The sequence below is a fragment of the Pseudomonas maumuensis genome, assembly GCF_019139675.1.
GTDB lineage: Bacteria > Pseudomonadota > Gammaproteobacteria > Pseudomonadales > Pseudomonadaceae > Aquipseudomonas > Aquipseudomonas maumuensis.
Map to the genome: position 1 here is coordinate 5,642,584 of NZ_CP077077.1, position 56,547 is coordinate 5,699,130.

Here is a 56,547-nt window from a genome sequence, read left to right on the forward strand (position 1 = left end):
CTACACTTTCTTCTTCGGTTTCAGGTACTTCATCAAGCCCTGGAACCAGATCACCAGCGCCGGATTGCCCTTGATCTGGATGTTCTTCTCCTGAATCCCCTGCATGAACGCCAGCTGCTTGTTACCGGCCTGCAGCGTGGCGAAGCCGTAGGCGGCGTCCTTGAAGGCAATGGCGAACGCCGGCTGCGGGTGCAGACCGCCCTTGCTGCTGATGCGCAGGTCCTTGACGATGAAGTGCCGGGCAACCTTGCCGTCGAGCGTCTGCATCTGGAAGACCAGGTCCTTGTCCTGCAGTTGCTGCTGGAACGCCGGGTTGTTGCGGCTGGCCTTGGCCATCAGCAAGCCCATGGCCCAGAGAAGAAAACGAAACTTCATCAACGCGCCTCGAGTGAAAAATGACTGAGTCGCGCAGTTTATCCGTTTATCGCGCTGTTTATGCAAGTTCGCCGCATTTGCTTACCAGAAACACAACGGGCGCCTTAAGGCGCCCGTCTCGATGGCTTGTCGATCACTTTTTCTTGGCGGGCTTGGCCGGTGCGTTGACGCTGTCACGCAGGCCCTTGCCCGGTTTGAAGGCGACAGTGTTGCTGGCCTTGATCTTGACCGGCTCGCCCGTCTGCGGGTTCTTGCCGGTGCGGGCACCACGGTGGCGTTTTTCGAAGGTGCCGAAGCCGACCAGGGTGACGGTGTCCTTGTCGAGTGCGCCGGTGATGCTGTCGAGAATCGCGTTCAGGACAATATTGGCCTTTTCCTTGGTCAGATCGGCCTTTTCGGCGATGACGGCGGCGAGTTCTGGTTTACGCATAGTGAAGCCTCTTTGACGGGATTTCTTGTTGTTATGCCGTGCTGCCGAACGAAGCAGCGTTCAAGGCACCGCAGGCTCTAGGCTGCGGCAGACGCCAGTGAGGATGGCACGCCGACCGAGGCCGCGCCAGTATCTGGGCGGCCATTGTCGCGGCAAGAACAGGATAATTCCGACAGAACGCCCGCTATTTACGCCATCAAGGGTGGCAACTGGCGATTCAACGCCAGTTTCTCCATGACCGCGCCGCCGGTCAGGGCGTAGCCCAGCAGCTGGCCATCGGCGCTATGGCAGAGCACTTTCAGGTCAGCGCCGCTGCCCTCCACCACCCAGGTGCCCTCATGGCCGCTTGGCACAGGGGACACCACCAACGGACAAGCCGGCGTCTTCACGGTGACCGGCATCGGGCCATAGGCCACTGCGGTCGGGTTGCCGGCCAAGGTCTGGGCCAAGGCGCGGGCGCAGGTCATCAAGGGCATGACGTACAGCAGGTTGATGCCATCGACCTCGGCGCAGTCGCCCAGGGCGAAGATGTTGGCGTGAGAAGTGCGCAGCTGGCGATCCACCACTACCCCGCGGTTGACCTGCAGCCCCGCTGCCGCCGCCAGGTCGGTACGCGGCCGCAGGCCGATCGCAGACACCACCAGGTCGCAAGGGATGACGCTGCCGTCGGACAGGTGCGCCTCCAGAGTTGCCCCCGAACGTTGCAGGCGGGTCAGCACCGGGCCGAGATGGAAACGCACTCCCAACCCTTCCAGGCCTGCCTGCACGGCGGCGGCCGCCGCCGGGTGCAGCAAGGTCGGCATTACCTGCTCGCACGGCGCCACGACCTCGCACTGCAGGCCGCCCAAGGTAAGGTCGTTGGCGAATTCGCAGCCAATCAGGCCGGCGCCGAGGATCAGCACCCGTTGCTTGCCTGCGGCAGCAACGCGAAAACGTGCGTAGTCCTCCAGGTCGTTGATCGGGAAGATCAGCTCGCCAGCATCGCCTTCCACGGGCACCTGCACGGTCTGCGCGCCCCAGGCCAGTACCAGGTCGCGGTACTCCACCGCTTCCTCGCCGATCCACAGGCGCTTATGGCCTGGGTCGATACCACTGATACGGGTGTGGGTGCGGATCTCGGCCTTGAGCTGCTCGGCCATGGCCCCCGGTTCGGCCATGCACAGGCCGTCGGCGTCCTTCTGCTTGGCAAAGCCGGTGGACAGCATGGGCTTGGAATAGGAGCGACCGTCGTCGGCAGTGATCAGCAGCAGCGGCGTGTCGCCGTCCAGCTTGCGAAACTCTCGCGCCAGGTTATAGCCGGCAAGGCCGGTACCAATGATCACCACGGGGGACGTCATGTCGTGCGTTCCTTGTTCAAAGCAGGGTTGCGATCAGCCAATGGCGATCATTTCGAAGTCACTCTTGCCTACACCACAGTCAGGGCACAGCCAGTCTTCCGGCACATCTTCCCAGCGGGTGCCGGGGGCGATACCGTCGTCCGGCCAGCCTTGGGCCTCATCGTAGATCAGGCCACAGACAATGCATTGCCACTTCTTCATGGGGGTACTGTTCCTCGGTCAGGCTAATGGATGCGTTGCAACTGGTGGCATAAAAGCAGGGCAAACACGCACCTGCACGTGACCACCGTGCAATCTCTGGTCGGCTTTTGTACTGGGCCTGCTGGCAGTATGCAAGCCAGGACGGCAATCATGCTAAGCTCGCCGCCTCTCTGGCCTGTATCAAGCATACCGACGTGCCGTACGAAACCCCGCAAGCAGCCGCTGTCGCGTGGCTGGCGTATCCGCAACTGGCGCCCCTGCCCGACCAGCCGACCCTGGACTGGCTGTTCGACGAAGGCTCCCTGACCCGTCGCCTGACCGGTCTTTCCCACGACCACTTCAGCGTCACCCCTTTGTTCGAGGGCTGGCAGCCACTGCGTGACGATGAATGCGCCGCGTTGGGCCTGCGGCCTGGCGCGCAGGGCTGGGTGCGCGAGGTCTACCTGCGCGGCCATGGCCAGCCGTGGGTATTCGCCCGCAGCGTCGCCAGCCGCACAGCGCTGGAGCGCGGAGGGCTCGACCTGGAAACCCTGGGCAGCCGTTCGCTGGGCGAGCTACTGTTCTGCGACCAGGCGTTCGTCCGCCACCCTATCGAAGTGTGCAGTTATCCACAGGACTGGCTGCCCGCCGAGGTCGCCAGCGCCGGGCTGTGGGGACGGCGCTCGCGCTTCGAGCGCGACGGCCTCGACCTGCTGGTGGCCGAGGTGTTCCTGCCCGCCCTGTGGCACGCGGCCAAGGAGGAAAACCGCTGATGTACCTGCAACTGCTCAAGTCGCTCAACCGCCTGCACCCGCGCGCCTGGGACTTTGTCCAGCTGAGCCGCATGGACCGCCCCATCGGCATCTACCTGCTGCTGTGGCCGACGCTGTCGGCGGTGTGGATTGCCGGCAACGGCTCGCCGACCCTGGCCAACGTGCTGATCTTCGGCCTCGGCGTGGTGCTGATGCGTGCCGCCGGCTGCTGCATCAACGATTTCGCCGACCGCAAGGTGGACGGCCACGTCAAGCGCACCGCCGACCGGCCACTGGCCAGTGGCCGGGTGAAGCCCCGCGAAGCGCTGGTGCTGTTCGCCCTGCTGGTGGGGGTGAGCTTCCTGCTGGTGCTATGCACCAACGCCACTACGGTGTGGCTGTCGTTCGGCGCGGTCGCCCTGGCTTTCTGCTATCCGTTCATGAAGCGCTACACCTACTACCCGCAGGTGGTGCTGGGCGCGGCGTATTCCTGGGGTATCCCCATGGCTTTCACCGCCGCGGGTGGCGAGCTGCCGGCCAGCGCCTGGCTGCTGTACATCGCCAACCTGCTATGGACAGTGGGCTACGACACCTACTACGCCATGGTCGATCGTGACGACGACCTGAAGATCGGCGTGAAGTCCACCGCCATCCTGTTCGGCGAGGCCGACCGGGTGATCATCCTGACCCTGCAGCTGCTGTCGCTGGGCTGCCTGCTGCTGGCGGGCAACCGCTTCGAGCTGGGCGGCTGGTTCCACCTGGGGCTGCTGGCGGCGGCGGTATGCTTCGCCTGGGAGTTCTGGTCAACGCGCAAGCTGGACCGCGAGTCGTGCTTCAAGGCGTTCCTGCACAACCACTGGGCGGGGTTGTTGATCTTCATTTGTGTGGTGCTGGACTACGCGCTGCGCTGAAATTGTGCAGGCCAATTGTGGGAGCGGCGGTGCGGAGCTCCCACGCCTGGTGCATCAAGGCTTGGCGACGTGCCAGACATCCTTCATGCCATCACCGGTGGTCTCCCCGGCCTTCTTGTCCTTGACGAAGGTGTACAGCGGCTTGCCGTCATAGGCCCACTGCATCGAGCCATCGTCGCGGGTGACGTGAGTCCACTTGTCCTTCGGCGCCTCGTCATCCTTCTTCACCATCAACGGCGGCCAATTCTTGGCGCACTCGCCATTGCACATGGACTTGCCGCCAGCGTCCTTGTCAAAGGTGTACAGCGTCATGCCGTCGTGGTCGACCCACATGCCATCCTTCTCCATGGCGTGATGAGCCGACGCCACCCCAGGCACTGCCAGCGCAGCGCAAAGGGCCATCCAGCTCAGCGTATGTCGTGTCATTGGAATCACCATTGTTCGGGGGTTGGATTGATTGCTCAGCGCCGCCATCGCGGCCCCCTGAAGCCTAGTCCAGTCATGCAATGTCGCCAGAACCGCCCATGCTCTGTCACACAGCTGCAATAATTCCGTTATCTAATGCGGGCCAAGACACCGTTCCTGGGAGAGGTAATTGAGCATGGTTGGCAGAAACATTCTGATCGTCGACGACGAAGCGCCTATCCGCGAGATGATCGCCGTTGCATTGGAAATGGCCGGCTATGACTGCCTCGAGGCCGAGAACTCGCAACAGGCCCACGCCATCATCGTCGACCGCAAGCCGGACCTGATCCTGCTCGACTGGATGCTGCCGGGCACCTCCGGCATCGAGCTGGCCCGCCGCCTCAAGCGCGACGAGCTGACCGGCGACATCCCGATCATCATGCTCACCGCCAAGGGTGAAGAGGACAACAAGATCCAGGGCCTGGAAGTCGGCGCCGACGACTACATCACCAAGCCGTTCTCGCCCCGTGAACTGGTGGCGCGCCTCAAGGCCGTGCTGCGCCGTACCGGTCCGAGCGACAGCGAAGCGCCGATCGAAGTCGGTGGCCTGCTGCTCGACCCGATCAGCCACCGCGTGACCATCGATGGCAAGCCGGCCGAGATGGGCCCCACCGAATACCGCCTGCTGCAGTTCTTCATGACTCACCAGGAGCGTGCCTACACTCGCGGCCAGTTGCTCGACCAGGTCTGGGGCGGCAACGTCTATGTCGAGGAACGCACTGTGGACGTGCATATCCGGCGCCTGCGCAAGGCACTGGGTGAAGCCTACGAAAATCTGGTACAAACCGTCCGCGGCACTGGCTATCGCTTCTCGACCAAAAGCTGATCGAAGCCCAAGCGCCCGCTGTACAAGGACCGTGAATTGAACCAGAACTGGCACGCGACCCTGATTCGCCACATGCTCCTGCTGATCACCGTCTGCCTGATCGGCGGACTGGTCAGCGGGTACTACGGCTGGAGCCTGGCCATCGGCCTGGCCTTCTACCTGGGCTGGACCCTGAAGCAGTTGCTGCGCCTGCACGACTGGCTGCGCAATCATCAACCCGATGAAGCGCCGCCCGATGGCTACGGCCTGTGGGGCGAAGTGTTCGACAGCATCTATCACCTGCAGCGCCGTGACCAGCGCGTGCGTGGCCGCCTGCAGGCGGTGATCGACCGGGTCCAGGAGTCCACCGCCGCGCTGCGCGATGCAGTGATCATGCTCGACAGCGACGGCAACCTGGAATGGTGGAACCGCGCCGCCGAGACCCTGCTGGGCTTCAAGACCCCGCAGGACGGCGGCCAGCCGGTGACCAACCTGGTGCGCCACCCGCGCTTCAAGGAGTATTTCGAGTCGGATAACTACGCCGAACCGCTGGAAATCCCGTCGCCGATCAACGACCGCCTGCGCGTGCAACTGCACCTCACCCGCTACGGCAACAACGAACACCTGATGCTGGTGCGCGACGTGACCCGCATCCATCAGCTGGAGCAGATGCGCAAGGATTTCGTCGCCAACGTCTCCCACGAGCTGCGCACGCCGCTGACGGTGATCACCGGCTACCTCGAGACGCTGCTGGACAACGTCGAGGACGTGAACCCGCGCTGGAGCCGTGCCCTGCAGCAGATGAGCGCGCAAGGCTCACGCATGCAGACCCTGCTCAACGACCTGTTGCTGTTGGCCAAGCTCGAAGCCACCGACTATCCCTCGGACAACCAGCCGGTGCTGGTCGACACCCTGCTCACCGCCATCAAGAACGACGCCCAGGCCCTGTCCGGCCCGCGCAACCAGCGGATCAGCCTGGAAGCAACGCCAGGCATACGCCTCAAGGGCAGCGAGTCGGAACTGCGCAGCGCGTTCTCCAACCTGGTGTTCAACGCGGTCAAGTACACCCAGGATGAGGGCAATATCCGCATTCGCTGGTGGGCCGACGAGCAGGGCGCGCACCTCAGCGTGCAGGACTCGGGGGTCGGTATCGAGGCCAAGCACCTGCCACGCCTGACCGAACGCTTCTACCGCGTCGACTCCAGCCGCGCGTCCAATACCGGCGGCACCGGGCTGGGCCTGGCGATCGTCAAGCACGTGCTGATGCGCCATCGCGGACGCCTGGAAATCAGCAGCGTGCCGGGGCATGGCAGTACCTTTACCTGCCACTTCGCGCCAGCGCAATTGGTCGTGAACAAGGGCTGATACCGCGGAGCCGCTTCACGGCCCATCGCCGGCAAGCCGGCTCCCACAGGAAAAATGCTGCCCTTGTGGGAGCCGGCTTGCCGGCGATGGGGCGCGAAGCGGCCCTTTGCTTTTGTAGTCTCAGCCGCTACATTGGATCCCCTGTGCCAGCAAACGCTGGCACTTTTTTTCTTACTTTTCAGCAGACGGACCCCGTAAAACCCCATCATGGACCCTTCCCCTGGTATCAGCCTCACCTCGTTGTTCGCCGATTTCGGCATGATTCTCTTCGCCTTGTTCCTGGTGCTGCTCAACGGCTTCTTCGTGGCCGCCGAGTTCGCCATGGTCAAGCTGCGCTCCACCCGCGTCGAATCCATCGCCGAGCTGCATGGCTGGCGTGGCAGCATCCTGCGCAAGGTACACAACCAGCTCGACGCCTATCTCTCGGCCTGCCAGCTGGGCATCACCCTCGCCTCCCTGGGCCTGGGCTGGGTAGGCGAGCCAGCGTTCGCGCACCTGCTCGAGCCGCTGCTGGCCTATGTCGGCGTGGACAGCCCGGAGCTGATCAAGGCGATCTCGTTCTTCGTCGCCTTCTTCGTGATCTCCTACCTGCACATCGTGGTCGGCGAGCTGGCCCCCAAATCGTGGGCAATCCGCAAGCCCGAGCTGCTGTCGCTGTGGACCGCCGTGCCGCTGTACCTGTTCTACTGGGCGATGTACCCGGCGATCTACCTGCTCAACGCCAGCGCCAACACCATCCTGCGCATCGCCGGCCAGGGCGAGCCCGGGCCGCACCATGAGCATCACTACAGCCGCGAGGAGCTCAAGCTGATCCTGCACTCCAGCCGTGGCCAGGACCCGAGCGACCAAGGCATGCGCGTGCTGGCCTCGGCGGTGGAGATGGGCGAGCTGGAAGTGGTCGACTGGGCCAATTCCCGCGAAGACATGGTCAGCATCGATGCCCATGCGCCGCTGAAGGAAATCCTCGCCCTGCTGCGCCGTCACAAGTTCAGCCGCTACCCGGTGTATGACGCCGAGCGCGAGGAATTCACCGGCCTGCTGCACATCAAGGACCTGCTGCTGGAGCTGGCAGAGCTCGACCACTTGCCGCAAACCATCGACCTTGAAGACCTCGCCCGCCCGCTGGAACGGGTCTCCCGGCACATGCCGCTGGCCCAGTTGCTGGAGCAGTTCCGCAAAGGTGGCGCGCACTTCGTGCTGGTCGAGGAAGCCGATGGCAAGGTGATCGGCTACCTGACCATGGAAGACGTGCTGGAAGTGCTGGTGGGCGATATCCAGGACGAACACCGCAAGACCGAGCGCGGCATCCTCGCCTACCAGCCGGGCAAGCTGCTGGTGCGCGGTGATACGCCGCTGTTCAAGGTCGAGCGCCTGCTGGGCGTCGACCTTGATCATATCGAGGCGGAAACCCTGGCCGGCCTGGTCTACGAGACTCTCAAGCGCGTCCCCGAGGAAGAGGAAGTGCTGGAAGTCGAAGGCCTGCGCATCATCATCAAGAAGATGAAAGGGCCGAAGATCGTGCTGGCCAAGGTGCTCAAGCTCGATTGACCCGAGAGCCCGCGCCTACATCCGTGGGTGCGGGCTTGCCTCGCGATGCGTCACGGGTTCCCTGCGGTAAAGTCCGGCAACCCGCCAATCGGCCGGTCGAACTGATACGGGATCGACTCCAGCGCCAGCCCCACATTGCGCTGCACCACGAAATGCAGGTGCGGCCCGCTGCTGTTGCCGGTGTTGCCCGATTTGGCCAGCGCCTGCCCCTGGGCCACACGCTGCCCCTCGCCCACCACCACCGAGCCGCGCATCAGGTGCAGGTAAACGCCCATGGTGCCGTCCGAGTGCAGGATCCTGACGAAATTGCCCGCCGGATTGTTGCCCCGCCCGCTCTGGTTGTTCTCGATCTTCACCACCACCCCGCCGCGTGCCGCGATGATCGGCGTGCCTTCGGGCATGGCGATATCCATGGCGTAGCGGCCCTTGGGCCCGAAGTGGCTGAAACGACCATTGGGGCCCTGGCTCAGACGGAACGGCCCACCCTTCCAGGGGAACGGATAACGGTAGCCCTGCGGGCGCTGGCCCGGGTCGCCCATGGCGTAGCGGAACTTGGTGTCGTACTTGAGGCGAGCCCCTTGGCGAGCCTGCACCACGCTGAGGATCAGGTTCGAGCGCGGCGGTACCAAGCGCCGGACGATGCGCGGGGCGTTACCGCCCTGGGCATTGGCCAGACGCTCCACACGCAGTTCAACCTCCATCGGCACGAACAGCTCGTTACGCGCGACGAAACGCACGCCACCGGCGAAATCCTCGGTCTTCAGGCGTACCTGACCGTCCAGGCGCTCGACCATGGGTTCGCGGAACACGAAGGCCTTGGCGCCGGCGCTGGGCCGGTCGGAATAGGAAACCACGCCATAGGTGTCGGTGGTCTTGTAGATGGTCATGCCCAGGCTCGACGCCGAGGCCGTGAGCAAGGCACAGAACAGCAGCAGTCGGGTGGGCGGCATGATGGTGGCTTTTTGACAGTTGCGTTCTGTCGAAGCCTAGCAGCCGGATTTGAGAGGGATATGACAGTTGGTCGGGATGCTCGAGGTGTAACGTGGGAGCGGGCAAGCCCACTCCCACGACATCCGCTGCGGCGCGGTGTTCAAGCGGCCATCAGGCGCCAGGTGTGAAGTGCTTCTGCGCCGTGCCGCGGGCGATCAGCCGCGACAGGTAGTCGAGTTTTTGCGCATCCTGGTCGACGAACTTGAACGTCAACTGCAGCCAGTCGCTCTCAGGCTTGGGTTCCAACGCCGCAATGGCGTGCAGGTAGCCATTCAGCCGCGCCGTTTCGGCGTTCTCGCCTTGCTCCAGGTCCAGCACCGCGCCTTCGAGCACCTGTGGCAGGTTGGCGCTGCGGCGTACTACCAGCAAGGCTTCCTTGAGGCTCAGGGCCTTGATCACGCACGGCTGAGGACCGCTGGCCAGGCGCAGCTGACCTTGGCCGCGACCGCTCTGCGCCGTGGCGGCGGCGGGCTTCGGCGTCGGTGCGTTGATCAGTGGCTTGGCAGCCGCGGCGGCAGGCGCCGGAGCCGCGACCTTGGCCGCTTCCGGGCGACCACCGGTCAGGGCGCTGAGCGAGTCGTTGGCGAACGCCGAGTTGACCCGCGCCGGCGCGCTGGACATCAGGCTGTCGAGCTTGCCGATCCTGGTCAGCGACTTCTTCACCTTGGTCAGCAGCTGCTCGTTGGTGAACGGCTTGCCGACGAAGTCGGAAACACCGGCCTGGATGGCCTGGATCACGTTCTCCTTGTCGCCACGGCTGGTCACCATGATGAACTGCATGGTCTTCATCTCTTCCTGCTGGCGGCACCAGGTCAGCAGTTCGAGGCCGGACATCTCCGGCATTTCCCAGTCGCACAGGACCAGGTCGAAACGTTCCTTGCTCAGCATGGCCATGGCCTTGCGGCCGTTGACCGCGTCCTCGATCACCATGCCGGGGAAGGCATTACGCAGGCACTTCCTTACCAGATCGCGGATGAACGGGGCATCATCCACGACCAGCACATTCACTTTACTCATCGAAACTCCTCTTGATCCCGGCTAGCATACCGCCGACTGATGGCCATTTGCCAAACCACTGGTCACGCCGGGACTTCTCACACGGTTCGCGGGTGCCTGCTGGTGCTCGACCGCAAACGAAAACGCCCGGCGGTTGCCGGGCGTTCATGCTCGGGAGCAATCCTATTTATCGTCCGGTTCAGCCGGAACATTAGCGATTTCGCCCTCATCGAACGCTTCGCCCTGCACCTCGGCCTTCATGCGCTTGAGGCCCATGTGCCGTACGTCGGTACCACGCACCAGGTAGATCACCAGCTCGGATATGTTGCGTGCGTGGTCGCCGATGCGCTCCAGCGAACGCAGGGCCCAGATCACGCTCAATACGCGGGAGATCGAGCGTGGATCTTCCATCATGTAGGTGACCAGTTCGCGCAGCGCCGTCTTGTACTCGCGGTCGATGGTCTTGTCGTATTGGGCCACCGACAGCGCCAGGTCGGCGTCGAAGCGGGCGAAGGCGTCCAGCGCGTCGCGGACCATGTTGCGCACCTGGTCGCCGATATGGCGCACCTCGACATAACCACGCGGCGACTCGCCTTCCTCGCACAGCTGGATGGCACGACGGGCGATCTTGGTCGATTCATCACCGATGCGCTCGAGGTCGATCACCGACTTGGAGATGCTGATGATCAGGCGCAGGTCGGAGGCCGCCGGCTGGCGACGGGCGAGGATGCGCACGCACTCCTCGTCGATGTTGCGCTCCATCTGGTTGATCTGTTCATCGACCTCGCGCACCTGCTGGGCAAGGCCAGAATCGGCCTCGATCAGCGCGGTGACGGCGTCGTTCACCTGTTTCTCCACCAGCCCGCCCATGGCCAGCAGGTGGCTGCGCACCTCCTCGAGCTCGGCGTTGAACTGCTGGGAGATGTGGTGGGTAAGGCTTTCTTTGTTGATCATCGTTTCGCTCCGCGAAGCAGCTGCAGGCTTCAAGTCGTTCGTGTCATTCCCTGGCGTTCCTACCTTGCCGGTCTTAGCCGTAGCGACCGGTGATGTAGTCTTCGGTCTGCTTCTTCGCCGGGTTGGTGAACAGGGTGTCGGTATCACCGAATTCGACCAGTTTGCCCATGTACATGAAGGCGGTGTAGTCCGAAACACGGGCCGCCTGCTGCATGTTGTGGGTCACGATGACGATGGTGTACTTGGATTTCAGTTCGTAGATCAGCTCTTCGACCTTCAGCGTCGAGATCGGGTCCAGTGCCGAGCACGGTTCGTCGAGCAACAGCACTTCCGGCTCAACGGCAATGGTACGGGCGATCACCAGACGCTGCTGCTGGCCACCGGACAGGCCCAGCGCCGACTCGTGCAGGCGGTCCTTGACCTCATCCCACAGGGCCGCGCCCTTCAGCGCCCACTCGACCGCCTCGTCGAGCACGCGCTTCTTGTTGATGCCCTGGATACGCAGGCCGTAGACCACGTTCTCGTAGATGGTCTTGGGGAACGGGTTGGGCTTCTGGAACACCATGCCCACGCGGCGACGCAGCTCGGCCACGTCCTCGCCCTTGCGGTAGATGTTGTTGCCGTACAGGTTGATGGCGCCTTCGACACGGCAGCCGTCGACCAGGTCGTTCATGCGGTTGAAGGTGCGCAGCAGCGTGGACTTGCCGCAGCCGGACGGGCCGATGAAGGCGGTCACGCGCTGCTTGGGGATGTTCATGCTGACGTCGAACAGTGCTTGCTTGTCGCCGTAGAACAGGGACAGGCCGGGTACTTCGATGGCCACGGTCTCTTCAGCCAGGCGCAGGCTCTGCTTGTCGCGGCCCAGGGCCGACATGTCGATGCCGTGGGCGTGGGATTCATGCTGCATGGTCAACTCCATACGCTATCAATTCGTTTCAAAGGGCCGCCCGGCAACCGGGCGGCACGCTTGCAATCAGGATCAGTGGTCCAGGGCCTTGTACTTCTCGCGCAGGTGGTTACGGATCCACACCGCCGAGAGGTTGAGGGTGGCGATCACCAGCACCAGCAGCAGCGCGGTGGCGTACACCAGCGGCCGTGCGGCCTCGACGTTGGGGCTCTGGAAGCCGACGTCGTAGATGTGGAAGCCCAGGTGCATGATCTTCTGGTCCAGGTGCAGGTACGGGTAGTTGCCGTCCACCGGCAGCGATGGCGCCAGCTTCACCACACCCACCAGCATCAGCGGGGCCACTTCGCCGGCGGCGCGGGCCACGGCGAGGATCATGCCAGTCATCATGGCCGGGCTGGCCATCGGCAGAACGATCTTCCACAGCGTCTCGGCCTTGGTCGCGCCCAGGGCCAGCGAGCCTTCGCGTACCGTGCGCGGAATACGCGCCAGGCCTTCCTCGGTGGCCACGATCACCACCGGCACGGCCAGCAGCGCCAGGGTCAGCGAAGCCCACAGCAGGCCCGGCGTACCCAGCGTAGGTGCCGGCAGCGACTCGGGGAAGAACAGCCGGTCGATCGAGCCGCCCAGCACGTAGACGAAGAAGCCCAGGCCGAACACGCCGTAGACGATCGCCGGGACGCCGGCGAGGTTGTTCACGGCGATGCGGATCAACCGGGTCACCGGGCCCTGCCTGGCGTATTCACGCAGGTAGACGGCAGCCAGCACGCCGAACGGGGTGACGATCACCGCCATGATCAGGGTCATCATCACGGTGCCGAAGATGGCCGGGAAGATACCGCCTTCGGTGTTGGCCTCACGCGGATCGTCGCTGAGGAACTCCCACACCTTGGCGAAGTAGGCGCCCATCTTGGTAAAGCCGGACATGGCGTTCGGCTGGATGGCGTGGACCACCTTGCTCAGGTTGATCTCCACTTCGCGGCCGTTGCCGTCGCGGGCTACCAGGCTGTCGCGGGCGAATTCCTGGTGCAGGCCGTTGAGGCGCTCTTCGATGGCCTTGTAGCGGTTGTTCAGCTCGGCGCGCTCGGCGTCCATGTCGGCCTGGGCGGCGGCGTCGAGCTTGCCGTCCAGTTCCAGCTTGCGGCCATGCAGGCGCAGGCGCTCCAGGCCGTGGTTGATGGCACCGATGTCCTTCTTCTCGAGCTTCACCAGTTGGTCGTTGAGTTGGCTGGCGCGCTTGAGGCGGGCCTGCAGCTCGTTCCAGGCTTCTGGCCCCTGGGCGACCACGCGGCCTTCTTCCTTGACGCTGACCAGGTAGCCGTAGAAGTTGCCCCATTCGCGGCGCTCCAGGGCGATCAGGTCGGCAGGTTTCTGCTGGTCGACCAGCCACTCGCCGACCACCCAGGTGAAGTCGCTGCCGTTGAGGTCGCGGTTACCGACCTTGATCAGCTCACGGGTCATGAACTCCGGGCCTTGGTCGGGCACCGGCAGGCCGGCACCCTTGAGGCGTTCGCGGGGCACTTCTTCCTTCTGCACCACTTCACCGATGACGATGTGGTCAGCCTGGCCCGGCACCTTGTAGGTGGCCTGGACCAGGTCGGCCGGCCAGAAGTGGCCCAGGCCGCGCACGGCGATCACGGCCAGCAGGCCGACGGTCATGATGACCGCCATGGCCACCGCGCCGCCACTGATCCAGACGCCGGGGGCGCCGCTCTTGAACCAGCCTTTGAGGGAATCCTTTTTCACGGATCTCTACCTTTCTATCAAAGCGACGAGTATTTCTTGCGCAGGCGCTGGCGAATCAGCTCGGCCAAGGTGTTCATCACGAAGGTGAACAACAGCAGCACGAGGGCGGCGAGGAACAGCACACGATAGTGGCTGCCGCCGACTTCCGATTCGGGCATTTCCACAGCCACGTTGGCGGCCAGGGTGCGCATGCCCTCGAACAGGTTCAGCTCCATCACCGGGGTGTTGCCGGTGGCCATCAGCACGATCATGGTCTCACCCACCGCACGGCCCATGCCGATCATCAGCGCCGAGAAGATGCCCGGGCTGGCGGTGAGGATGACCACGCGGGTCAGGGTTTGCCATGGCGTCGCGCCCAGGGCCAGCGAGCCCAGGGTCAGGCTGCGCGGCACGCTGAACACGGCGTCCTCGGCGATGGAGTAGATGTTCGGGATGACCGCGAAGCCCATGGCGATACCCACTACCAGGGCGTTGCGCTGGTCATAGGTGATCCCCAGATCGTTGGTGATCCACAGGCGCATGTCGCCAGCGAAGAACCAGCTCTCGAGGAACGGGCTCATGTACAGGGCGAACCAACCGATCACCAGGATCACCGGGATCAGGATCGCCGCTTCCCAGCCATCCGGGATGCGCAGGCGGATCGACTCCGGCAGGCGGCTCCAGCTGAAGCCGGCGAGCAGGATACCGACCGGCATGATCACGAACAGGCTGAACACGCCCGGCAGGTGGCCTTCGAGGTACGGCGCGAGGAACAGGCCGGCGAAGAAGCCGAGGATCACCGTCGGCATCGCTTCCATCAGCTCGATCACCGGCTTGACCTTGCGGCGCATGCCCGGGGCCATGAAGTAGGCGGTGTAGATGGCGGCGGCGATGGCCAGCGGGGCAGCCAGGATCATCGCGTAGAACGCGGCCTTGAGCGTACCGAAGGTCAGCGGCGACAGGCTCAGCTTGGGTTCGAAGTCGGTGTTCGAGGCGGTCGACTGCCAGACGTACTTGGGTTCGTCGTAGTTCTCGTACCAGACCTTGCCCCACAGCGCGCTGAAGGAGACTTCCGGGTGCGGGTTCTTCAGGCTCAGCGGCAGCAGCTTGTTGCCTTGCTCGATGATGATGCGGTTGGCGCGCGGCGACAGGGCGAGGATGCCCGCGCCTTCGGCGACCGGCTCGACCAGCAGGGTGCGGTGCGCGGTGCTGTGGAACACGCCGAGCTTGCCTTCGCTGTCCAGGGCGATGAAGCCCTTGCGGCGCTCCTCGGCGTCGATCTGCACCACCGGGGCCTTGCCCAGCTGGAAGCTGCGGATCAACTTGAAGCGCGACTCGCCATCGGGGTCGCGGGCCATGAACCACTGGCTCAGACCACCCTTGGAGTCACCGAAGATCAGCGAGATGCCACCGACCAGCTGGGCGGTCGCGGTGATCTCGGCGTTGCCGTCCTCGAGCAGCTTGTAACGGCCGTTGAGGCTCTTGTCGCGCAGGCTGAACACGTCGGCAGTGGCGCGACCGTTGACCACGTACAGCCACTGCTGGCGCGGGTCGATGAAGATGTTCTTCACCACCTCGGTCATCTGCGGCAGTTCGATACGGTTCTGCTCGACAGTGACCTCGTCGGTCATCATGTTCTCGGTGCGCGACAGTTCGATCACCTGCAGGTGCGCACCGGTGGAACCGGCCAGCAACAAGGTATCGCCGTTGACGTTGACGCTCACATGCTCCAGCGCGCGGCCTTGGTCATCCAGGGTGAACAGGTCCTGACCATAGGGGAAGTCGATGCCCGCCTCGATGGTCTTCTTGTTGTCCGGATAGGTGATCTTGTAGGTGTGGTGGAACACCAGCGCCTGGCCGTTGGACAGGCCCACCACCACCAGCGGGCTGCCCGGCTGGTCGGTGCTGATCGAGCTGACCTGGGCGCCGGCCGGCAGCGGCAGGTCGACACGCTTCAGTTCGTTGCCGGTCTTGGTATCGAAGAACAGGGCCTGGCCCTTGTCGGATACACGCATACCCACGAGGTTCTGTTCCTCGAGGGCGATCAACAGCGGTTTACCGGCGTCCTGCTGCAGCCAGGTCGGCTCCAGCGCCTTCTTGCTGGTAAGCGTGGCGCCCTGGAACAGCGGCAGCACCACATAGGCCAGGTAGAAGAAGATCAGCGTGATCGCTGCCAGCACGGCAAGCCCGCCCACCAGGACGTACCAGCGGGTCAGACGGTCCTTGAGGGCGCGCAGGCGGCGCTTGCGTTGCAACTCGGGCGTATTGAAGTCAATGCGCACCGGAGGAGAATTTTGGGTCATTGTGGAGTTGGCCAGATCATTCATGCGCACACCCTAGCGGTCCCGTATGACAAAAACATGACAGTGCAGTGACGCAAAAAAGCCCGCCGCGCAGGAGCCCTGGCTTCGGACTAAGGAATTCGTGGAGGAGGCCGGCATTCTTTGGCACCGGCCTCGTCCTCAGTTACTTACTTCTTTGCAACGTTACCCGCGTGGGACAGGCCCAGGTCGGCCAGGGTCTTGTCGACCACCTTGGCTGGCAGCGGGATGTAGCCGTCCTTCACGACAACTTGCTGGCCGGCCTGCGACAGCACCAGCTTGACGAACTCGGCTTCCAGCGGGGCCAGAGGCTTGTTCGGGGCCTTGTTGACGTAGACGTAGAGGAAGCGCGACAGCGGGTAGGTACCGTTCAGGGCGTTGGCTTCGTTGTCTTCGACGAACGCGCCGCCTTCTTTCTTGGCCAGGGCCACGGTCTTGACGCTGGCGGTCTTGTAGCCGATGCCCGAGTAACCGATGCCGTTCAGCGAGGAGCTGATCGACTGCACGACCGATGCCGAGCCAGGTTGTTCGTTGACGTTAGGCTTGAAGTCGCCTTTGCACAGGGCTTCTTCCTTGAAGTAGCCGTAGGTGCCGGATACCGAGTTACGGCCGAACAGCTGAACTGGCTTGTTGGCCAGGTCGCCGGTCACGCCCAGGTCGCCCCAGGTCTTGACGTCGGCTTTGCCACCGCACAGACGGGTGGAGGAGAAGATGGCGTCGACCTGGGCCATGGTCAGGCCTTTGATCGGGTTGTCCTTGTGAACGAAGACAGCCAGGGCGTCAACGGCAACCGGGATGGCAGTCGGCTTGTAGCCGTACTTCTGCTCGAACGCCTGCAGCTCGACGTCCTTCATCTTGCGGCTCATCGGGCCCAGGTTGGCGGTGCCTTCGGTCAGGGCGGGTGGCGCGGTCGAGGAGCCAGCGGCCTGGATCTGGATGTTTACGTTCGGATATTCCTTCTTGTAGGCCTCGGCCCACAGGGTCATCAGGTTCGCGAGGGTGTCGGAACCGACGCTGGAGAGGTTGCCCGAAACACCGGTGGTCTTGGTGTAGGTCGGGATTGCAGGATCGACAGCGGCGACCGCATTGGCGGCAGCGACGCCAGCGGCGGCAAAGGTCAGGGCCGCCATCAAACGCTTCAGTTTCATGCCTTGCTCCTAGCAGGAATATCGTGGGTTGTGAGATGGAACGGGCCCAAGTATCTGCAGGCCGCATGAACACTCTATGACTCGAATGTGACAATTGGATGAAAGGCCATCACCGGTAACCGGGATGGCCTTTACAGGATGTTGCGGAGGGGGAGTTAGAGCGGGTTTCAGCGTTTGCGCGCGAGCAGATAGATGCCCACCAGCAGACCAACGGCGCACAGGCACGCGACGTAATAGGCGGGTGCCATCGGGCTGAACTTGAGCAACGCGGTCACCACCATCGGCGTGAGGCCACCGAAGATCGCGTAGGCGAGGTTGTAGGAGAACGACAGGCCGCTGAAGCGCACGACAGGCGGGAACGCCTTGACCATCACGTAAGGCACGGCGCCGACGATCCCAACGCACAGGCCAGTCAACGCATAGAGCGGGAACAGCAGGTCCGGGCGGGTCGGCAGGCTATGGTAGAAGGCCCAGGACGACACCAGAAGCGCCAGGCTGCCGACGATGAACACCCGCCCGGCACCGAAACGGTCGGCCAGGCTGCCAGCGCCGACGCAGCCCAGGCTGAGCAGCACGATGGCCAGGCTATTGGCCTTGAGCGAGTCGGTGGGGCTGACGTGGTAGAGGCTCTGCAGCAACGCTGGGGTCATGAGGATGATCACCACGATGCCGGCCGACAGCAGCCAGGTGAGCAGCATCGACAGGATGATCGCACCGCGATGATCACGCAGCACCGCGCGCAGCGGCAGCTCCTCGGCCAGGGCCTTGCGCGCCTGCATCTCGGCGAACACCGGGGTTTCATGCAGCCAGCGACGCAGGTAGACCGCGAAGAAGCCGAACACGCCACCGAGCAGGAACGGGATACGCCAGGCGTAGTCCGCCACCTCCTCGGGGCTGTAGATCGTGTTGATCAGCGTCGCCACCAGCGAGCCAAGCAGGATGCCCGAGGTCAGGCCGGCGGTCAGGGTGCCGCAGGCATAGCCGGTGTTGCGCGCCGGCACGTGCTCGGAGACGAACACCCAGGCCCCCGGCACCTCGCCACCGATGGCCGCCCCTTGGATAACCCGCATCAACAGCAGCAGGATCGGCGCCCACAGGCCAATCTGCGCATAGGTGGGCAGCAGCCCCATCACCAGGGTCGGCACGGCCATCATGAAAATGCTCAGGGTGAACATCTTCTTGCGTCCGAGCAGGTCGCCAAAGTGGGCCATGACGATGCCGCCCAATGGCCGCGCCAGGTAGCCGGCGGCGAAGATGCCGAAGGTCTGCATCAGGCGCAGCCATTCGGGCATGTCGGCGGGGAAGAACAGCTTGCCCACCACAGTGGCGAAGAACACGAAGATGATGAAGTCGTAGAACTCCAGGGCACCGCCCAGGGCGGACAGCGAGAGAGTCTTGTAGTCACTGCGGGACAACGGCCGGGACGGCTGCTCGATACTGCTCTGCACGGAGGTCATCGCTGTTCTTTCTCTTGTAGGTCTGCGGACCGCTTGGCATGCGGCTTCTGGATTGAATAGTCGGCGAAGATAGCAAATTGCCGAGCCGCGCTCATAGCGGTACAAAATCCATACAGATATTCATGAATGTGCGGTCGTCGCTGGTTGTGCAGGTATATATACTGCCCGCTCGTAGGAAAAGGTTGCTTACTCTGAGGGATGTTGTGCGAAAACGTCGGTCATTGTTGTCAGACTGTTTCGCAGAGTTTCCCTGAGGCCGTCCCCTGAAGCGAAATCAGCGTAGTATGCGTGCTGCTGAATCGTTTTTACGGCGTCCGTCATTGCGCCACCAACGAAGCGTCACGGGTCAGAGGCCCCACGGCATGATTGAGCTCGAACAAGAAGATCCTATCCCGCAAGGCGACCTGGCCTTGCAGATCACCGCGCTGCCACGTGAGACCAACGGTTTCGGCGATATCTTCGGCGGCTGGCTGGTCGCCCAGATGGACCTGGCCGGCACCGCCATGGCCAGCCGTGTCGCCGGAGGCCGAGTGGCCACGGTAGCCATCGACCGCATGGCGTTCCTGGTCCCGGTGGCCGTGGGCGCGCAGCTGTCCTTCTATACCCAGACCCTGGAAATCGGCCGCAGCTCGATCCAGATGATGGTCGAGGTATGGAGCGACGACCCCCTGTCCAGCGAATGGCGCAAGGTTACCGAGGCGGTGTTCGTGTTCGTCGCCATCGATGGCAGTGGTCGCACCCGTTCCGTACCTCGTCGCTGAGCCTGGCGAGCGGTAAACTCATTGCACGTCACCGGGTCCAACGGCCTGACAGACAATCAATGAGACGAGCGCAATGGCTAACTTCACGGTCGAGACCGAGCTGCACGGCGAACTCAACTGCTGGCGCATCACCAGCGATCATGCCGAACTACTGATTGCCCAGCAGGGCGCCCAGGTCCTGAGCTATCAGCGCCTGGGCGAGCCACCCCTGCTGTGGCTGAGCGACCAGGCCATCTTCCGCCAGGGCAAGTCGGTGCGTGCCGGCGCTCCCGTGTGCTGGCCGTGGTTCGGTATCTTCGAGCGCAATCCCGATTCGGTCAAAGCCATGTTCAAGGGCGAGCAGCCACCCGCCCATGGCCTGGTGCGTGGCCGTGACTGGCAGTTGTTGCGCGCCGAGGAACACAGCGACCACCTGCAGGTCGAGTTCGAATTGCCCGAAGCCCAGGGTGACCTGCCGGGTTGGCCTCATGAGGTCCAACTCAAGCTCCTGGTAGAGCTGGGTGACCAGCTGAAGCTCACCCTGACCAGCTACAACCTCGGCAATACCGACGTTACCCTGAGCCAGGCGCTGCACAGCTACTTCGCCGTGAGCGATGTGCGCCAGGTGCAAGTGGAAGGCGTGGATGGGTTGGCCTACATCGAAACACTGGCCAACTGGGAACAGCGCAAACAACAGGGCAACCTGGGATTCGCGGGCGAGACTGATCGCATCTACCTGAACGCGCCTGAGCGACTGGCGATTGTCGATCCGCACTGGAACCGACGCATCACCCTGCAGGCTGGCGGCTCCCGCACCGCGGTAATCTGGAACCCCTGGACCGACCGCGCCCGCGACCTGCCAGACATGGCCGACGATGGCTGGCAGCGCATGCTGTGCATCGAGACGGCGAATGTGATGGATGACGTGGTAGTGCTCAAACCAGGGGCAACTCATGCGATGAGCGTGGCAATAGGTAGCGAAGCGCTCTGACCCGATAGTTTCAGCCGCCTGTACTGGCCCTATCGCCGGCAAGCCGGCTCCCACAGGCGACCGCGCAATCCTGTGGGAGCCGGCTTGCCGGCGATAGGGCCTCGACAGGAAAAATACCTTACAGATCCGCGTCTTCCACCACCCTCACCGTCCCCGCCTCCAACGCATACGCCGCATCCGCCAGGTCATTGCTGACCGTCTCCACCTTCAAGGTGCCGGTCACCCACAGCGGCGTGTAGATATCGTCGATCTTCAGCCCCTTCGCATACCGCACCAGCACCAGCTGGTTCGGCGGCGGCGGCGGTACATGGATGCACGCCCCCGGGTACGGCACCAGGAAAAACAGCGTGCTGTTGCCTTTGGCATCGCTCTCCAGCGGCACCGGATACCCACCCAGGCGGATCTGCCTGCCGTTCATGGCGGCCACGGTCTTGGTCGAGTACATCACCGCCGGCAGGCCCTTGCTCTGCTTCAGCCCACCCTTGGCGGTGAAAGTGCCCAGGGCTTCCGGGGAGTTGTGATCGATCTCGGGCATCTGCTCGAGCGCCTTCTGGTCCGACTTGGGCATCAGCTCCAGCCAGTCGGTCTCGGGCAGCTCGGCATGGGCCAGGGCGCTGGCCAGCAACAGGGGAATGAGGAATAACGCACGCATGAAAATGCTCGGCAACTCGGGATGAATTGCCGGGCATTCTAGCGGGAATTCAGCGCTTCTTGATGAAGCCGTAGATCACCAGCAGGATGATCGCGCCGACCAGGGCCCCGAAGAAGCCCGCGGCCTGCCCGGCCTGGTAGATGCCCAGGGCTTGTCCGCCATAGGTGGCGGCCAGGGAACCGGCAATGCCGAGGAGGATGGTCATGATCCAGCCCATGCTGTCGTCACCCGGTTTCAGGAAACGCGCCAGCAGGCCGACGATCAGGCCGATGAAGATGGTTCCAATGATGCCCATGGCAATCCCTCTGTGGTGAAAGTGGAACAAGCCAAAGCCTAGACAGCGCTTTGGCTTGTCGCCATTTCAGAGGGCGATTGCCGGGCAGAAGTTCGATCAGCCCGCGATCAACGCCTCTACTTCGGCAATCTTGGCCTTCAGGGTGGCCATGTCTTGGCAGCGCAGGGTGGCATGGCCGACCTTGCGTCCGACCTTGAACGCCTTGCCGTAGTGGTGCAGATGGCAGTCGTCGATGGCGACGACCTTGTCCACCGCTGGTACTTCACCGATGAAGTTGAGCATGGCGCTCTCGCCGACCTTGGCGGTCGAACCCAGCGGCAGGCCGGCGACGGCGCGCAGGTGGTTCTCGAACTGGCTGCACTCGCTGCCTTCGATGGTCCAGTGTCCGGAGTTATGCACGCGCGGGGCGATTTCGTTGGCCTTGAGGCCGCCGTCCACTTCGAAGAACTCGAAGGCCATGACGCCTACGTAGTCGAGTTTCTGCAACACGCGGCCGACGTAGTCTTGGGCCAGGGCCTGCAACGGATGCGCCTCGCTGGCCACCGACAGACGCAGGATGCCGCTGTCGTGGGTGTTGTGTACCAGCGGGTAGAAGCGGGTTTCGCCATCGCGAGCACGCACGGCCACCAGCGACACCTCGCCGGTGAACGGCACGAAACCTTCCAGCAGGCACGGTACGCTGCCCAGTTCGGCGAAGGTGTCGACCACGTCTTCGGGCTTGCGCAGAACCTTCTGGCCCTTGCCGTCGTAACCCAGGGTGCGGGTCTTGAGCACGGCCGGCAGGCCGATGCTGGCCACTGCGGCATCGAGGTCCGCTTGCGAGAGGATGTCGGCAAAGGCCGGGGTGGGAATCCCCAGATCGCGGAACATGCTCTTCTCGAACAGGCGGTCACGGGCAATGCGCAGGGCCTCGGCGCTCGGATAGACCGGGACGAACTGCGAGAGGAAGGCGACGGTCTCGGCCGGCACGCTTTCGAACTCGAAGGTCACCAGGTCGACTTCGTCGGCCAGCTGGCGCAGATGGTCCTGGTCGCCGTAGTCGGCGCGCAGGTGCTCGCCCAGCGGCGCGGCGCAGGCGTCCGGTGCCGGGTCGAGGAAAGCGAAGTTCATGCCCAGCGGAGTGCCCGCCAGGGCCAGCATGCGGCCCAGCTGGCCACCACCGATTACACCGATCTTCATGGGTTTCAGCCTCAAGCCTGACGCGGGTCTGGATTGTCCAGCACGGTGTCGGTCTGCTCGGTACGGAACTGCTTGAGCGCCGCGTGGAACTGCGGGTGCTTGGCCCCGAGGATGCTCGCCGACAGCAGGGCCGCGTTGATCGCGCCGGCCTTGCCGATGGCCAGGGTGGCGACCGGGACGCCAGCAGGCATCTGCACGATCGACAGCAGCGAATCGACACCCGACAGCATCGACGACTGCACCGGCACACCGAGCACCGGCAGGTGGGTCTTGGCGGCGCACATGCCCGGCAGGTGGGCGGCGCCGCCGGCACCGGCGATGATCACTTCGATGCCGCGGCCTTCGGCCTCATCGGCGTACTGGAACAGCAGGTCCGGGGTGCGGTGGGCGGAAACCACCTTCACTTCGTAGGGAATGCCGAGTTTTTCCAGCATATCGGCGGTGTGGCTAAGGGTGGACCAATCGGACTTGGAGCCCATGATCACGCCAACCAGTGCACTCATCGTCGAGCCTCTTCGCTTGTGCGCCCGCAGGCGCGTCAAAAAACAACAAGCCACGCGGGACGACCGGCGTGGCTTGTTTGCTGATCTGGACCGGAGCTATCCGGTCGAAAGGCCGCGCAGTATACCGTAACGCACAGCCGTCACGGCACCCCCGGCGACCAACTGTCGGCCTTATTTTTCGGGGCTTTGGCTGACTTTTGGGTCAACTGAACCGCCTTCGAGCTTGCGCCACAGCAAGCGCACGTTGGCCTTGCGCACCAGGGCACAGCGATACAGGCGGATTTCCAGTGGCACATGCCACTGGCTGCCACCGCAGATCGCCAGCTCGCCACGTTCCAGTTCGCCGCGCATCGACAGCCTCGGTACCCAGGCAATGCCCATGCCTTCGAGCGCCATGCTCTTGAGACTGTCGGCCATGGCCGTTTCATAGACAGTGGTATAGCGCAGGTTGCGCTGGCGCAGCAGCAGGTTGACCGACCGGCCGAGGAAGGCGCCGGCACTGTAGGCCAGCAACGGCACGCTGGCCTCTCCCTCCAGGTCGAACAGCGGCTTGCCGTCGGGGCCCACGGCGCACACCGGGAGCATTTCGGTATTGCCCATGTGCAGCGACGGGAAGATCTCGGCGTCCATCTGCAGCGCAGCGTCCGGGTCGTAGAAGGCCAGCATCAGGTCGCAGCCGCCTTCGCGTAATGCATGCACCGCATCGCCAACGTTGGTGGCCACCAGGCGCGTGGCAATGTTCAGGCCATCGTTGCGCAATTGCGCCACCCAGCGCGGGAAAAAGCCCGATGCCAGGGAGTGCGCGGCCGAGACCTGGATGACCTCGCCCTGGCCACCCTCCAGGTGATGCAAATGGCGAAGAACTTCGCTCAACTGGTCGACAACGGTGCGAGCTGTGACAAGAAACAGCTGCCCCGCCTCGGTCAACTCAATGGGTGTGCGGGAACGATTCACCAAGGTCAGCCCGAGCGCCGCTTCCAGGCTCCGTATGCGTCGGCTGAACGCTGGCTGGGTAACGAACCGGCGCTCGGCCGCTTGCGAGAAACTGCGGGTCGAGGCCAGGGCACTGAAGTCCTCCAGCCATTTGCTTTCGAGGTTCATCGACTACTCCGAACTGCATGCACCAAAATGGAACACGCTCGATTGTCAATCGGCGTCACATCAAACCGTATGCCGTTTGCGCATAGGTTAGCGTGCAACAGCATTGGCCGCAAAATCTGGGCAGCCCTAGCATTGGCGCCATTCCGGCAGGTGCCGGGTCAAAATCGAGATGATATCCATCATGTCCTCCGCTGCATCGTTCCGCGTCGAAAAAGATCTGCTTGGTACCCTTGAAGTCCCTGCCGATGCCTACTACGGCATCCAGACTCTGCGCGCTGCCAACAACTTCCACCTCTCCGGTGTTCCGCTGTCGCACTACCCGAAACTGGTAGTCGGCCTGGCGATGGTCAAGCAGGCAGCTGCTGACGCCAACCGTGAGCTGGGGCACCTGAGCGATGCCAAGCACGCCGCGATCAGCGCAGCCTGCGCACGACTGATCAAAGGCGACTACCACGAGCAGTTCGTGGTGGACATGATTCAAGGCGGTGCTGGTACTTCCACCAACATGAACGCCAACGAAGTCATCGCCAACATCGCGCTGGAGGCCATGGGCCACCAGAAGGGTGAGTACCAGTACCTGCACCCGAACAACGATGTGAACATGGCGCAGTCGACCAACGACGCCTACCCGACCGCGATCCGTCTGGGCCTGCTGCTGGGTCACGACGCCCTGCTGGCCAGCCTCGACAGCCTGATCCAGGCCTTCGCTGCCAAAGGTAAAGAGTTCGACCACGTACTGAAGATGGGCCGTACCCAGCTGCAGGACGCCGTGCCGATGACCCTGGGCCAGGAATTCCGCGCCTTCGCCACCACCATGACCGAAGACCTGCAGCGCCTGCGCTCGCTGGCTCCGGAACTGCTGACCGAAATCAACCTGGGCGGCACCGCCATCGGTACCGGCATCAACGCCGACCCGGGCTACCAGATGCTGGCCGTCCAGCGCCTGGCGATCATCAGCGGCCAGCCGCTGGTGCCGGCTGCCGACCTGATCGAAGCCACCTCCGACATGGGCGCCTTCGTGCTGTTCTCCGGCATGCTCAAGCGCACCGCGGTCAAGCTGTCGAAGATCTGCAACGACCTGCGTCTGCTGTCCAGCGGCCCACGCACCGGCATCAACGAGATCAACCTGCCGGCGCGCCAGCCAGGCAGCTCGATCATGCCAGGCAAGGTCAACCCGGTTATCCCGGAAGCCGTCAACCAAGTCGCCTTCGCCATCATGGGCAACGACCTGGCCCTGACCGTCGCCGCCGAAGGTGGCCAGCTGCAGCTGAACGTGATGGAACCGCTGATCGCCTACAAGATCTTCGACTCGATCCGCCTGCTGCAACGCGCCATGGACATGCTGCGCGAGCACTGCATCGTCGGCATCACCGCCAACGAACAGCGCTGCCGTGAACTGGTCGAGCACTCGATCGGCCTGGTCACCGCCCTGAACCCGTACATCGGCTACGAAAACGCCACCCGTATCGCCCGCGTCGCCCTGGAAACCGGCCGCGGCGTGCTGGAACTGGTGCGCGAAGAGAAGCTGCTGGACGAAGAGATGCTCAACGACATCCTGCGTCCGGAAAACATGATCGCTCCCCGTCTGGTTCCGCTGAAGGCGTAACCCAGACCGCTGCAAACAGTCTCACCAGGTCGAGGGACTAGACACCTCTCAACCTTTCAAGGGCCCGAGTGCATGCTACGGGCCCTTTTTTTATGCACGGAACAGGCGCCGACTGAACGGCACACAACTTGCTCGGTAATGCTCCCCAGCTCAACGGGATGCCGAGCATGCTGCACAGCCACCTCACCACCCTCAACGCCGTTTCGCTGATCCTCCAGGTGTTCCAGGAAGACGGCGTGGACGCGCAGCACATGCTCGCCGGCAGCGGCATAGGCCCCGCAGACCTTGGCCACGCCGATGCGCGCATCACCACCCAGCAGGAACTGCAGGTCTGCGCCAACGCCGTTGCCCGGCGCCAGGACATCGGCCTGGAACTCGGCCGGCGCATGCACGTGTCGTGCTACGGCATGCTCGGTTACGCCCTGCTCTCAAGTGCCACTTTGGGTGACGCCCTGCGCCTGGCGCTGAGCTTTCCGGCACTGCTGGGAACAGTTTTTCAGCTGCGCCTGGTGGACGATGGCCAGCGCGTGTGGCTCAGCGCCAGCGACCATTACGACGCGCCTGGGCTGGCCGCCTTCAATGCCGAGTTCTGCCTGCTGTCGCTGAAAGTGATCTGCGACGATCTGCTCGGCCGCCCGCTACCGCTGCTGGCGGCGCGTTTCGAACACTCCCGCCCCGGCTACCACGCGCTCTACGACGGTGCGTTCCAGTGTCCGCTGGGCTTCGAGGCCGGCGACAACGCCTTTGCCTTCGAGCGCCGCTGGCTGGACATGCCGCTGCCGCTGGCCGACCCGATCACCCACAAGGCCATGGGTGAACGCTGCCGGCGTCTTAATTTGGAGTTCACTGGCCGCCAAGCCTGGTTGGGGCGTATTCGCCAGCTGCTGCTGCGGCAACTGGATGCCGCGCCTGGGCTCGAAGGCCTGGCGCGGCAGATGAACTGCTCGTCGCGAACGCTGCGTCGGCATTTGCAGGCGCTGGGTAGCAGTTATCAACAGCTCCTCGACGAGCTGCGCTTCGAGCGGGCCAAGCAGTTGCTGGCCGAGGACCAGATGCCGATCTACCGCATTGCCGAGACATTGGGGTTCAGCGAGACCGCGAGCTTCCGGCATGCCTTCCAGCGCTGGAGCGGCGTGGCGCCAAGCCATTTTCGCGGTTGACCGGTTACGGACGGCTTGGCCACATCGATCCCCTTTTGGCCGTTTGCGACGTTCTCCAGTACCGGGCATTCCGTAAAAATGGCTCCACGCCAGTGAATACGGAGAACAACAACGTGCTGACGATCTATTCCGATGACCACCGTTTGCACCATGGCCGCTGCGAGCTCATCGACGGCAAGCTGATGCCCTGTTTCGAAATGCCGTCGCGCGCCGACCACGTCCTGGAGCGGGTCAAGCAGCGCAACCTAGGGCCCGTAAAGGGCCCCGCCGACTTCGGTCGCGCGCCGCTACAGCGCATCCACAGCGCCGACTACCTGGACTTCTTCGAAGGCGCCTGGGCCCGCTGGGCCGCGCTTGGCCAGGAAGGTGACCTGCTGCCGTTCACCTGGCCGGCGCGCACCCTGCGCCAGGTCAAACCCAGCGGCCTGCACGGCGAGCTCGGTTATTACAGCTTCGACGCCGGCGCACCGATCACCGCTGGCACCTGGCAGGCCGCCTACAGCGCCGCCCAGGTTGCCCTGACCGCCCAGGCCGCGATCCAGCAAGGCGCCCATGCCGCCTTCGCCCTGTGCCGGCCGCCAGGGCACCACGCTGCAGGCGAAGTGATGGGCGGTTACTGCTACCTGAACAACGCAGCCATTGCCGCCCAGGCCTTCATCGACCAAGGCCGGCGCAAGGTAGCCATCCTCGACGTCGACTATCACCACGGCAACGGTACGCAGGACATTTTCTACACCCGCAACGACGTGTTCTTCGCCTCGATCCACGGCGACCCGCAGGACGAGTTCCCGTTCTTCCTCGGCTACGCCGACGAGACCGGCGAAGGTGCCGGCGAAGGCTGCAACATCAACTACCCGCTGCCTGCCGGCAGCGACTGGGCAGCCTGGAGCGCGGCCCTCGAAGACGCCTGCCAGCGCATCGCTGCCTTCGATGCCGATGTGCTGGTGATCTCCCTTGGCGTGGATACCTTCAAGGACGACCCCATCTCCCAGTTCAAGCTCGACAGTCCCGACTACCTGGCGATGGGCAAGCGCATCGCCCAGCTGGGCAAGCCGACCTTGTTCGTGATGGAGGGCGGCTACGCTGTGGAGGAAATCGGCATCAACGCGGTCAATGTGCTGGAAGGCTTCCAGCAGGCCCAGCCAGGAGCGTGAACATGACCCGACTCAAACGTCTGCTCGCCCCGCTCATCGCCGCCGGCCTGTTCGCTGGCGCACTCCAGGCACACGCCGAACAGCGTACCCTGCGGGTATATAACTGGTTCGACTACATCACCCCGCAAACCCTGGTCGACTTCCAGAAGGACAGCGGGGTCAAGCTGATCTACGACATCTTCGACACCAACGAAGCGCTGGAAGCCAAGCTGCTTACCGGCAACTCCGGCTATGACGTGGTGGTGCCATCCAACGTGTTTCTCGCCAAGCAGATCGAAGCCGGCGTGTTCCAGCCCCTCGATCGGGCGAAGCTGCCCAACTGGCAACATCTGGACCCGGCACTGATGAAGCTGATCGAGGCCAATGACCCGGGCAACAAGTTTGCCGTGCCTTACATGTACGGCACGGTGCTGATCGGCTTCAACCCGGCCAAGGTCAAGGCGGTGCTCGGCGACGACGCACCGGTGGACAGCTGGGACCTGATTTTCAAGGAAGAGAACATCGCCAAGCTCAAGCAGTGCGGCGTGGCGCTGCTTGATTCGCCGTCGGAGATCCTGCCGCTGGCGCTGTCGTACCTGGGGCTGGACCCTAACAGCGGCAAGCCAGCGGACTATCAGAAAGCCCAGGACCTACTGATGAAGATCCGCCCGCACGTGACCTATTTCCACTCCTCCAAGTACATGGCCGACATCGCCAATGGCGATATCTGCGTGGCGGTGGGTTATTCCGGCAGCTTCTCCCAGGCTGCCAACCGTGCGCGCGAAGCCAAGAACGGCGTGGTGGTGGACATGCGCCTGCCGAAAGAAGGCGCACCGATCTGGTTCGACATGCTGGCGATTCCGAAGAATGCGGCCAACCCGGAAGATGCCCACACGTTCATCAACTACCTGCTGCGGCCCGAGGTGATCGCGCCGATCAGCGACTTCGTCGGCTACCCGAACCCGAACAAGGATGCGACCGACAAGGTCAGCCCGGCGATCCGCAACAACCCGAACCTGTACCCGACGGCGGAGGCAATGGCCAAGTTGTACACGCTCAAGCCGTTGCCACGGGATGCCGAGCGGGCGCGGACGCGGGCCTGGACCAAGATCAAGTCCGGCACCTGATGTTTTGGGGCCGCTCTGCAGCCCATCGCCGGCAAGCCGGCTCCCACAAAGACATGTGCAATTCCTGTGGGAGCCGGCTTGCCGGCGATGGGTCGCAGAGCGGCCCCATTCAATCTCGCCAGGCCTTGCGCAGGCGCATCAAAGCCTGCGCAATCTCCCCTTCTGGCACTGCCGCGAATCCCAGTACCAGCCCTGCCCTCGTATCCGCAGGCTCCGCGCTGTCCTCCAGCCAGTAGCTGCTCAGCGGATTGACTTCCACCCCCACCGCCTCGGCCCGGGCCACCAGTTCCTGCTCCCGGGCAAAGTTATCCACATGCACTTTCACATGCAGGCCCGCCGCCACAGCCGGCATAGGTCCCAACCCTGGCACATCCTGTGGCCAGCCGGCCATGAGCACATTGCGCCGCGCCAATGCGGCCCTGCGCATGCGGCGGATATGCCGCTGGAAATGCCCTTGGGCCATGAACTGCGCCATCACGCACTGGGTGCCGACCTCTGAATGGCGCACCGCCAGCGCCCGACACTGACTGAACGCCTGTACCAGGCGCCCGGGGAGCACCAGGTATCCCAGGCGCAGGGCCGGAAGGGCGATCTTGCCGAAGGTGCCCACGTACAGCACTCGCCCTTGACGGTCCAACGCCGCCAGTGGCGCCAGCGGCGCTCCGCTGTAACGGTACTCGCCGTCGTAATCGTCTTCGAGAATCCAGCCATCCTGGCGCTCGGCCCAGGTCAGCAACGACAGGCGACGGGCCAGGCTCATGGTGACACCGGTGGGATACTGGTGGGCTGGCGTCACGTAGGCCAGCCGGCACTCGGGCATCTGCGCCAGCCTCGCGCAGTCCATGCCCTCCTCATCCACCGGCACGCCTCTGAGCCTTGCACCGGCCATCGCGAAGGCATGCCCGGCAGCCTGGTAACCCGGGTTTTCCACAGCCACGCCATCGCCAGGCTGCAGCAACAGCTGTGCACAAAGACTGATGGCCTCCTGCGCACCACTGGTGATCACAATTTGTTCAGCCGTGCAGGAAAGCCCACGCGAACGTCGCAGATAGGTGGCGATCAGTTCGCGAAGTTGCCACTCACCGGCAGGGTCGCCATAACCCAGCATGGCCGGGTCGGGATTGCGCCAGAAACCCGCCTGTAGCTTGGCCCACACCTCGAACGGGAACAGATCGAACGCCGGCACGCCCACGCGAAACGCCTTCGGCGCCCCACCCCTAGGTAGCGGCAAATGATGATTTTTCAGACGCTCCAGAGGCTCGCTCGTGACCGCCTGGCTGGATAAATCCTCAGTATCCAATCCATTAAATGTGGATAAGTCTGTTGATAAACCCCGGGATAACCTTGTTGATAAGTGTGTGGATAGTTTCGGCAGCTGGCTTACATAGGTGCCATCCCCGACCCGGCTTTCAATGAAGCCTTCGGCATACAACTGGTCATAGGCCCGGACCACGCTATTGCGCGACAACGTCAGCATCGCTGCCAGGTCACGGGTGGCTGGTAGCCGCGTACCGCTGCCCAAACGCCCATCCAGCACCCTGGCGCGCAAGGCATGGTAGAGCTGCTGGCTCAGGCCGCGACGACGGTCCAGGACGATCCCCGCAGGGTCGAAAGGGAGAGGATGGCAACGCTCGCTCATGACATTGGACCTATGAAAACAGCCTTGAATGGCTCTTACTCCGAGCCAATACCCTGCCTAGCATGGAGCCATTCAGCAAGGACATCCAGCATGTACAACAACAAGCCCCACCAAGAACACGACCTCGACCGCCTGCACCAGCACATGCTGCACACTCGCCTGGCCCTGCTGGTCAGCCACGGTGAACAGGGTTTGTTGGCTACCCACCTGCCGGTGCTGGTCGAAACCGGCGAGGGCGAGTTCGGCACAGTCTACGGTCACCTGGCCCGGGCCAACCGCCAGTGGCAAGACCTGGAACAGGGCGGCGAGGCGCTGCTGGTGTTTCCCGGCGCCGATGCCTACGTCAGCCCAAGCTACTACCCGAGCAAAGTGGACAACCCCAAGGTGGTGCCGACCTGGAACTACCTGGCGGTGCATGCCTATGGCCCGGTGGAAGTTATCCACAAGCCAGGGCCGCTGCTGGACATCGTCACCCGCCTCACCGACCGCCACGAACAGGGCCGCAGCGAGCCCTGGAAAGTGGCTGACGCGCCAAGCGACTACCTCGACGGCATGCTCCGCGCCATCGTCGGCATCCGCCTGCCCATCACCCGCCTGCAAGGTGCGCGCAAACTTAGCCAGAACCGTTCTGCGCAGGACATTGCCGGCGTGCGCGAAAGCCTCGGCGCCAGCAGCGACCACCTGGACAACCAACTCGCCGCGCACATGCGCGATCTCTGAAGGAAAAGCCCATGACCCACATCAGCCTGCGCCCGGTAGGCGCCCACGATCATGCCGCCTGGCGCACCCTTTGGCAGGCCTACCTGCACTTTTACCAGACCGAACTGGCCGACGAGATCTATCAGAGCACCTGGCAGCGCCTGCTTGACCCCGGCGAGCCGACCCACTCGGCCTTGGCCTGGGTAGATGGCAAAGCGGTAGGCCTGGTCAACTTCATCTACCATCGCACCAACTGGAGCATCCAGAACACCTGCTATCTACAAGACCTTTACGTGGACAGCGAGCAGCGCGGCCTGGGCATCGGCCGCCAGCTGATCGAGCATGTCTACGCGACGGCCAAGGCCGCCGACTGCATGAGGGTGCATTGGCTGACCCACGAGACCAACGCCACCGCCATCAGCCTTTACGAACAGGTCGCCGATCGCCCGGGCTTCATCCAATTCCGCAAAGCACTGTAGGCCGAACATGAACGACGCATTGAACTGGAAACCTGCCGGCACGCCCAAGGCCGAGCCCCTCGAAGGCCGTTTCATCCGTCTGGAGAAGCTCGATCCTACCCGTCATGGCGACGATCTTTGGGAAGTACTGCAAGGGCCGGGCTCGGACCCGGCGCTATGGGACTACCTGCCCTACGGCCCGTTTGCCGAGCGCGCCAGCTTCGACCGCTGGTTGGAAGGCAACGCCGCCAGCCGCGACCCGCTGTTCTACAGCGTGATCGACCGCGTCACTAGCCAGGTCCAAGGCATCCTCAGCTATATGTCGATAGTCCCCGAACAGGGCCGCTTCGAGATTGGCCACATCGCCTTCGGCGCCGCCATGCAACGCACACCCAAGGGCACCGAGGCGGTTTACCTTTTGAGCAAGCTGGGCTTCGAGCTGGGCAATCGCCGGCTGGAATGGAAATGCAACGACGCCAATGCCCGCTCCAAGCGCGCGGCCGAACGGTTCGGTTTTGTGTTCGAAGGAGTGTTCCGCAACCACATGGTGGTCAAGGACCGTAATCGCGATACAACGTGGTATTCGATTACCGATACCGAATGGCCTACCGTCGCGGCGGGGTTCGAGCGTTGGTTGAGTGAGGAAAACCAGCAGCCTGAGGGACAAGTCCGCACGCTGGAAGCGTGCCGCGTGGGCTGATTTATCCAGACAAAAAAAGGGGAGCATCCGCTCCCCAGAGGTTAACCGCTTGCAGATGAAGGCTTTTGTCAGCCTTCGATCTCGATCAGGATTTCGCCCGGGGTCACCCGGTCGCCCTTGGCCACGTGAATGGCCACGACCTTGCCGGCGATCGCCGCCTGGACTTCGGTCTCCATCTTCATCGCCTCGGTGATCAGCACTGCCTGCCCTGCCTTGACCACGTCGCCTTCCTTGACCAGCACATCGACGATGTTGCCCGGCATGCTGGTGCTGACGTGGCCCGGCGCGCTGGCCTGCTTGCGCTTGCTGCCGCCACCGCCGACGAACTCGTTGAGCGGCTCGAACACCACTTCTTCCGGCATGCCGTCGATGGACAGGTAGAAGTGGCGCTTGCCTTCGGCCTTCACGCCGACACCGGTGATATCGACGCGGTAGGTTTCACCGTGGACATCGATGACGAACTCGGTCGGCACGCCTTCACCGCCCACCGCCCCCACCGCGCCGGCTTCCGGAATCGGCAGCAGGGCTTCTGGCTTGAGGGTGCCGGCCTCACGCTCCTCGAGGAACTTGCGGCCGATGTCGGGGAACATGGCGAAGGTCAGCACGTCCTCCTCGGAGTGCGCGAGGCTGCCGATGTCGGCGCGCAGCTTGGCCATCTCCGGCTTGAGCAGGTCGGCCGGGCGCACGTCGATCACATCCTCGCTGCCGATCGCCTGGCGCCGCAATTGCTCGTTGACCACACCGGGAGCTTTGCCGTAGCCGCCTTGCAGGTACAGCTTCACTTCATTGGTGATGGTCTTGTAGCGCTCGCCGGCCAGCACGTTGAAGAACGCCTGGGTGCCGACGATCTGCGAGGTCGGGGTCACCAGCGGCGGGAAGCCGAGGTCTTCGCGCACCCGCGGGATCTCCGCCAGCACTTCGTTCATGCGGTTGAGCGCGCCCTGCTCCTTGAGCTGGTTGGCCAGGTTGGAAATCATCCCGCCCGGTACCTGGTTGACCTGCACGCGGGTGTCCACGGCGGTGAACTCGCTTTCGAACTGGTGGTACTTCTTGCGCACGGCGTAGAAGTACAGGCCGATCTCCTGCAACAGCTCGAGGTCCAGGCCGGTGTCGAATTCGCTGCCCTTGAGCGCGGCGACCATCGACTCGGTGCCCGGGTGGCTGGTGCCCCAGGCGAAGCTGGAGATCGCGGTATCGATATGGTCGACGCCGTTCTCGACGGCCTTGAGCTGGCACATCGCGGCCAGGCCGGCAGTGTCGTGGGAGTGGATGAACACCGGCAGCGACTGCTCGGCCTTAAGCGCCTTGACCAGCTCGCCGGTGGCGAACGGGGTCAGCAGACCGGCCATATCCTTGATCGCCACCGAGTCGCAGCCCATGGCTTCCATCTGCTTGGCCTGCTGCACGAAGGCGTCGACGGTATGTACCGGGCTGGTGGTGTAGGCGATGGTGCCCTGGGCGTGCTTGCCGGCGGCTTTCACCGCCTCGATGGCCACGCGCAGGTTACGCACATCGTTCATGGCGTCGAAGATGCGGAACACGTCGATGCCATTGACCGCGGCCTTGGCCACGAAGGCCTTGACCACGTCGTCGCTGTAATGGCGGTAGCCCAACAGGTTCTGCCCACGCAGGAGCATCTGCAGGCGGGTGTTGGGCAGCGCGGCACGCAGCTTGCGCAGGCGCTCCCACGGGTCTTCCTTGAGGAAGCGCACACAGGCGTCGAAGGTGGCGCCACCCCAGACCTCCAGCGACCAGTAGCCAACCTTGTCGAGCTTGTCACAGATCGGCAGCATGTCTTCGGTGCGCATGCGGGTGGCCAGCAGGGACTGGTGGGCGTCGCGCAGGATCGTGTCGGTAACAAAGATTTTCTTGGACATTATTCGGTTCCTCACAGGCCTGCGTGGGCGGCGATGGCGGCGGCGATGGCCAGGGCCAGCTCTTCGGGTTTGCGCTTGATCGAGTAGTTGGTCAGTTCGGGGTGGGCTTCGACGAAGCTGGTATTGAACTGGCCGCTACGGAATTCCGGATTGCGCAGGATTTCCTGGTAGTACGCGGCGGTGGTCTTCACCCCCTGCACGCGCATGTCGTCCAGGGCCCGCAGGCCGCGGTCCATGGCTTCTTCCCAGGTCAGCGCCCAGACCACCAGCTTCAGGCACATGGAGTCGTAGAACGGTGGAATGGTGTAACCGGTGTAGATCGCCGTGTCGGTGCGCACACCGGGGCCGCCGGGGGCGTAGTAGCGGGTGATCTTGCCGAAGCTGGGCAGGAAGTTGTTCTTCGGGTCTTCGGCATTGATGCGGAACTGCAAGGCAAAGCCGCGGTGCTGGATGTCTTCCTGCTTGATCGACAGCGGCAGGCCGGAGGCGATGCGGATCTGCTCACGGACGATGTCGATGCCAGTGATTTCCTCGGTGATGGTGTGTTCCACCTGCACCCGGGTGTTCATCTCCATGAAGTACACCTCGCCATCGGCGAGCAGGAACTCCACGGTACCGGCGTTCTCGTAGTCCACCGCCTTGGCCGCGCGCACGGCCAGGTCGCCGATGTAGGCACGCTGCTCAGGGGTCAGCTGCGGGCTCGGGGCGATCTCGATGAGTTTCTGGTTGCGGCGCTGGATCGAGCAGTCGCGCTCGAACAGATGCACCACGTTGCCGAAGCTGTCACCGAGAATCTGCGCCTCGATGTGCTTGGGGTTGACGATGCATTTTTCCAGGAACACCTCCGCCGAGCCGAAAGCCTTGGTGGCTTCGGAAATCACCCGGGGGAAGTTCTGTTCCAGTTCCTCACGGCTGTTGCAGCGGCGGATGCCGCGCCCGCCGCCACCGGAGGTGGCCTTGAGCATCACCGGGTAACCGATGCGGTCGCCTTCGCGCAGGGCCTCATGGATATCGGCGACGTTGCCTTCGGTACCTGGGGTAACCGGCACGCCGGCTGCGATCATGGTGCGGCGCGCTTCGGTCTTGTCACCCATACGGCGAATGACGTCGGCGGCCGGGCCGATGAACTTGATTCCACGTTCAGCGCAGATCTCCGCCAGTTCGGCGTTCTCCGAGAGGAAGCCGTAGCCTGGATGCAGGGCATCGCAACCGGTTTCGACAGCAAGGTTCACCAGCTTGCGCGGGTTCAGGTAACCGGCCAGAGGCTCGGCGCCAATGCTGTAGGCCTCGTCGGCACGCTTGACATGAAGGGCGTGACGGTCGGCGTCGGCATAGATCGCCACGGAGCGAATGCCCATCTCGGCGCAGGCACGCACGATCCGTACTGCAATCTCACCCCGGTTGGCGATCAGGATTTTTGTTATCACTGGAGTCTTCCCAAAGCCGTAGGAACAGACGATCCGGTTCTACCGGTCGGCGCGTGACCAGACGTCGCTGGCCAGTCGCATATCCACCCTAGCGCTGAAGGTTGATAAACAAAAATCAATATTTGTTAGAGGCAGCATAAGCAAAAGCTTATAGTTGGGTAACAAGGTTTTGCCGGAGCACCGCAAAAAATGCGCAAGTCATTGATGCGTATGACTTTACGTCAGCTGCAGATCTTCAACGAAGTGTGTGATCTGCGCTCCTACAGCCGGGCGGCCGAGGAGATGGCGCTGACGCAACCCGCCGTTAGTCTACAGATCCGTCAGCTCGAGGAGCTGGTGGGCCAGCCGCTGTTTGAATACGTCGGCAAGAAGCTCTACCTGACCGAAGCCGCCGAGGCACTGCAACGCGCCAGCCGGGATATATTCGGGCGCCTGGAGAACCTCGACATGCAGCTGTCGGACATGCAGGGCTCACTGCAGGGCCAGCTGAAACTGGCGATCGAATCCAGCGCCAAGTACTTCGTGCCACACCTGTTCGCCGCCTTCAAGCAGCGCCACCCGGAGGTCAACCTCACCCTGACGGTGGTCAACCGCGCTCAGGCAATCAGGCGCCTGTCGGACAATCGCGACGACCTGGTGATCATGTCCATGGTGCCCCAGGACATGGGCCTCGAGTTCCTGCCTTTCCTGAACAACCCGATCATCGCCGTGGCGCCGCCGCAACATCCGCTGTGCAAGCCCGACAGCCTGCGCCTGCAAGACCTCGAACCTCATACCCTGCTGGTCCGCGAACAGGGTTCGGGCACCCGCAAGGCCTGCGAGGAGTTCTTCAAGGACAAACGCGTGCATTTCACCCAGACCCTCGAGGTGGCCTCCACCGATGCCCAGCGTGAATGCGTGGTGGCGGGGCTGGGCATCGCCCTGCTGACCCGCCATGCGGTCAACATGGAACTGGCCACCGGCATGCTCAAGGAACTGCCGGTGGAAGAGCTGCCGTTGTACCGCAGTTGGTGCCTGGTGCAGTCCAAGAGCAAGCGGCAATCGCCGGTGGCCCTGGCGTTCCAGGCATTCATCCGCAGCGAACGTGCAATGATCAGCGGGCTTGTGGAGCGCTTCTCGGGGAAGTTGCCGCCGATACTTGCCACACCGTGATGTCCTGCAGATCGGGGTAGTCGGCCAGCTCGCGCAACAGCTGACGCTGGTCGCAGTAGCTTTCGATCGCACGGCGGAACTCCATGCGGCGCTGGTCCTTCTCCTGCTGCTTGCGAGCCTTGGCGTTGGGTTGGTACACACCTGCGTGATCATGTGCCATTGCCTGTCTCCCAGTAAGGATGCGGGGAGTTTCAGACTGGCTTCGGTGGTTTACGCTTTGGCGGTGGTTCGGTGACAGAATCGTGAATTTTCGCTACCCGCGGTACAGGCAACCACTATCAGTCGTCGGTGGCCTTGATCGACTTAGGTGACAGGCGCAGGCTGCGCAAGCTGCGCTTCACGCTCTTCAAATGGTTGACCAGGCTCGGCCCGCGGGCCATGGCCACACCCATGGCCAGCACGTCGATCACCACCAGGTGGGCGATGCGCGAGGTCAGCGGCGTGTAGATTTCGGTGTCCTCATGCACGTCGATGGCCAGGTTGACCGTCGACAGCTCGGCCAGCGGCGTCTGGCTCGGGCACAGGGTGATCAGGTTGGCACCGCTCTCGCGCACCAGGTTGGCGGTGATCAGCAGGTCCTTCGAGCGCCCCGACTGGGAAATGCACACCGCCACATCGCCCGGCTTGAGCGTGACAGCCGACATCGCCTGCATGTGCGGATCGGAATAGGCCGCAGCGCTGAGCAGCAGGCGGAAGAACTTGTGCTGCGCATCCGCCGCGACCGCGCCCGAGGCACCAAAACCATAGAACTCCACGCGCTGGGCCTGGGCCATGGCCGTCACCGCCTGCTGCAAGGCTTGCGGATCGAGGTGCTCGCGCACTTCCATCAAGGTATGCAGGGTGGTGTCGAAGATCTTCAGGCTGTAGTCGGCGACCGAGTCGTCTTCATGGATGGCGAACTGACCGAAGCTGGCACCGGCAGCCAGGCTTTGCGCCAGCTTGAGCTTGAGATCCTGGAAGCCCGAGCAACCGATCGCCCGGCAGAAGCGCACGATGGTCGGTTCGCTGATCCCCACGCTGTGCGCCAGGTCGGCCATCGAGCTGTGCATGACGGCAGCCGGATCGAGCAGCACATGGTCAGCCACTTTGAGTTCCGATTTGCGCAGCAGGTGCCGCGATTGGTCGATATGTTGCAACAGATTCACGGGCTGGACTCGGTTATGATCGGCGTGCCGGGATGTAGCTTTCTTGTAGTTATACTACATGCTTGCCAACCCGCCCAGCTAAACGAACGTGGAGAGTGGTGGTTTGACGATTCCTTGCGACATCCTGGTCTTCGGCGGCACGGGCGACCTGGCCCTGCACAAACTGCTCCCGGCGCTCTACCACCTGTATCGCGAAGCCCGCCTGCACACGGCCGTGCGAATTATCGCCCTGGCCCGACGCAACCTGCCACGCAACGACTACGTCAAGCTTGCCGAGCGCCATTGCCGAGCGCAGGTCGCCCGCCAGGACTTCGACGAAGACGTCTGGCAGCGCTTTTCGGCGCGGCTCGACTACTTCCCCATGGACGCGGCGCAGAGCGCCGACTTCGGCCGCCTGGCCCGTTACCTGGGCGAGCCCGGCGGCCTGACGCGGATCTTCTACCTGGCCACCGCGCCCAAGCTGTTCGTGCCGATTGCCACTCACCTGCGCATCGCCGGCCTGGCCGACAGCGAAGCGCGCATCGTGCTGGAAAAACCCATCGGCCACTCGCTGGAGTCGGCCACCGCGATCAACGAAGCGATCGGCGCGGTGTTCGACGAATCCCAGGTCTTTCGCATCGACCACTACCTGGGCAAGGAAACCGTGCAGAACCTCATGGCCCTGCGTTTTGCCAACGCCTTGCTCGAGCCGGTGTGGCGCAACGGTCAGGTCGACCATGTGCAGATCAGCGTCTGTGAAACCCTCGGTGTGGAAAACCGTGGCGCCTACTACGACCGCGCCGGCGCCACCCGCGACATGCTGCAGAACCACCTGCTGCAACTGCTCTGCCTGGTGGCCATGGAGCCCCCCTCGCAGTTCGAGGCCGAGGCGGTGCGCGACGAGAAGGTGAAGATCCTCCGCGCCCTCAAGCCCATCACCGGCCAGGACGTGCAGGACAAGACCGTGCGCGGCCAGTACGGCGCCGGCAAGATCGGCGGCCAGGAAGTGCCGGCCTACTATTTCGAGAAGGACGTGGACAACGACAGCGACACCGAAACCTTCGTCGCCGTCCAGGCGCACATCGACAACTGGCGCTGGGCCGGCGTGCCGTTCTACCTGCGTACCGGCAAGCGCATGGCGCGGCGCTCGTCGCAGATCGTCATCCAGTTCAAACCCGTGCCGCACGAGCTGTTCAGCGGCGGCCAGGTCAACCAGTTGCTGATCCAGCTACAACCGGACGAGCACATCAGCCTGCGCATGATGACCAAGAGCCCGGGCAAGGGCATGCGCCTGGCGCCGGTCGAGCTGGACCTCAACCTGGCCCAGGCCTTCGCCCAGACCCGCCGCTGGGAGGCCTACGAACGGCTGCTGCTGGATGTACTCGAAGGCGATTCGACGCTGTTCATGCGCCGCGACGAGGTCGAGGCCGCGTGGGCCTGGATCGACCCGATCCTGCAGGGCTGGGAGGAGCACTTCCAGGCGCCACGCCCTTACCCCGCCGGCAGCAATGGCCCGGAACAGGCCAACAGCCTGCTGGCGCGCCAGGGCCAGGCCTGGCACGCCTAGCGCAACAGGTCGGCGGTCGAACGCCCTAGCAGCGCCTTGAACGACGCGGCATCGACCGGCCGGCTGATCAGGTAGCCCTGCACCTCGTCACAGCCGTGCTCGCGCAGGAACTGCAGTTGCTCGCGGGTCTCTACCCCTTCGGCCACCACCTTCAATTGCAGACTCTGCGCCATGGCGATGATCGCCCGGGTGATGGCCGCGTCCTGCGTCCCTTCGAGCAGTCCGCGGATGAACGCCTGGTCGATCTTCACGTAGTCGACCGGAAAACGCTTGAGGTAGCTCAGCGACGAGTAGCCGGTGCCAAAATCGTCGATGGCCAGTTTCACCCCCAACGCGTGCAACTGCTCGAAGGTGGCGATGATGTGCTCGACGCTGTCCAACAGTTGGCTTTCGGTAAGCTCCAGTTCCAGCAGGTACGGCGCCAGGCCGGACTCCTGCAGGACCTGGCGCACCAGGCTGACCAGCTTGCCCTGGCGCAGTTGGTACACCGACAGGTTGACCGATACCCGCACCTCCAGGCCCTGGCGCAGCCACTCGCAGGCTTGCCAGCAGGCCTGGCGCAGGACGAATTCGCCCATGGGCGCGATCAACCCGGTCTCCTCCGCCAGGCCGATGAACTCGCTGGGTGGCACCATGCCCCACTGAGGATGCTGCCAACGTACCAAGGCCTCTGCCGCGTGCAGTTGGCCAGTGCGCAGGCACAGCTTGGGCTGGTAGTAGACCAGCAGCTGACCTTCGTCGATGGCCTTGCGCAGCTGGTTCTCCAGCTGCAGGCGCTCCAGGGTGCTGGCGCGCAAGCTCTCGGTATAGAACTGGAAGCTGTCGCCGCCCAGATGCTTGGCGTGCTGCTTGGCCATGTCGGCCTGGCTGACCAGAGCATTGAGGTCCTGGCTGGCGTCGGACAGCAGGCTTATGCCCACCGAGGCGCTGATCACCACCTCATGGCCGCCCACGCGCTGGGGCACGCGCAGTTTGTCCAACAGCCGGGTGGTGACGCGCACCAGGCTGGACAGGTTGGTGTAACCATCGAACAGCACGGCGAACTCGTCGCCTGACAAGCGCGCCACGGTATCGGCTTCGGGCACCGCGTTGGCCAGGCGCTGGGCCATCTTCTTCAGCAATTGGTCGGCCAGCTCATGACCCAGGCTCTCATTGAGCAGCTTGAAGCGGTCCAGGTCGACATGCAGCAGCGCCAGACTGCGGCCATTGAGGCGCATGCGCTGCGCCGCCTCGTGCAGGCGCAGGCGGAACAACGCACGGTTGGCCAGCCCGGTGAGATCGTCGTAGTGCGCCAGGTAGCGCAGGCGCTCCTCGGATTCGCGACGCGCCGACAGGTCGGTGAAGAAGCCGACGATATTGACGATGCGCCCCCGCACATCGCTCACGCTGTTGAGCTGCAACCATTGGGGGTAGAGTTCGCCGCTCTTGCGCGCCTCGACCAGTTCTCCCTGCCAGCGGCCCTGCTGATCCAGCGCCTGGTCGATGGCCTGGCTGTGGCGCCGGGCGTCGCGGCTGCAGGGCAGCTCCAGGGCGTTGCGGCCGATCAGCTCGGCGCGGCCGTAGCCGGTGACATCGCAGAAAGCCTGGTTGACCGCCAGCAGTTGGAAGTCGGCATCGAGAATGGCGATCCCCTCGCTGGCTGCCTCGAACACCGTCGCCGCTAGACGCTGCTGTTCCTCCTGTTCCTTCTGCGCGGTGATGTCACGGCGGGTACCCAGCATGCGCAGGACCTTGCCCTGGGCATCGGACTCCACTGCCCGCCCCCGGTCCTCGATCCAGCACCAGTGGCCCTGGGCATGGCGCACCCGGTACTCGACGCGGTAGTCCTCGGTGCGCCCCTTGAGGTGCTCGACCAGCGTGCGCCGCAGCACCGGCAAATCATCGGGGTGCAGCCGCGGCTTGAGGTCGGCGCGCACCGAGCGGACCTGCTCGGCGTCGAGGCCGAACAGGGCATGCAGTTGCGTGTGATGGACCTCGTCGGTGTCCAGATTCCAGTCCCACAACCCCAACTCGCTCGCCTGCAAGGCCAGGGCCAGGCGCTGTTCGCTCTTGCTCAGGGCCCGGTTGGCCAGGTCCAGCTCATGGCTGCGTTCGACCACGCGCTGCTCAAGGCCGGCATGGGCGTGGCGCAGGTCGTCCTCGGCCTGACGGCGCTGGGCGATCTCGGCGCTCAGCTTACGATTCAGGCCTTCGCCATGGCGCTGTGCGCTTTGCAAATGCTCGATCAGTGCCTGGTTCTGGAAGCGGCGCAGCAAGCCACGCTCGATCAGGCGATTGACCTGCCAGGCCACCACCATCAACGCCATCAGCAGAATCAACCCCAACCATCCCCAGCCACGCTGGTGCCCAGCGTCATAGACGAAGAGAAACGCGATCGGCGGCAGCAGGCACGGTACCGCGAAGCTGAGGAACGCCGGCAAGCTGACTGCATAAGCGACACTGGCCGACAACGCCGCCGCCCCGAGCAGGCCGAACACCCAGGCCTGCTGCACGAAGTTGTCGGCCGGCGCCAGGGCGATCACCGCACTGGCCAGGGTCAGGCCGCTGAACGCCGAACCGAGCAGGAACATCCGGCGCCAGGCCGGCTTTGCCTGGCGAGCCGGTGTCGCCGCGTCGAAGGCCGCCACCTGGATCACCCGCAGCACCACCAGCGCCAGCAGCCAGGCCATCCATACGCCGACCAGCAGGTAGCGGCCAGGGCTCCACAGCAACCAGGCGCTGAGCAAGCCGTTGAGCAGCATGAACAATGTCGGCAGCAGGGAGCCCTGGTACAGCAGGCGAGTCCGCTCGATCGACAGCTGGGTGGCGAATTGCCTGCGAACGCTCCGTGTCGTCTCCGGCGATGCTCCGATCGCCATGCAATCCTGGGTCATATGGCTGAATTCTTTTGAGTTCTTGTTATGGCTGACCACAAATGTGCAGGGAGAATACACAAGCGTGGCGCCAGACCAAACTGCCCTACGTCATGATTTGGAAAATGTCTCGTCCGTCCAGGTCTGACCGCTCAACCACGGGGCGCTGCCAGCAGCGCCGATGAACGGTAGATGGCCTGTGCGGTGATTTGCAGCGCGGGCGTTTGCCCCTGCCTGCGCGCGGCCATAGAATGCCCGCATGCATAATGACGACCTCTCCCTCCTGCTGAACTCCCTCAACGACGCCCAGCGCCAGGCCGTGGCGGCCTCCGTCGGGCGCCAACTGGTGCTGGCCGGCGCCGGCTCGGGCAAGACCCGCGTGCTGGTGCATCGTATCGCCTGGCTGATCCAGGTCGAACAGGCCTCGCCGCACTCGATCCTGTCGGTGACTTTCACCAACAAGGCTGCGGCGGAAATGCGCCAGCGTATCGAGCAGCTGCTGGGCATCAACCCGGCCGGCATGTGGGTCGGTACGTTCCACGGCCTGGCCCACCGCCTGTTGCGGGCGCACTGGCAGGAGGCAGGGCTGGCGCAGAACTTCCAGATCCTCGACAGCGACGACCAGCAACGCCTGGTCAAGCGGGTGATCCGCGAAATGGGCCTGGACGAGCAGAAATGGCCGGCACGCCAAGTCCAGTGGTTCATCAACGGCCAGAAGGACGAGGGCCTGCGCCCACGGCATATCCAGGCCAGCGGCGACCTGTTCCTGGCCACCATGCGCGACATCTATGTCGCCTATGAACAGGCTTGCGACCGCGCCGGGGTCATCGACTTCTCCGAGCTGCTGCTGCGCGCCCTCGACCTGTGGCGCGACCACCCGGACCTGCTCAAGCATTACCAGCGCCGCTTCCGCCACCTGCTGGTGGACGAGTTCCAGGACACCAACGCCGTGCAGTACGCCTGGCTGCGCCTATTGGCCTCCGGTGGCGACAGCCTGATGGCGGTGGGTGACGACGATCAGTCGATCTACGGCTGGCGCGGCGCCAAGATCGAGAACATCCACCAGTACACCGCCGACTTCCCCGACGCCGAGCTGATCCGCCTGGAGCAGAACTACCGCTCCACCGGCGGCATCCTCAAGGCGGCCAACGCGCTGATCGCCAACAACAGCGGGCGCCTGGGCAAGGAACTGTGGACCGACATGGGCGAGGGCGAACCGCTCACGCTCTATGCGGCGTACAACGAGCACGACGAAGCGCGCTACGTGGTCGAGACCATCGAAAGCCTCATCAAGCAGGGCAGCGCTCGCGACGAGATCGCCATCCTCTACCGCTCCAACGCCCAGTCGCGGGTACTGGAAGAGGCCCTGCTGCGCGAACGCATTCCCTACCGCATCTATGGTGGCCAGCGCTTCTTCGAACGCGCCGAGATCAAGAACGCCATGGCCTACTTGCGCCTGCTCGAAGGCCGCGGCAACGACGCGGCGCTGGAGCGGGTGATCAACGTGCCGCCACGCGGCATCGGCGAGAAGACCGTCGAGGCCATCCGCGAACACGCCCGTCACAGCCAGCTGTCGATGTGGGACGCCATGTGCCAGCTGCTGGCCGCCAAGGCCCTCAAGGGCCGCGCCGCCAGTGCGCTGGGTGCCTTCATCGAGCTGCTCGAGAACCTCGCCGCCAAGGTGCTGGACATGCCGCTGCACCTGATGACCCAGACCGTCATCGAACAGTCCGGCCTGATCATCTACCACCAGGAAGAAAAGGGCGAGAAAGGCCAGGCCCGGGTGGAAAACCTTGAGGAACTGGTCAGCGCGGCGCGCAACTTCGAGACCAGCGACGACGACGCCGACCTGTCGCCACTGTCGGCGTTCCTCGGCCATGCCTCGCTGGAGGCCGGCGACACCCAGGCCGACGAGCACGAGGACAGCATCCAGCTGATGACCCTGCACAGCGCCAAGGGCCTGGAGTTCCCCTACGTGTTCCTGGTGGGCATGGAGGAAGGCCTGTTCCCGCACAAGATGAGCCTCGAAGAACCCGGCCGCCTCGAAGAAGAACGGCGCCTGGCCTACGTGGGCATCACCCGGGCGATGCGCCAGCTGGTCATGACCTATGCCGAGACCCGACGCCTGTATGGCAGCGAAACCTACAACAAGGTGTCGCGCTTCGTACGTGAGATTCCGGCCGGGCTGGTGCAGGAAGTACGCCTGTCGAACACCGTCAGCCGCCCTTTCGGCGGTGCGAAGACGCCCGCGAGCAGCCTGTTTGCCAACGCCAGCATCCCGCAGACCGCCTTCAGCCTTGGCCAGCGGGTGCAGCACGCGGTGTTCGGCGAAGGCGTGATCCTCAACTTCGAGGGTTCCGGAGCACAGGCGCGGGTGCAGGTGAACTTCTCCGAGGGCAGCAAGTGGCTGATGCTTGGCTACGCCAAGCTGGAAGCCATCTGAGCCCAATCGCGGGGCTTGCCCCGCGATGATTTTTCAGACGACGGCCGTCAACAATTCAGACTTATAGGCAAAAGCTCGAAACATGTTGTCACTGGCTATGTCTGTTGGTTCATGTGCAACATGGCGCGCGTGCAATCCACAAAAACGGGAACCCCCAACTTATGCAACGTTTTCTTAGCATCGCTCTGGCGCTCTGCGTCGGCCTGACGCTGAGCCTCGACGCCAACGCCAAGCGCTTCGGTGGCGGCAAGAGCTCGGGCTCCGCGCCTATCCACCAGACCCGCCAGGCAACCCCGGCCACCCCTGCTGCCGCCCCTACCGCGCCAGGCCGCGCACCCGCTGCCGCCAGCGGCGCCTCGCGCTGGCTGGGCCCATTGGCCGGCCTCGCCGCCGGTGGCCTGCTGGCCTCCATGTTCATGGGCGACGGCTTCGATGGCATGCAGATCCTCGATTTCCTGATCATGGGCCTGATCGCCTTCCTGGTCTTCCGCTTCATCGCCGCGCGCCGCCGCCAGCAGCAGCCGCAACACGCTGCAGCCGGCCATGCCCCGTACCAGCGTGAAGCCCAGCCGCAGGCCGCTCCGCAGTCGATCTTCGGCGGTTCCGCCGCACCGGTTGCCGCGCCTGCGATCAACGCCCCGGCCTGGTTCAACGAATCCAGCTTCCTGGCCGCCGCCCGTTCGCACTTCCAGTCGCTGCAGCAGCACTGGGACGCCAACGAGATGGACAAGATCGCCGAGTTCGTCACCCCGCAAATGCTCGAGTTCCTCAAGCGTGAGCGCGCAGAACAGGGTGAAGGCTTCCAGTCCACCTACATCGACGACCTCGATGTGCAACTGGACGGCGTCGACGAGCGCACCGAACAGACCGACGCCACCCTGACCTTCCGTGGCGTGTCGAAGACCTCGCGCTTCGACCAGGGCGAAGCGTTCAGCGAAAGCTGGCACATGGTTCGCGCCCATGGCGAAAACCAGCCTTGGCTGCTCGCCGGTATCCGCCAAAACGGCTAACCGTCGCACGTTGCAGAAAAAACCCCGGGCCTGTCCCGGGGTTTTTGCTTTTGCCAGAGCGGCCTACTAGGGTATAACGCGCAGCGTTGTCATAAGGTCAGAGGATGTGAACCGTGGAAGAAGTGATCGAACAACTCCGTGAAGCCAACGAGCCGGTACCGGTGCGGCTGGAACTGCCGGACGAGGATCAGCTGGTCGAAATCGAGGAAGAGCTGTTCATCAACATTCCGTTCGTGTTCAAGGAGTACCTGCTGACTGTCAGCGACGTGGTGTACGGCAGCCTCGAGCCGGTGACTGTGACCGATCCGCAATCGCACACCTACCTGCCGGAAGTGGCAGCCAATGCCTGGGACGCCGGCGTGCCCCGTGATCTCATTCCCATCTGCCAGGACGGTGACGACTACTACTGCGTCGAAGAGGACGGCACCGTGGTGCTGTGGTCCGGTGAAGAGGAAATCGTCACCGAGGAAAGCTGGGAGTCGGTCTGGCACTGGGCGCGGGATGTCTGGCTGGAAAGCTGAATGAGAAATACCCGCATAAAATGATGGCTTATAGCTACCAATCACTCGTAGAATCGCCAGGCTCTCTGCGCCTGGCGACACTGCTACCGCTCCATCCCCTCGGACGACGGTGAAATCTTGCGCAGAAAGCGTTAACCGCCCCCTCAGTGCGAATGATCGCGGCTGTTCTCCAGTGTCTCCAGCAACGCCACCTGCATTCGCGTATGCACACGGATCAGCCAGCGCCACAGCAGCGCCACCACCACCGCCGCCACTACCGCGATGATCAGCAGCAGTTCGCTGGTCGGCAGAATGCTCGCCGACAAGGCGGACAGCAGCAGGAAGATCACCAGCAGTGACAGTAGCGGAATCACCTCGGCGATCACCCGTCTTACACGCTGGGTATGTCGCCCCGCCATCTCCGGCTTGACGCCCATCTCCGCCAGCAACATCGACAGCGCCTTGAGCTTGCGGTACGCGGCAATCAGGAACGGCAGCGACAGCAGTAATGCCGCGCCCCAGATCAGCGCCTTCTGCTGACCGGCGTCCGTCACCCATTCGCTGAGCCAGACGCCGATACGCCCGGCGAAATAGCCGCCACTGAAGAAGATCGCAATCACCAGCGCCAGGTTGACCCCGACCTGCAACAGGATGCGCCGGATCATCGCCGCCAGCATGGCCCCCTCGCCCTGGGGCTGGATGCTGCGCAACCACTCGCCGTACAGCGAAAGCACCCGTGCCAGACGGCTTGGCACCACCTTGCCCAGCTTGATCGACAACGGGTCGGCAGCGCGGATCAGGTAGGGTGTGAGCAAGGTGGTGATAGCCGAGACGGCCACCGCGACCGGGTAGAGGAAGTCGCTGGTAACCTGCAGGGTCATGCCCAGTGCAGCGATGATGAAGGAGAATTCGCCGATCTGCGAAAGCCCCATCCCCACACGCAGCGAAGTGCGCCCGTCATTGCCGGCAATGAATGCCCCCATGCCGCAGGAAAGCATCTTGCCCAACACCACCGCCAGGGTGATGACCACGATCGGCCAAGCGTATTCGAGCAGGATAGAAGGATCGATCATCAGACCGATGGCCACGAAGAAGATGGCACTGAACAAGTCGCGCACCGGCTCGATCAGGCGCTCGATCTTCAGCAGCTCGCGCGACTCGGCCATGATTGCGCCGATCAGGAAGGCACCCAGCACCATGCTGTACTCGAGCTTGACCACCAGCAGGCAGAAGCCGAAACACAGGCCCAGCACGGTAATCAGCAGCATCTCGTTGCTTTCGAATTTCGCCACGTAGGCCAACAGCCGCGGCACCAACAGGATGCCGATGACCAGCGCGACGATCATGAACAGCGACAACTTGCCCACCGTCGAGAACACTTCGCCGGAGCTCACCGTGCCGCTGACGGCGATCCCCGACAGCAGTGCGATGATGCCGATGCCGAGGATATCCTCGACGATCAGAACGCCGAAGATCAGCTGGGCGAAACGCTCGTTCTTCATCTTCAGGTCGTTGAGTGCCTTGACGATGATGGTGGTCGAGGAGATCGCCAGGATCGCTCCGAGGAACAGCGAATCCATGGTGGTCCAGCCGAACCAGCGACCGATCTCGAAACCGATCCAGATCATCAGGACGATTTCCAGGAAGGCAGCGATGAACGCCGTGGCGCCGACCTTGAACAGCTTGCGCAGGCTGAACTCCAGGCCCAGGCAGAACATCAGGAAGATCACTCCCAGTTCGGCCAGGGTCTTGATGGTGTCTTCGTCGTGGATCAGCCCGAACGGCGGCGTGTGCGGCCCAATGATGAAGCCGGCGACGATGTAGCCCAGCACCACGGGCTGCTTGAGGCGATGAAAGAGAATGGTGACCACCCCGGCAACCAGCATGATCACCGCCAGATCCTGGATGAAGCTGATGGCATGCATGGCGTGTTACTCCTTGTTTTCGATGCTGGGGGCGAACCGCTCCTCTGCCGGGAAGACCCTGGGCGCGGAGCAGGCACATACTGTTGTGATTGACGCGAAAGCCCACGTTGCATGGGCGTCGTCAGGTTAACATCGCGCCTTGGCGCAAATTGCCAATGCAATATGCAGAAACAGATCGGCAGATTCGCCACCGCCGATGGCAATATTGGCGTGACGATGGAGCGTCAGCCGACGTCCCGTACCAGGATGGGAAACCTCAACGAGGGGAAACAGAAGTGTCTGCAGATACCCGCCCCGATACCGTGCAAATTCACCGTGAGCTCTCTATGGAACCTGGAAACGCCCAGCTGACCATGACCGTCCTGATGACACCGGACATGGCCAACTTCTCTGGCAACGTACACGGCGGCACGCTGCTCAAGTACCTCGACGAAGTCGCCTATGCCTGCGCCAGCCGCTATGCCGGCACCTATGTGGTGACCCTGTCGGTGGACCAGGTGATCTTCCGCGAACCTGTGCATGTCGGCGAACTGGTGACCTTCCTGGCCTCGGTCAACTACACCGGCAATACCTCGATGGAGGTGGGCATCAAGGTTGTCACCGAGAATATCCGCGAGCGTTCGGTACGCCACTCCAACAGCTGCTTCTTCACCATGGTGGCTGTCGACGATGACCGCCGCCCGGTGAAGGTGCCACCGCGCCAGCCACAGAGCAGCGAAGAGAAGCGCCGCTTCCTGCAGGGCCAGCAGCGTCGGCAGATCCGCCAGGAGCTGGAGCAGCGCTACCAGAACCTCAAGGCCGACGCCATCTAGTACAACAGACGCTGCGCCTCGAAACGCACCCGCGGATGGGCGATACGATCCTGGGCCCGCACCAGCTGCAGTTCATAGCTGGCGCCGGCCTGGGTTTCCAGCAGAACCTCATGCACCGCGGCGGCGGTGAACTCGAAGGCTTGCAGCCAGTTGTCGCCAAGCAGCACCCGGGCGAGGAACAACCCTGACGTCAGGTCGCCCACCCCTACCGGCTGACGCGGGAACGCCAGCAACGGCCGACGCAGGTGCCAGCTGGCTTCGCGGGTCACCAGGAGCATCTCGAAGGCATCGTCCGCGCGCTGTGGATAATTCAGGTGCTTGACCAGCACCACCTGCGGCCCACGCTCCAGCAACCCGCGCGCCATGCCCACGCAATCCTCCAGCGACTGCGCGCGGCGGCCACAGAAGCTGTCCAGCTCGAGCTGGTTGGGGCACAGGATATCGGCCTTGGCCACGGCCTGCTCGAGCAGGAACTCACTGACCTCGGCCGGCACGATGCAACCTTTCTCGGCATGGCCCATGACCGGGTCGCACAGGTACAAGGCCCTGGGATTGACCGCCTTGATCCGCTCGACGCCAGCCAGGATCGCCCGCCCCTGTTCGGCACTGCCCAGATAGCCCGACAGCACCGCATCGCAGTGCCCCAGTTCGCCGATATTGGAAATGCCTTCCACCAACGCAGGAATTTGCGCTGGCGCAAGCACTTCCCCTGCCCACTGACCATACTGAGTGTGGTTGGAGAACTGCACCGTGTTGAGCGGCCAGACGTTGACCCCGACCCGCTGCATGGGAAACACCGCGGCGCTGTTGCCGGCGTGTCCAAAGACCACGTGGGACTGAATGGCGAGCAGGTGCGGTGTACGTTTCATGCGGGACGATTCCGAAACTGTGTGAAGAAATGTGCGGCCCGCAGTATGAACCCGATTGCCATCTGTACGACAGGCCAGAGACGCAGTTAAGCTGGATCGACCTGTCTGGAGCTTACGCAAATGCTGACCCTGGAAAACCTTTTCGTCCTGATGCTGGTGGCGACCGCAGGCGCCTGGCTGTGGCACAACCACGGGCTTCGCGAGAAGGCCCTGGCTCGGGTCAAGCAGCATTGCGCCAAGCTCGACCTGGAGCTGCTCGATGACGCCGTGGCGCTCAAGCGTATCGCCTTCGTGCGCGACGCCAATGGCCGAAAGCGCCTCGCGCGCATCTACAACTTCGAGTTCACCGTCACCGGCGAACAACGCCACCCCGGCACCGTCACCCAGTTCGGCGCCCACACCATGCAGATCGAACTTGCACCTTACCCGTTCGAGATCAAGACCCCTCCGCGCACTGACAACGTCATCGAAATGCAGCAGTGGCGACAGGAGCATAACCGCTGGCGTAATTGATCAGCCCGGCAGGTAACAGCTGGCGATGGCTGCCTGGAGCCCCTGCACCGGTTGTGGCTGATCGAAGATCAGCTCGATGCGCGAGTCCCTGCGCCATTCGCTGGGGCGCCATTCCAGCGGCCCTCCTTCCAGTCCATTGAATGACCGCCACCCGTCCATGCTGTGGATAACTCCCTTCGCCCGACGCCACGGCCACTGCTTGAGCACACCACACAGCACCCTCTCGTCAAAACTCAAATCCGGATGCCAGCGCCAGCCTAGGCTCCAGCCCTCCTCCGCCAGCCGGGACTGACAGATCGGCTGCCGCGGCTCCACCCACAAGGTGGGCCGTGGGACGGGGCCGTTATCCACAGGCAGGCTGGAAAAGTCGAGCGAGCCCGCTGGCACTGCGGGCGATGCAGGCAATTCAGCGAGCGCTAGCGCGCCATGATCCGTCCACAACGTCGGGACCTCAGGCAATGATGCAGTTATCAACAGGCGGGTGGCAGCGTCCACGGCACTAGCCTTGTTGAACAGCAACATCCCCGCCTTCGCCAATGCCATGCTCTGCGCCTCGGGCAAGCCAACCCCCCGGGAAAGGGCCACGGCATCCAGCACCATCAACAGTGGCTGGACCGACAGGACACCGGTCCAAGGCGCCCGCCCCAGTTGCTCCAGCAATTCGAGTGGGTGACCGAGGCCGGACGGTTCGATGAAAAGGCGATCCGGGCGCGCCTTGCGCAGCAGGCGGCCGAGCCCCACCTGGAACGGGGCGCCATTGACGCAGCACAGGCAGCCTCCCGCCACCTCTGCGATGGCGATGCCCGCCTCGTCACGGCTGAGCAAGGCGGCATCCAGGCCGATCTGGCCAAATTCGTTGACCAGCACGGCCCAACGTTCACCAGCCGGTCGTTGCTCCAGCAAGTGACGGATCAGGCTGGTCTTGCCGGCGCCTAGCGGGCCGGCGATCACATGGGTGGGGATGTTCTGCAACATGGCTCGGTATCGCAAGGGCTTGGTGGCAGTCTATACCGGGGCGCCCGGCAATTCATGCCAACCAGTCCAGGCTCAACAGCAAGCGACGTTCCCCGGCGGGTGTCTGCGGGGACCGGTGGACCAAGCCCGAGCCCTCGTTACCCAGCCACTTCTCACCCTTGAGCAGGGCTACCTCTCCCGCCACCAATCGCCGGACGTTATCCACAGGCGGCGGCGCCAGCTGCAACCGGGCACGGTCGATGGCACCCTCTGGCAGCCATTCGCTACCTGCGCCAGCGTAGGTACTGAGCAGGCGCAATGGCACATGGTCCACATGCATGCGCGGGCACATCGCCCCCTCGAGCACCCGCAGCCGCACCCCCAGGCGCCGAGCGCCCAGCAGGCAGGTATAGGCCGCCACCAGCCAGGCCACGTCGGCGACGAAGCCATCGTAGCCATGCAGATCGGCGGTTTCTCTGAGCAGCCCGGGCAACGCTGGCGGCTGGCGTTCATCCACCTCGATCACGCGCTCATCGGCCAATGGCTGGCCCAGGCTCAGTACCAGGTTGGCGAAGTCCTCGACCTGGGCCGGCAGGCGGCGCTGCCAGACCGCGAGGTTGACCCCATCCTGGAGAATCTCCGTCATCACCTGGGGTGATTCACCGAAGACCTGGCGGATATCCACAGTCATGCCGCAGCGTCCTCATGCCACTCACCAAACGGGTCCGGCAGGCGCAGCCAGCCCATCGGCCCCAACTCCATTTCCTCATCATTGAGCAGGCAGGCTTCCAGCTCTGTGGATAACCGAACAAAGTCGATGTTCTGCCCGATGAACACCAGTTCCTGCCGGCAGTCGCCCGCTTCCGCGGACCACTGCTTGAGGATCGCCGCAGTGTTCTCTTCATCCTGCGGCCATTGCTCGCGCGGCACGAAACGCCACCAACGACCAGCCAGGCCATGGCGCATCATGCCGCCGGCCTGCGACCAGCTACCGGCCTCCTGGAACTTGCTGGCCAGCCAGAAGAACCCTTTGGAGCGCAGCAAGCGGCCGTTACTCCAGGGCTTGTGGATAAAGTCGAAGAAACGCTGCGGATGGAATGGCCGGCGCGCCTGCCAGGTGGTCGCGGCAATACCGTACTCCTCGGTTTCCGGCACATGTTCACCCCGCAGCTCCTGCAGCCAGCCCGGCGCCTGCGCGGCCTGGTCGAAATCGAACAGGCCGGTATCGAGGATGCGCGCCAAAGGCACCTGGCCCATCACCATCGGCACGATCTGCGCCCGCGCATTGAGGCTGCGCAGGATGGCGGTCAATTCTTCGCGCTCATGCTGGCTTATCAGGTCGATCTTGCTCAGCAGCAACACGTCGGCGAATTCGACCTGCTCGATCAGCAAGTCACTGATCGAACGTTCGTCACCTTCGCCCAAGGTCTCGCCCCGACTGGCCAGGCTTTCGGCTGCCTGATAATCGCGAAGGAAGTTCAGCCCATCGACAACAGTGACCATGGTGTCGAGGCGCGCCATGTCGGAGAGACTGCGGCCCTGCTCATCACGAAAGGTGAACGTCTCGGCCACTGGCAGCGGCTCGGATATACCCGTGGACTCGATCAACAGGTAATCGAAACGACCCTCGCCCGCCAACCGGGCCACTTCCTCCAGCAGGTCTTCACGCAGTGTGCAGCAGATGCAGCCGTTGCTCATCTCAACCAGCTTTTCCTCAGCGCGGTTGAGGCTGACATTGCGTTGCACCTCACTGGCATCGATGTTGATTTCACTCATGTCGTTGACGATCACGGCCACGCGCAGGTTGTCGCGGTTGCGCAAGACATGGTTGAGCAGCGTGCTCTTGCCGGCCCCCAGGAAGCCGGACAGCACGGTGACAGGAAGACGGTTGGGCATGACGAACCTCATCGGGCAGGCGCATTCGAAACGATGCATTGCATGATGTTATATTATAACAATACAATTTCTCCAAGCCGTATCGCCGAACGGTTGTCTGGAGAACGTCATGAAACTACCTGGCGTCATCGCCCTGCTGCTGCTCGTCCACCCAGAGCAGCTCTTTGCCATGCCCACTACCGATCTTGCGCTATGCACCCGCAGCGCCACCCTGCTGGCCTGCCAGGACAGCAAGGGCAACTACTACAGCGTGCGAACCGAGGGCAGCACCTTTTACCTGCGCGGGTATGAAGTTGCGAGCAAGCGGCTGTGGGCGCAAACCAACAGCCGTCACGGCGCGTTGACGTTTTTCACCGGCCTGGCCAGCGACGGCGAGGCTTGGGTCGGCTACAGCCGGCGTATCGGATGGACCACGCTGAATCGCGTTTCCAGCTCCAGCGGCCAACGCTTCAACCTGCATTGCAGTCTCATCGGCGGTTGCCGGTGACTATCAACCGTTCAGGATTTCTTCCATGACCAGCCTCTCCCTTCCCGATGTCGCCGCCCAGAGTAACCAACAGGCACTGCCGCTGGACTGGGTGGGCATGAGTGGTATCGCCGTGGCGCTGCAGCTCGACGGGCGCATCGTCACCGCTTTCGCCGATGCGGGTGTGAGCCTCGACGATGGAGCCTCACGCGGCATCCACATGTCCCGGCTGTACCTGGCATTGGAGGCGCTGGAGCAACAGCCCCTGTCACCCCCGCTACTACGCCAGATACTGCGGGCATTTCTGCTTAGCCACACCGGCCTGTCCAACAATGCTTATCTGCGGCTGACGTTCGATCATCTGCTCAAGCGGTCGGCATTGATCAGCCCGTTGGCTGGCTGGAAGCGCTACCCGGTGACCGTGGATGCCAAGCTGGAATATGAAATGTTCCACGTGGAACTATCAGTGAATGTGCCCTACTCGTCGACGTGCCCATGCTCGGCAGCACTCGCAAGGCAGCTGATCCAGGAGCAGTTCGACAGGGACTTCGCCCACCGGCCACTGGATCGGCGCGACATTCGCCGATGGCTGGGCAGCAGCGCAGGTATCGTCGCGACGCCCCATAGCCAACGGAGCATGGCCAGGCTTCAGGTACGCCTTGCAGGGGAAACGCTGAACCTGACAGGGCTGATCGACACCGCGGAGGCTGCGCTGGGTACCGCAGTGCAGACCGCCGTGAAGCGCGCCGACGAGCAGGCATTTGCCCTGGCCAATGGTCAGAACCTGATGTTCTGTGAAGATGCTGCCCGGCGCCTGCACGTGGCATTGGGACAGATTGAGGAAGTGGCGGGGTTCAGCGTGCGCGTGGAACATGCAGAGAGCCTGCATGCCCACGACGCGGTCGCGGTTACTCAACATCGGTGGTGAGCGCTACTTCAACTGCGTGGCTTCACTGTTCCACAGTCGTTGCCCAACCAGACCGCCCGGGTATCCATGCTGCCTTGCTGCTGGACACCGGAGGCATTGAACGTACCGTTGACCTTGGTCAGGAACTCACGGTCGCTGAGGAAGGTGGCCTGGCCGTTACCCTGGGCCTTGGGGCAACTGAACTGGAACTTCCAGACATTGCCATTACGCTCGGTGATCTTCTGCGTGCAGCCTGATTGCGGATCTTGCAGTGGGATGTCGTTGGTCTTGACTTGCTCCTGTGTCAGGCACGAGCGCACACCCTTGCCGCCCACGGTGATCCCCTGCTTGGCCAGGGCACCTTCCATCATCGCCCGTTGCTCAGGCGGCAGGTTTTTCAACTGGCCGAGCATGAACTCCATGTCTGGCAACGGCTTGCCATCGACCTGCATATTGCTGGTGGTCAGTTCCCACAAGCCGGGTTGCAACATCTGCGCGTGAACCAGCGGGCTGCCCAACCCCAGTAGCAGGGCGAGCAGTGGCAGACGAATCTTCATGGATGAAAGCTCCTCGAAATACCGGCTCTGGCCGGACTGAGCCTTTAGACGTCGAAATCGCCTGCGGGTTGCAGACGCCCCCTCTAACGTGGTCTGTTAGCAACAGTACACTCGGCAAGCAGGATGCGTATGGATTACCACAGCCCCTACTTTTTCGGTTACGTGCTCGGTCTGATTCACCTGCTCGGCCTGGCTGCCGCACTGCATGCGGTGTTCACCGTGCGCACCGCCCAAGGTGCAATCGCCTGGGCCATGTCTCTGCTGTTCATCCCCTACCTCACCCTCATCCCCTACCTGATTTTCGGCGCCCGCTCCTTCTATGCGTACATCCAGGCGCGGCGTCAGGCCAACCAGGAAATGCATGTGGCCATGGCCAACCTGAACTGGCGCCCATGGGTGGAGGAAGCGCTGACCGCACGCGAGTCGGACAGCTATGCCGCCCTGCGCGCCATGCCCAAGCTGGGGCGGATGCCATGCCTGGCGAACAACGAAGTGAAACTGCTGATCGATGGCGCTGCCACATTCGAGGCGATTTTCTCGGCCATCCGCCTGGCGCGGGACACCGTGCTGGTGCAGTTCTTCATCATCCACGACGATGCCCTGGGCAAGGAACTGCAGCAGCTATTGCTACGCAAGGCCGCCGAAGGTGTACGGGTGTTCGTGCTCTACGACCGCGTCGGCAGCCACGCGCTGCCGGCCAGCTACAGCCAGGTACTGCGTGACGGTGGGGTGCAGATCGAAGCCTTCGCCACACGGCGCGGCTGGTTCAACCGTTTCCAGGTCAACTTTCGCAATCATCGCAAGATCGTGGTGGTCGATGGTTTGCAGGGTTTTCTCGGTGGGCACAACGTGGGTGACGAATACCTCGGGGCACACCCCAAGCTCTCGCCCTGGCGCGATACCCACGTGCAAATCAGCGGTCCGGTGCTGGCCTGCCTGCAGGAGTCGTTCGCCGAGGACTGGTACTGGGCCACGCGCCAGCTCCCGCCGCTGATCCTGCCTGATGCCTACCCCGAGGATGGCGTGCTGTGCCAAGCATTGGCCAGCGGC

Annotated in this window: 54 protein-coding genes (1 of these 54 only partly in view); 24 read left to right on the forward strand and 30 right to left on the reverse strand. The window is 63.5% G+C overall.

Features of this window, described 5'->3' with window-relative positions; genetic code table 11:
- From KSS90_RS25025 to KSS90_RS25040, 4 genes are all read right to left on the reverse strand, one after another.
- A complete protein-coding gene (locus tag KSS90_RS25025; protein ID WP_023631265.1) occupies positions 1-375 on the reverse strand; it encodes a hypothetical protein in 375 nt (124 codons plus the stop codon).
- 133 nt (positions 376-508) lie between these two features.
- Positions 509-805, reverse strand: coding sequence for an HU family DNA-binding protein (locus KSS90_RS25030; RefSeq protein WP_023631266.1), 297 nt, complete (start codon positions 803-805; stop codon positions 509-511).
- Between the two features lie 188 nt (positions 806-993).
- The gene (locus KSS90_RS25035; protein WP_217867685.1) at positions 994-2,142 is read right to left on the reverse strand and encodes an NAD(P)/FAD-dependent oxidoreductase; all 1,149 of its coding nucleotides are present in this window, start codon (positions 2,140-2,142) and stop codon (positions 994-996) included.
- A 33-nt stretch (positions 2,143-2,175) separates the two neighbouring features.
- Positions 2,176-2,343 carry a rubredoxin gene (locus KSS90_RS25040; RefSeq protein WP_028689962.1) on the reverse strand — a complete coding sequence of 56 codons (168 nt, stop codon included), beginning with the start codon at positions 2,341-2,343 and terminating at the stop codon, positions 2,176-2,178.
- A gap of 194 nt (positions 2,344-2,537) precedes the next feature.
- On the opposite strand from KSS90_RS25040, the gene KSS90_RS25045 reads away from it, so the two are divergent.
- Positions 2,538-3,095 carry a chorismate--pyruvate lyase family protein gene (locus tag KSS90_RS25045; RefSeq protein WP_217867686.1) on the forward strand — a complete coding sequence of 186 codons (558 nt, stop codon included), beginning with the start codon at positions 2,538-2,540 and terminating at the stop codon, positions 3,093-3,095.
- The gene (gene ubiA / locus KSS90_RS25050; RefSeq protein ID WP_217867687.1) at positions 3,095-3,985 is read left to right on the forward strand and encodes a 4-hydroxybenzoate octaprenyltransferase; all 891 of its coding nucleotides are present in this window, start codon (positions 3,095-3,097) and stop codon (positions 3,983-3,985) included. Before KSS90_RS25045 ends, ubiA begins: the two co-directional genes overlap by 1 nt.
- Before the next feature lie 54 nt (positions 3,986-4,039).
- Here the strand turns inward: ubiA and KSS90_RS25055 are convergent, their stop codons facing one another.
- Entirely contained in the window at positions 4,040-4,411 is a 372-nt protein-coding gene (locus KSS90_RS25055; protein WP_102684594.1) for a COG4315 family predicted lipoprotein, read from the reverse strand.
- Positions 4,412-4,586: 175 nt separating this feature from the next.
- Between KSS90_RS25055 and phoB the strand changes: the two genes are divergently transcribed.
- From phoB to KSS90_RS25070, 3 genes are all read left to right on the forward strand, one after another.
- Positions 4,587-5,276: a phosphate regulon transcriptional regulator PhoB gene (phoB, locus tag KSS90_RS25060; protein WP_003253341.1), complete on the forward strand. Its 690-nt coding sequence runs from the start codon at positions 4,587-4,589 to the stop codon at positions 5,274-5,276.
- A 72-nt stretch (positions 5,277-5,348) separates the two neighbouring features.
- Positions 5,349-6,620, forward strand: coding sequence for a phosphate regulon sensor histidine kinase PhoR (phoR, locus tag KSS90_RS25065; protein ID WP_263975118.1), 1,272 nt, complete (start codon positions 5,349-5,351; stop codon positions 6,618-6,620).
- Positions 6,621-6,827: 207 nt separating this feature from the next.
- On the forward strand, positions 6,828-8,168 hold the full coding sequence (locus KSS90_RS25070) for a hemolysin family protein (RefSeq protein WP_217867689.1): 1,341 nt from the start codon (positions 6,828-6,830) through the stop codon (positions 8,166-8,168).
- 50 nt (positions 8,169-8,218) lie between these two features.
- Here KSS90_RS25070 and KSS90_RS25075 read toward each other — a convergent pair whose 3' ends face one another.
- The 8 genes from KSS90_RS25075 to KSS90_RS25110 form a co-directional block, all read right to left on the reverse strand.
- The gene (locus tag KSS90_RS25075; RefSeq protein ID WP_217867690.1) at positions 8,219-9,118 is read right to left on the reverse strand and encodes a peptidoglycan DD-metalloendopeptidase family protein; all 900 of its coding nucleotides are present in this window, start codon (positions 9,116-9,118) and stop codon (positions 8,219-8,221) included.
- Positions 9,119-9,269: 151 nt separating this feature from the next.
- Complete coding sequence (locus tag KSS90_RS25080; protein WP_217867691.1) at positions 9,270-10,175, reverse strand: response regulator; 906 nt, start codon at positions 10,173-10,175, stop codon at positions 9,270-9,272.
- A 162-nt stretch (positions 10,176-10,337) separates the two neighbouring features.
- On the reverse strand, positions 10,338-11,108 hold the full coding sequence (gene phoU / locus KSS90_RS25085; RefSeq protein ID WP_023630537.1) for a phosphate signaling complex protein PhoU: 771 nt from the start codon (positions 11,106-11,108) through the stop codon (positions 10,338-10,340).
- A 73-nt stretch (positions 11,109-11,181) separates the two neighbouring features.
- Complete coding sequence (gene pstB, locus KSS90_RS25090) at positions 11,182-12,015, reverse strand: phosphate ABC transporter ATP-binding protein PstB (RefSeq protein ID WP_031315066.1); 834 nt, start codon at positions 12,013-12,015, stop codon at positions 11,182-11,184.
- 72 nt (positions 12,016-12,087) lie between these two features.
- On the reverse strand, positions 12,088-13,758 hold the full coding sequence (pstA, locus tag KSS90_RS25095) for a phosphate ABC transporter permease PstA (RefSeq protein WP_217867692.1): 1,671 nt from the start codon (positions 13,756-13,758) through the stop codon (positions 12,088-12,090).
- A 17-nt stretch (positions 13,759-13,775) separates the two neighbouring features.
- A complete protein-coding gene (locus KSS90_RS25100) occupies positions 13,776-16,064 on the reverse strand; it encodes an ABC transporter permease subunit (RefSeq protein ID WP_217867693.1) in 2,289 nt (762 codons plus the stop codon).
- A 143-nt stretch (positions 16,065-16,207) separates the two neighbouring features.
- Positions 16,208-17,206, reverse strand: coding sequence for a phosphate ABC transporter substrate-binding protein PstS (locus KSS90_RS25105; protein ID WP_023629870.1), 999 nt, complete (start codon positions 17,204-17,206; stop codon positions 16,208-16,210).
- 167 nt (positions 17,207-17,373) lie between these two features.
- Complete coding sequence (locus KSS90_RS25110; protein WP_217867694.1) at positions 17,374-18,663, reverse strand: MFS transporter; 1,290 nt, start codon at positions 18,661-18,663, stop codon at positions 17,374-17,376.
- 362 nt (positions 18,664-19,025) lie between these two features.
- On the opposite strand from KSS90_RS25110, the gene KSS90_RS25115 reads away from it, so the two are divergent.
- Complete coding sequence (locus KSS90_RS25115) at positions 19,026-19,424, forward strand: acyl-CoA thioesterase (RefSeq protein WP_003253317.1); 399 nt, start codon at positions 19,026-19,028, stop codon at positions 19,422-19,424.
- Positions 19,425-19,497: 73 nt separating this feature from the next.
- On the forward strand, positions 19,498-20,394 hold the full coding sequence (locus KSS90_RS25120) for a D-hexose-6-phosphate mutarotase (protein WP_217867695.1): 897 nt from the start codon (positions 19,498-19,500) through the stop codon (positions 20,392-20,394).
- Between the two features lie 118 nt (positions 20,395-20,512).
- On the opposite strand, the gene KSS90_RS25125 is transcribed toward KSS90_RS25120, so the two are convergent.
- The 5 genes from KSS90_RS25125 to KSS90_RS25145 all read right to left on the reverse strand — a co-directional run bounded on the left by KSS90_RS25125 (position 20,513) and on the right by KSS90_RS25145 (position 24,124).
- A complete protein-coding gene (locus KSS90_RS25125; protein ID WP_217867696.1) occupies positions 20,513-21,046 on the reverse strand; it encodes a DUF3299 domain-containing protein in 534 nt (177 codons plus the stop codon).
- Positions 21,047-21,095: 49 nt separating this feature from the next.
- Positions 21,096-21,341, reverse strand: coding sequence for a GlsB/YeaQ/YmgE family stress response membrane protein (locus KSS90_RS25130; protein WP_023629866.1), 246 nt, complete (start codon positions 21,339-21,341; stop codon positions 21,096-21,098).
- Between the two features lie 96 nt (positions 21,342-21,437).
- The gene (locus tag KSS90_RS25135) at positions 21,438-22,520 is read right to left on the reverse strand and encodes a 5-(carboxyamino)imidazole ribonucleotide synthase (protein ID WP_217867697.1); all 1,083 of its coding nucleotides are present in this window, start codon (positions 22,518-22,520) and stop codon (positions 21,438-21,440) included.
- Between the two features lie 11 nt (positions 22,521-22,531).
- Positions 22,532-23,023 carry a 5-(carboxyamino)imidazole ribonucleotide mutase gene (gene purE, locus KSS90_RS25140; RefSeq protein ID WP_031314848.1) on the reverse strand — a complete coding sequence of 164 codons (492 nt, stop codon included), beginning with the start codon at positions 23,021-23,023 and terminating at the stop codon, positions 22,532-22,534.
- Between the two features lie 171 nt (positions 23,024-23,194).
- Complete coding sequence (locus tag KSS90_RS25145) at positions 23,195-24,124, reverse strand: LysR substrate-binding domain-containing protein (RefSeq protein ID WP_217867698.1); 930 nt, start codon at positions 24,122-24,124, stop codon at positions 23,195-23,197.
- Between the two features lie 181 nt (positions 24,125-24,305).
- Between KSS90_RS25145 and aspA the strand changes: the two genes are divergently transcribed.
- The 4 genes from aspA (at position 24,306) to KSS90_RS25165 (ending at position 29,150) form a co-directional block, all read left to right on the forward strand.
- A complete protein-coding gene (aspA, locus tag KSS90_RS25150; protein WP_031314847.1) occupies positions 24,306-25,730 on the forward strand; it encodes an aspartate ammonia-lyase in 1,425 nt (474 codons plus the stop codon).
- A 167-nt stretch (positions 25,731-25,897) separates the two neighbouring features.
- Positions 25,898-26,890, forward strand: coding sequence for an AraC family transcriptional regulator (locus tag KSS90_RS25155; protein WP_217867699.1), 993 nt, complete (start codon positions 25,898-25,900; stop codon positions 26,888-26,890).
- A 113-nt stretch (positions 26,891-27,003) separates the two neighbouring features.
- Positions 27,004-28,044, forward strand: a complete 1,041-nt coding sequence (locus KSS90_RS25160) for a histone deacetylase family protein (protein ID WP_217867700.1) — start codon at positions 27,004-27,006, stop codon at positions 28,042-28,044.
- A 2-nt stretch (positions 28,045-28,046) separates the two neighbouring features.
- Positions 28,047-29,150 carry an extracellular solute-binding protein gene (locus tag KSS90_RS25165; protein ID WP_217867701.1) on the forward strand — a complete coding sequence of 368 codons (1,104 nt, stop codon included), beginning with the start codon at positions 28,047-28,049 and terminating at the stop codon, positions 29,148-29,150.
- Between the two features lie 109 nt (positions 29,151-29,259).
- On the opposite strand, the gene pdxR is transcribed toward KSS90_RS25165, so the two are convergent.
- Positions 29,260-30,789 (reverse strand): MocR-like pyridoxine biosynthesis transcription factor PdxR, encoded by a 1,530-nt coding sequence (gene pdxR, locus KSS90_RS25170; protein WP_217867702.1) that lies wholly within the window; start codon positions 30,787-30,789, stop codon positions 29,260-29,262.
- A gap of 90 nt (positions 30,790-30,879) precedes the next feature.
- Between pdxR and KSS90_RS25175 the strand changes: the two genes are divergently transcribed.
- Genes KSS90_RS25175 through KSS90_RS25185 form a run of 3 tightly spaced genes read left to right on the forward strand, consistent with a single transcriptional unit; the run spans position 30,880 to position 32,646 of the window.
- Positions 30,880-31,509 (forward strand): FMN-binding negative transcriptional regulator, encoded by a 630-nt coding sequence (locus tag KSS90_RS25175; RefSeq protein WP_217867703.1) that lies wholly within the window; start codon positions 30,880-30,882, stop codon positions 31,507-31,509.
- A gap of 11 nt (positions 31,510-31,520) precedes the next feature.
- Positions 31,521-31,967 carry a GNAT family N-acetyltransferase gene (locus KSS90_RS25180; protein WP_217867704.1) on the forward strand — a complete coding sequence of 149 codons (447 nt, stop codon included), beginning with the start codon at positions 31,521-31,523 and terminating at the stop codon, positions 31,965-31,967.
- A 7-nt stretch (positions 31,968-31,974) separates the two neighbouring features.
- Entirely contained in the window at positions 31,975-32,646 is a 672-nt protein-coding gene (locus KSS90_RS25185) for a GNAT family N-acetyltransferase (protein WP_217867705.1), read from the forward strand.
- Positions 32,647-32,714: 68 nt separating this feature from the next.
- Here the strand turns inward: KSS90_RS25185 and oadA are convergent, their stop codons facing one another.
- Together oadA and KSS90_RS25195 are read right to left on the reverse strand one after the other, a co-directional pair.
- Complete coding sequence (gene oadA, locus KSS90_RS25190) at positions 32,715-34,523, reverse strand: sodium-extruding oxaloacetate decarboxylase subunit alpha (protein WP_102685427.1); 1,809 nt, start codon at positions 34,521-34,523, stop codon at positions 32,715-32,717.
- An 11-nt stretch (positions 34,524-34,534) separates the two neighbouring features.
- A complete protein-coding gene (locus tag KSS90_RS25195; protein WP_217867706.1) occupies positions 34,535-35,950 on the reverse strand; it encodes an acetyl-CoA carboxylase biotin carboxylase subunit in 1,416 nt (471 codons plus the stop codon).
- A gap of 204 nt (positions 35,951-36,154) precedes the next feature.
- On the opposite strand from KSS90_RS25195, the gene KSS90_RS25200 reads away from it, so the two are divergent.
- Complete coding sequence (locus KSS90_RS25200; RefSeq protein ID WP_217869859.1) at positions 36,155-37,102, forward strand: LysR family transcriptional regulator; 948 nt, start codon at positions 36,155-36,157, stop codon at positions 37,100-37,102.
- Here KSS90_RS25200 and KSS90_RS25205 read toward each other — a convergent pair.
- Positions 37,044-37,262, reverse strand: coding sequence for a PA3496 family putative envelope integrity protein (locus tag KSS90_RS25205; RefSeq protein WP_217867707.1), 219 nt, complete (start codon positions 37,260-37,262; stop codon positions 37,044-37,046). The genes KSS90_RS25200 and KSS90_RS25205 overlap by 59 nt on opposite strands.
- Before the next feature lie 118 nt (positions 37,263-37,380).
- Entirely contained in the window at positions 37,381-38,247 is an 867-nt protein-coding gene (gene hexR, locus KSS90_RS25210) for a transcriptional regulator HexR (protein WP_023630201.1), read from the reverse strand.
- A gap of 103 nt (positions 38,248-38,350) precedes the next feature.
- On the opposite strand from hexR, the gene zwf reads away from it, so the two are divergent.
- Positions 38,351-39,793, forward strand: coding sequence for a glucose-6-phosphate dehydrogenase (gene zwf, locus KSS90_RS25215; RefSeq protein WP_217867708.1), 1,443 nt, complete (start codon positions 38,351-38,353; stop codon positions 39,791-39,793).
- Here zwf and KSS90_RS25220 read toward each other — a convergent pair.
- Entirely contained in the window at positions 39,790-42,666 is a 2,877-nt protein-coding gene (locus KSS90_RS25220; protein WP_217867709.1) for a GGDEF domain-containing phosphodiesterase, read from the reverse strand. The genes zwf and KSS90_RS25220 overlap by 4 nt on opposite strands.
- A 238-nt stretch (positions 42,667-42,904) precedes the next feature.
- Between KSS90_RS25220 and uvrD the strand changes: the two genes are divergently transcribed.
- The 3 genes from uvrD to KSS90_RS25235 all read left to right on the forward strand — a co-directional run bounded on the left by uvrD (position 42,905) and on the right by KSS90_RS25235 (position 46,619).
- Entirely contained in the window at positions 42,905-45,088 is a 2,184-nt protein-coding gene (uvrD, locus tag KSS90_RS25225) for a DNA helicase II (RefSeq protein WP_217867710.1), read from the forward strand.
- Positions 45,089-45,249: 161 nt separating this feature from the next.
- Positions 45,250-46,098 (forward strand): Tim44 domain-containing protein, encoded by an 849-nt coding sequence (locus KSS90_RS25230; RefSeq protein ID WP_217867711.1) that lies wholly within the window; start codon positions 45,250-45,252, stop codon positions 46,096-46,098.
- A 113-nt stretch (positions 46,099-46,211) separates the two neighbouring features.
- Positions 46,212-46,619 carry an SMI1/KNR4 family protein gene (locus KSS90_RS25235; RefSeq protein WP_217867712.1) on the forward strand — a complete coding sequence of 136 codons (408 nt, stop codon included), beginning with the start codon at positions 46,212-46,214 and terminating at the stop codon, positions 46,617-46,619.
- A gap of 143 nt (positions 46,620-46,762) precedes the next feature.
- On the opposite strand, the gene KSS90_RS25240 is transcribed toward KSS90_RS25235, so the two are convergent.
- On the reverse strand, positions 46,763-48,523 hold the full coding sequence (locus tag KSS90_RS25240; protein ID WP_217867713.1) for a cation:proton antiporter: 1,761 nt from the start codon (positions 48,521-48,523) through the stop codon (positions 46,763-46,765).
- Between the two features lie 326 nt (positions 48,524-48,849).
- Here KSS90_RS25240 and KSS90_RS25245 point away from each other — a divergent pair, with 326 nt between their 5' ends.
- Positions 48,850-49,335 carry an acyl-CoA thioesterase gene (locus KSS90_RS25245; protein WP_217867714.1) on the forward strand — a complete coding sequence of 162 codons (486 nt, stop codon included), beginning with the start codon at positions 48,850-48,852 and terminating at the stop codon, positions 49,333-49,335.
- On the opposite strand, the gene pdxY is transcribed toward KSS90_RS25245, so the two are convergent.
- Entirely contained in the window at positions 49,332-50,204 is an 873-nt protein-coding gene (pdxY, locus tag KSS90_RS25250) for a pyridoxal kinase PdxY (protein ID WP_217867715.1), read from the reverse strand. The two genes, KSS90_RS25245 and pdxY, sit on opposite strands and share 4 nt — an antisense overlap.
- Positions 50,205-50,324: 120 nt before the next feature.
- On the opposite strand from pdxY, the gene KSS90_RS25255 reads away from it, so the two are divergent.
- Positions 50,325-50,717, forward strand: coding sequence for a DUF3301 domain-containing protein (locus KSS90_RS25255; protein WP_023629680.1), 393 nt, complete (start codon positions 50,325-50,327; stop codon positions 50,715-50,717).
- Here KSS90_RS25255 and KSS90_RS25260 read toward each other — a convergent pair whose 3' ends face one another.
- The 3 genes from KSS90_RS25260 to zigA are packed head-to-tail and all read right to left on the reverse strand — an operon-like array spanning position 50,718 to position 53,567.
- A complete protein-coding gene (locus KSS90_RS25260) occupies positions 50,718-51,692 on the reverse strand; it encodes a CobW family GTP-binding protein (RefSeq protein WP_217867716.1) in 975 nt (324 codons plus the stop codon).
- 52 nt (positions 51,693-51,744) lie between these two features.
- Positions 51,745-52,362: a DUF1826 domain-containing protein gene (locus tag KSS90_RS25265; protein ID WP_217867717.1), complete on the reverse strand. Its 618-nt coding sequence runs from the start codon at positions 52,360-52,362 to the stop codon at positions 51,745-51,747.
- Entirely contained in the window at positions 52,359-53,567 is a 1,209-nt protein-coding gene (gene zigA, locus KSS90_RS25270) for a zinc metallochaperone GTPase ZigA (RefSeq protein WP_217867718.1), read from the reverse strand. Before zigA ends, KSS90_RS25265 begins: the two co-directional genes overlap by 4 nt.
- A 109-nt stretch (positions 53,568-53,676) precedes the next feature.
- On the opposite strand from zigA, the gene KSS90_RS25275 reads away from it, so the two are divergent.
- The gene (locus tag KSS90_RS25275) at positions 53,677-54,054 is read left to right on the forward strand and encodes a glutamine synthetase (protein ID WP_217867719.1); all 378 of its coding nucleotides are present in this window, start codon (positions 53,677-53,679) and stop codon (positions 54,052-54,054) included.
- A 25-nt stretch (positions 54,055-54,079) separates the two neighbouring features.
- Positions 54,080-54,961, forward strand: coding sequence for a GTP cyclohydrolase FolE2 (folE2, locus tag KSS90_RS25280; protein ID WP_217867720.1), 882 nt, complete (start codon positions 54,080-54,082; stop codon positions 54,959-54,961).
- 8 nt (positions 54,962-54,969) lie between these two features.
- Here the strand turns inward: folE2 and KSS90_RS25285 are convergent, their stop codons facing one another.
- Positions 54,970-55,497, reverse strand: a complete 528-nt coding sequence (locus KSS90_RS25285; protein ID WP_217867721.1) for a DUF3617 domain-containing protein — start codon at positions 55,495-55,497, stop codon at positions 54,970-54,972.
- A 129-nt stretch (positions 55,498-55,626) separates the two neighbouring features.
- On the opposite strand from KSS90_RS25285, the gene cls reads away from it, so the two are divergent.
- Positions 55,627-56,547, forward strand: the 5' portion of a protein-coding gene (cls, locus tag KSS90_RS25290) for a cardiolipin synthase (protein WP_217867722.1). Its footprint extends 519 nt past the window's final position; 921 of the gene's 1,440 nt are visible here — the first part of the coding sequence; it begins with the start codon at positions 55,627-55,629; the stop codon falls past the right edge of the window.

Bases quoted from the DNA above. Each gene is read 5' to 3' on its own strand.
- KSS90_RS25025 (WP_023631265.1), bottom strand. From the start codon at position 375: ATGAAGTTTCGTTTTCTTCTCTGGGCCATGGGCTTGCTGATGGCCAAG.
- KSS90_RS25030 (WP_023631266.1), bottom strand. From the start codon at position 805: ATGCGTAAACCAGAACTCGCCGCCGTCATCGCCGAAAAGGCCGATCTG.
- KSS90_RS25035 (WP_217867685.1), bottom strand. From the start codon at position 2,142: ATGACGTCCCCCGTGGTGATCATTGGTACCGGCCTTGCCGGCTATAAC.
- KSS90_RS25040 (WP_028689962.1), bottom strand. From the start codon at position 2,343: ATGAAGAAGTGGCAATGCATTGTCTGTGGCCTGATCTACGATGAGGCC.
- ubiA (WP_217867687.1), top strand. From the start codon at position 3,095: ATGTACCTGCAACTGCTCAAGTCGCTCAACCGCCTGCACCCGCGCGCC.
- KSS90_RS25055 (WP_102684594.1), bottom strand. From the start codon at position 4,411: ATGACACGACATACGCTGAGCTGGATGGCCCTTTGCGCTGCGCTGGCA.
- phoB (WP_003253341.1), top strand. From the start codon at position 4,587: ATGGTTGGCAGAAACATTCTGATCGTCGACGACGAAGCGCCTATCCGC.
- phoR (WP_263975118.1), top strand. From the start codon at position 5,349: ATGCTCCTGCTGATCACCGTCTGCCTGATCGGCGGACTGGTCAGCGGG.
- KSS90_RS25070 (WP_217867689.1), top strand. From the start codon at position 6,828: ATGGACCCTTCCCCTGGTATCAGCCTCACCTCGTTGTTCGCCGATTTC.
- KSS90_RS25075 (WP_217867690.1), bottom strand. From the start codon at position 9,118: ATGCCGCCCACCCGACTGCTGCTGTTCTGTGCCTTGCTCACGGCCTCG.
- KSS90_RS25080 (WP_217867691.1), bottom strand. From the start codon at position 10,175: ATGAGTAAAGTGAATGTGCTGGTCGTGGATGATGCCCCGTTCATCCGC.
- phoU (WP_023630537.1), bottom strand. From the start codon at position 11,108: ATGATCAACAAAGAAAGCCTTACCCACCACATCTCCCAGCAGTTCAAC.
- pstB (WP_031315066.1), bottom strand. From the start codon at position 12,015: ATGCAGCATGAATCCCACGCCCACGGCATCGACATGTCGGCCCTGGGC.
- KSS90_RS25100 (WP_217867693.1), bottom strand. From the start codon at position 16,064: ATGAATGATCTGGCCAACTCCACAATGACCCAAAATTCTCCTCCGGTG.
- KSS90_RS25105 (WP_023629870.1), bottom strand. From the start codon at position 17,206: ATGAAACTGAAGCGTTTGATGGCGGCCCTGACCTTTGCCGCCGCTGGC.
- KSS90_RS25110 (WP_217867694.1), bottom strand. From the start codon at position 18,663: ATGACCTCCGTGCAGAGCAGTATCGAGCAGCCGTCCCGGCCGTTGTCC.
- KSS90_RS25115 (WP_003253317.1), top strand. From the start codon at position 19,026: ATGATTGAGCTCGAACAAGAAGATCCTATCCCGCAAGGCGACCTGGCC.
- KSS90_RS25120 (WP_217867695.1), top strand. From the start codon at position 19,498: ATGGCTAACTTCACGGTCGAGACCGAGCTGCACGGCGAACTCAACTGC.
- KSS90_RS25125 (WP_217867696.1), bottom strand. From the start codon at position 21,046: ATGCGTGCGTTATTCCTCATTCCCCTGTTGCTGGCCAGCGCCCTGGCC.
- KSS90_RS25130 (WP_023629866.1), bottom strand. From the start codon at position 21,341: ATGGGCATCATTGGAACCATCTTCATCGGCCTGATCGTCGGCCTGCTG.
- KSS90_RS25135 (WP_217867697.1), bottom strand. From the start codon at position 22,520: ATGAAGATCGGTGTAATCGGTGGTGGCCAGCTGGGCCGCATGCTGGCC.
- purE (WP_031314848.1), bottom strand. From the start codon at position 23,023: ATGAGTGCACTGGTTGGCGTGATCATGGGCTCCAAGTCCGATTGGTCC.
- KSS90_RS25145 (WP_217867698.1), bottom strand. From the start codon at position 24,124: ATGAACCTCGAAAGCAAATGGCTGGAGGACTTCAGTGCCCTGGCCTCG.
- aspA (WP_031314847.1), top strand. From the start codon at position 24,306: ATGTCCTCCGCTGCATCGTTCCGCGTCGAAAAAGATCTGCTTGGTACC.
- KSS90_RS25155 (WP_217867699.1), top strand. From the start codon at position 25,898: ATGCTGCACAGCCACCTCACCACCCTCAACGCCGTTTCGCTGATCCTC.
- KSS90_RS25165 (WP_217867701.1), top strand. From the start codon at position 28,047: ATGACCCGACTCAAACGTCTGCTCGCCCCGCTCATCGCCGCCGGCCTG.
- pdxR (WP_217867702.1), bottom strand. From the start codon at position 30,789: ATGAGCGAGCGTTGCCATCCTCTCCCTTTCGACCCTGCGGGGATCGTC.
- KSS90_RS25175 (WP_217867703.1), top strand. From the start codon at position 30,880: ATGTACAACAACAAGCCCCACCAAGAACACGACCTCGACCGCCTGCAC.
- KSS90_RS25180 (WP_217867704.1), top strand. From the start codon at position 31,521: ATGACCCACATCAGCCTGCGCCCGGTAGGCGCCCACGATCATGCCGCC.
- KSS90_RS25185 (WP_217867705.1), top strand. From the start codon at position 31,975: ATGAACGACGCATTGAACTGGAAACCTGCCGGCACGCCCAAGGCCGAG.
- oadA (WP_102685427.1), bottom strand. From the start codon at position 34,523: ATGTCCAAGAAAATCTTTGTTACCGACACGATCCTGCGCGACGCCCAC.
- KSS90_RS25200 (WP_217869859.1), top strand. From the start codon at position 36,155: ATGCGTATGACTTTACGTCAGCTGCAGATCTTCAACGAAGTGTGTGAT.
- KSS90_RS25205 (WP_217867707.1), bottom strand. From the start codon at position 37,262: ATGGCACATGATCACGCAGGTGTGTACCAACCCAACGCCAAGGCTCGC.
- KSS90_RS25220 (WP_217867709.1), bottom strand. From the start codon at position 42,666: ATGACCCAGGATTGCATGGCGATCGGAGCATCGCCGGAGACGACACGG.
- uvrD (WP_217867710.1), top strand. From the start codon at position 42,905: ATGCATAATGACGACCTCTCCCTCCTGCTGAACTCCCTCAACGACGCC.
- KSS90_RS25230 (WP_217867711.1), top strand. From the start codon at position 45,250: ATGCAACGTTTTCTTAGCATCGCTCTGGCGCTCTGCGTCGGCCTGACG.
- KSS90_RS25240 (WP_217867713.1), bottom strand. From the start codon at position 48,523: ATGCATGCCATCAGCTTCATCCAGGATCTGGCGGTGATCATGCTGGTT.
- KSS90_RS25245 (WP_217867714.1), top strand. From the start codon at position 48,850: ATGGAACCTGGAAACGCCCAGCTGACCATGACCGTCCTGATGACACCG.
- pdxY (WP_217867715.1), bottom strand. From the start codon at position 50,204: ATGAAACGTACACCGCACCTGCTCGCCATTCAGTCCCACGTGGTCTTT.
- KSS90_RS25255 (WP_023629680.1), top strand. From the start codon at position 50,325: ATGCTGACCCTGGAAAACCTTTTCGTCCTGATGCTGGTGGCGACCGCA.
- KSS90_RS25260 (WP_217867716.1), bottom strand. From the start codon at position 51,692: ATGTTGCAGAACATCCCCACCCATGTGATCGCCGGCCCGCTAGGCGCC.
- KSS90_RS25265 (WP_217867717.1), bottom strand. From the start codon at position 52,362: ATGACTGTGGATATCCGCCAGGTCTTCGGTGAATCACCCCAGGTGATG.
- zigA (WP_217867718.1), bottom strand. From the start codon at position 53,567: ATGCCCAACCGTCTTCCTGTCACCGTGCTGTCCGGCTTCCTGGGGGCC.
- KSS90_RS25275 (WP_217867719.1), top strand. From the start codon at position 53,677: ATGAAACTACCTGGCGTCATCGCCCTGCTGCTGCTCGTCCACCCAGAG.
- folE2 (WP_217867720.1), top strand. From the start codon at position 54,080: ATGACCAGCCTCTCCCTTCCCGATGTCGCCGCCCAGAGTAACCAACAG.
- KSS90_RS25285 (WP_217867721.1), bottom strand. From the start codon at position 55,497: ATGAAGATTCGTCTGCCACTGCTCGCCCTGCTACTGGGGTTGGGCAGC.